General features: G+C 65.0%; 30 protein-coding genes (1 of these 30 running past the window's edge). 9 read left to right on the top strand and 21 right to left on the bottom strand.

The genetic code is table 11. The annotated features are described in order from the left end of the window. Positions 1-364: 364 nt before the first annotated feature. The 7 genes from QE494_RS16950 to QE494_RS16980 form a co-directional block, all read right to left on the bottom strand. Entirely contained in the window at positions 365-1,369 is a 1,005-nt protein-coding gene (locus tag QE494_RS16950) for a tripartite tricarboxylate transporter substrate binding protein (protein ID WP_300045295.1), read from the bottom strand. Between the two features lie 5 nt (positions 1,370-1,374). After that, a complete protein-coding gene (locus QE494_RS16955; protein WP_300045297.1) occupies positions 1,375-2,874 on the bottom strand; it encodes a class I adenylate-forming enzyme family protein in 1,500 nt (499 codons plus the stop codon). Continuing rightward, positions 2,871-5,420: a sulfotransferase gene (locus QE494_RS16960; protein WP_300045299.1), complete on the bottom strand. Its 2,550-nt coding sequence runs from the start codon at positions 5,418-5,420 to the stop codon at positions 2,871-2,873. The genes QE494_RS16955 and QE494_RS16960 overlap by 4 nt, the downstream gene beginning before the upstream one ends. A 31-nt stretch (positions 5,421-5,451) precedes the next feature. Further along, entirely contained in the window at positions 5,452-6,786 is a 1,335-nt protein-coding gene (locus tag QE494_RS16965; RefSeq protein ID WP_300045301.1) for an HlyD family type I secretion periplasmic adaptor subunit, read from the bottom strand. Then, on the bottom strand, positions 6,783-8,459 hold the full coding sequence (locus QE494_RS16970) for an ATP-binding cassette domain-containing protein (protein WP_300045303.1): 1,677 nt from the start codon (positions 8,457-8,459) through the stop codon (positions 6,783-6,785). The genes QE494_RS16965 and QE494_RS16970 overlap by 4 nt, the downstream gene beginning before the upstream one ends. Before the next feature lie 254 nt (positions 8,460-8,713). Next, positions 8,714-30,550: a Calx-beta domain-containing protein gene (locus QE494_RS16975; RefSeq protein ID WP_300045305.1), complete on the bottom strand. Its 21,837-nt coding sequence runs from the start codon at positions 30,548-30,550 to the stop codon at positions 8,714-8,716. A 108-nt stretch (positions 30,551-30,658) separates the two neighbouring features. Next, positions 30,659-32,032, bottom strand: coding sequence for a TolC family protein (locus tag QE494_RS16980; RefSeq protein ID WP_300045307.1), 1,374 nt, complete (start codon positions 32,030-32,032; stop codon positions 30,659-30,661). Between the two features lie 382 nt (positions 32,033-32,414). On the opposite strand from QE494_RS16980, the gene cysD reads away from it, so the two are divergent. From cysD to QE494_RS17000, 4 genes are read left to right on the top strand one after another with little or no spacing between them, the layout of a single operon-like run. After that, the gene (cysD, locus tag QE494_RS16985; protein ID WP_336619449.1) at positions 32,415-33,371 is read left to right on the top strand and encodes a sulfate adenylyltransferase subunit CysD; all 957 of its coding nucleotides are present in this window, start codon (positions 32,415-32,417) and stop codon (positions 33,369-33,371) included. Beyond that, positions 33,371-35,317: a sulfate adenylyltransferase subunit CysN gene (gene cysN, locus QE494_RS16990; RefSeq protein ID WP_300045311.1), complete on the top strand. Its 1,947-nt coding sequence runs from the start codon at positions 33,371-33,373 to the stop codon at positions 35,315-35,317. Before cysD ends, cysN begins: the two co-directional genes overlap by 1 nt. Further along, positions 35,314-37,242 carry an ATP-binding protein gene (locus QE494_RS16995; RefSeq protein ID WP_300045313.1) on the top strand — a complete coding sequence of 643 codons (1,929 nt, stop codon included), beginning with the start codon at positions 35,314-35,316 and terminating at the stop codon, positions 37,240-37,242. Before cysN ends, QE494_RS16995 begins: the two co-directional genes overlap by 4 nt. Positions 37,243-37,279: 37 nt before the next feature. Beyond that, on the top strand, positions 37,280-37,972 hold the full coding sequence (locus tag QE494_RS17000; protein ID WP_300045316.1) for a response regulator transcription factor: 693 nt from the start codon (positions 37,280-37,282) through the stop codon (positions 37,970-37,972). Between the two features lie 81 nt (positions 37,973-38,053). Here QE494_RS17000 and QE494_RS17005 read toward each other — a convergent pair whose 3' ends face one another. From QE494_RS17005 to QE494_RS17050, 10 genes are all read right to left on the bottom strand, one after another. Further along, entirely contained in the window at positions 38,054-39,037 is a 984-nt protein-coding gene (locus QE494_RS17005; protein WP_300045318.1) for a tripartite tricarboxylate transporter substrate-binding protein, read from the bottom strand. A 203-nt stretch (positions 39,038-39,240) separates the two neighbouring features. Further along, the gene (locus QE494_RS17010) at positions 39,241-39,837 is read right to left on the bottom strand and encodes a hypothetical protein (protein ID WP_300045319.1); all 597 of its coding nucleotides are present in this window, start codon (positions 39,835-39,837) and stop codon (positions 39,241-39,243) included. Continuing rightward, positions 39,830-40,921 (bottom strand): sterol desaturase family protein, encoded by a 1,092-nt coding sequence (locus QE494_RS17015; RefSeq protein WP_300045321.1) that lies wholly within the window; start codon positions 40,919-40,921, stop codon positions 39,830-39,832. Before QE494_RS17015 ends, QE494_RS17010 begins: the two co-directional genes overlap by 8 nt. Continuing rightward, positions 40,918-42,042, bottom strand: coding sequence for an NAD(P)-dependent oxidoreductase (locus QE494_RS17020; protein WP_300045323.1), 1,125 nt, complete (start codon positions 42,040-42,042; stop codon positions 40,918-40,920). The genes QE494_RS17015 and QE494_RS17020 overlap by 4 nt, the downstream gene beginning before the upstream one ends. A gap of 58 nt (positions 42,043-42,100) precedes the next feature. Beyond that, positions 42,101-43,075 carry a tripartite tricarboxylate transporter substrate binding protein gene (locus QE494_RS17025; RefSeq protein ID WP_300045326.1) on the bottom strand — a complete coding sequence of 325 codons (975 nt, stop codon included), beginning with the start codon at positions 43,073-43,075 and terminating at the stop codon, positions 42,101-42,103. A gap of 23 nt (positions 43,076-43,098) precedes the next feature. Beyond that, on the bottom strand, positions 43,099-44,301 hold the full coding sequence (locus QE494_RS17030; RefSeq protein ID WP_300045329.1) for a CaiB/BaiF CoA-transferase family protein: 1,203 nt from the start codon (positions 44,299-44,301) through the stop codon (positions 43,099-43,101). A 41-nt stretch (positions 44,302-44,342) separates the two neighbouring features. Beyond that, positions 44,343-45,584, bottom strand: a complete 1,242-nt coding sequence (locus QE494_RS17035; protein WP_300045331.1) for a CaiB/BaiF CoA-transferase family protein — start codon at positions 45,582-45,584, stop codon at positions 44,343-44,345. Then, entirely contained in the window at positions 45,581-46,765 is a 1,185-nt protein-coding gene (locus tag QE494_RS17040; protein WP_300045333.1) for a MaoC family dehydratase N-terminal domain-containing protein, read from the bottom strand. Before QE494_RS17040 ends, QE494_RS17035 begins: the two co-directional genes overlap by 4 nt. A gap of 73 nt (positions 46,766-46,838) precedes the next feature. Beyond that, entirely contained in the window at positions 46,839-47,510 is a 672-nt protein-coding gene (locus QE494_RS17045; protein WP_300045336.1) for a GntR family transcriptional regulator, read from the bottom strand. A 21-nt stretch (positions 47,511-47,531) separates the two neighbouring features. Continuing rightward, positions 47,532-48,314 (bottom strand): hypothetical protein, encoded by a 783-nt coding sequence (locus tag QE494_RS17050; protein ID WP_300045339.1) that lies wholly within the window; start codon positions 48,312-48,314, stop codon positions 47,532-47,534. 157 nt (positions 48,315-48,471) lie between these two features. Between QE494_RS17050 and QE494_RS17055 the strand changes: the two genes are divergently transcribed. From QE494_RS17055 to QE494_RS17070, 4 genes are all read left to right on the top strand, one after another. Continuing rightward, positions 48,472-49,020: a DUF2889 domain-containing protein gene (locus QE494_RS17055; protein ID WP_300045342.1), complete on the top strand. Its 549-nt coding sequence runs from the start codon at positions 48,472-48,474 to the stop codon at positions 49,018-49,020. Between the two features lie 45 nt (positions 49,021-49,065). Next, the gene (locus QE494_RS17060; RefSeq protein WP_300045344.1) at positions 49,066-49,833 is read left to right on the top strand and encodes an enoyl-CoA hydratase/isomerase family protein; all 768 of its coding nucleotides are present in this window, start codon (positions 49,066-49,068) and stop codon (positions 49,831-49,833) included. 111 nt (positions 49,834-49,944) lie between these two features. Then, complete coding sequence (locus QE494_RS17065) at positions 49,945-50,544, top strand: AbiEi antitoxin N-terminal domain-containing protein (protein WP_300045346.1); 600 nt, start codon at positions 49,945-49,947, stop codon at positions 50,542-50,544. Then, positions 50,541-51,443, top strand: a complete 903-nt coding sequence (locus tag QE494_RS17070) for a nucleotidyl transferase AbiEii/AbiGii toxin family protein (RefSeq protein ID WP_300045348.1) — start codon at positions 50,541-50,543, stop codon at positions 51,441-51,443. The genes QE494_RS17065 and QE494_RS17070 overlap by 4 nt, the downstream gene beginning before the upstream one ends. A 52-nt stretch (positions 51,444-51,495) precedes the next feature. Here QE494_RS17070 and QE494_RS17075 read toward each other — a convergent pair whose 3' ends face one another. From QE494_RS17075 to QE494_RS17085, 3 genes are read right to left on the bottom strand one after another with little or no spacing between them, the layout of a single operon-like run. Then, on the bottom strand, positions 51,496-52,827 hold the full coding sequence (locus QE494_RS17075; RefSeq protein ID WP_300045350.1) for a hypothetical protein: 1,332 nt from the start codon (positions 52,825-52,827) through the stop codon (positions 51,496-51,498). A 51-nt stretch (positions 52,828-52,878) separates the two neighbouring features. Beyond that, positions 52,879-54,249: an arylsulfatase gene (locus tag QE494_RS17080; RefSeq protein ID WP_300045352.1), complete on the bottom strand. Its 1,371-nt coding sequence runs from the start codon at positions 54,247-54,249 to the stop codon at positions 52,879-52,881. Positions 54,250-54,271: 22 nt separating this feature from the next. Then, entirely contained in the window at positions 54,272-55,264 is a 993-nt protein-coding gene (locus QE494_RS17085) for a tripartite tricarboxylate transporter substrate binding protein (protein ID WP_300045353.1), read from the bottom strand. 160 nt (positions 55,265-55,424) lie between these two features. Here QE494_RS17085 and QE494_RS17090 point away from each other — a divergent pair, with 160 nt between their 5' ends. Next, positions 55,425-56,318: a LysR family transcriptional regulator gene (locus QE494_RS17090; protein ID WP_300045355.1), complete on the top strand. Its 894-nt coding sequence runs from the start codon at positions 55,425-55,427 to the stop codon at positions 56,316-56,318. 31 nt (positions 56,319-56,349) lie between these two features. On the opposite strand, the gene QE494_RS17095 is transcribed toward QE494_RS17090, so the two are convergent. Next, positions 56,350-57,671, bottom strand: the 3' portion of a protein-coding gene (locus QE494_RS17095) for a SulP family inorganic anion transporter (protein WP_300045357.1). The gene runs 448 nt beyond the window's last position; only the last 1,322 of its 1,770 coding nucleotides appear in the window; its start codon lies beyond the right edge, outside the window; it ends in the stop codon at positions 56,350-56,352.

Below are 57,671 nucleotides of genomic sequence, written 5' to 3' on the forward strand. Positions count from 1 at the left end.
TGCGGTCGTTGTCACGCGCCAGCACATCAAAGTGGTCCAGCGCCCAGTTGAACTCGGTCAGCTGTGGCCAGCGGAAATTCGCGCAGGCGGCGGCGTGGTCGTCACGGTGCGCGAGCAGGGTGTCGCGGGCTGCCCAGAAGGTTTGCGTCGCCGGGTTCGCTTGTTGGGTTTGACTCATAGGTAGGCCCCAGCGGGGGCTCAGTCGATGATGAGGACAGAATCATAGATCTGTCGTCGATAGACTCATTTTGTCGACAAGATAGCCGCACATCAGCTCACCTTTCCGCCGAGTTCCGCGTGCGTACTACACCCTGTGGTTGGCCAGCTCGAAGCGCATCGCGAGCGGTCGCCTGAACGGGCCCCGCTAGCGACTCATCTTGATGTCTTTGAACACCTGCTCGTAGTGGCGCCGGTCGTCGGCGAGCGATCGGCGGAAGGCCGCCGGGTTTTCGTAGCGGACACCCAAGCCGCTGGCCGCCATCCTGGCCACAAAGTCTGGCGCGTTCAGCGTCTTGTCCAGCGCCTGCTCGAGCCGGCGCACCTCGGCCGGCGGCGTGCCCGCTGGGGCGAAGAGCCCCAGCCAACTGGTGAGCATAAAGCGGGGCATGGTTCTGCGCAGGATGGGCAAGGTACCGAAGGGCGCCTCCGAGCGGCTCTCCGCGGTCGTCGCAAGGGGCATGACCTTGCTATTGCCAAGTTGCGACGAGGCGGAATTGGACATGTCGAACATGATGTCGATGTGCCCCCCCATCAGGTCCTGAAGCGCAGGCGCGTTGCCTTTGTAGGGGACGAAGGTCACAGGCAGCTGGCCGTACTGCATCAGCATCCGGCACGCGATAGAGGGCGCACCGCCACCGCCCCCACAGCTCACGCCGCCTGGCTTGCTGCGGGCCCAGGTGACGAATTCATCCAGGTTGGCAGGTGATCGCCCACCACTCATCAAAAGCACCAAGCTGTACTCGGTGACCTTGGCCACAGGCTCCAAGGCAGAGAGCGGATCGAAGTCCAGCGAGGTGATGAGGTGGTTGTAGACCACAGTCGGGTTCGCCAGCAAGAGGGTGCTGCCATCGGGCTTGGCCTGGGCCACGAACTGGATGGCAATGTTGGCATCGGCGCCCGGCTTGTTGTCTACCAGCACCCTGTGCCCGAGCTCGGTCGTCAAGCGCTCGGCCAGCATGCGTGCGACCCCATCGGCCCCCGCCCCGGGCGGAAAGGGCACCACCAGGGAGAGCGTTCTGCGGGCGGTCGCTGCCGCGGCGGCTGGCTCTTGGGCCTGTGCGTCCGAGGCCAGAAAAATCCCGGCGCCAGACCCCAGCACGGACAGCACGAACACCGCGTGGGCCGCGAGGCGCTTGCATATACGTTGCATGGCGATCAGCCTTTCTTTCGGAGCGAATGCACCGCCGCGGCTGCATTCATGAGGCCTGGCAATTCGGTGCGCACGAGCTTGCCATTGGGGTTGCGGGGCAAGGCCTCGCAAAAGAAATAGTCGGCCGGCGTCTTCTCTGCCAGCTTGCGAGATTGGCACAGGGCAAGAAATTGCTCGTGCGTGATCTGTGCGCTCGACTCCGACACGAGGGCGGCCACCAGCTTCTTGCCCAATTGCGGGTCTGGCACGGTGAACACCGCGCTTTCCTTGATCAGAGGATGGCTGTCGAGGGCGTTCTCCACCTGCTCGGGGAACATCTTGATCCCGGCAATGTTGATGCGGTCATCAGACCGCCCCTCGATCAGCAGCATGCCCTGGGCCGACAGGCGGCCCAGGTCGCTGGTGTAGAACCAGCCGCCCTTGAATTTTTGCGTCGAGCGCGCCTCGTCGAGGTGGTAGCCGGCTGGCATCAGCGGCACCTTGACCCGGATCTCGCCAAGCTCACCGGGCCCGAGCACACGGTCTTGCTCGTCGACAATTTCAATCTGCACGCCCGGCAGGGCGGTGCCACAGTAGCCGGGGTGGTCCTGCAGCATCTGCGCGCTGGCTACGGTGATCACACCCGTCTCGCTGGTTCCATAAGGCAGCAGGACATGGGGCGTGAGCCGGGTTCGCGCGAGCGCGTGCAGGTGCTCTGACAAGGCGCCGCCCACGATGCGCAGCTGGCGCAGCGACGGGAAGGCCAATCCCGCAGGCGGTGCTCCCGCTGCCAAAGACTTGATGCCCGAGGGGACCATTGAGGCATGGGTCACGCCGTAAAGCCGGATCGTTTCTGCAAAGCTGCCCGCAGCGCCCTTGTTCGGAGAGAACACCACCACGCCGCCCGCCAGCATGGCGGCAAAGGCCAGGATGTTGCCCAGCGTGAGGTGCAGGCTGCCCACCAGCAAGCGGGTGGCAGGGTCGAAACCGACCGCTGTGCGCTCCAGGCGACTGAGCCAGTTCGCGTGGGTGTACGCGACCGAGCTGGGTTCGCCCGTGGTGCCGGAGGTCAAGGAAATGCGACCCAGGCTCGAGGGGTCGGGCTGGCTCGGCAGCGGCTTGTCGGCGAAGCCGGCCTGACCGGCGGCCAGTACCTGGTCGACCTGGAGAAAGGTCATGCCGGCATTGGGCGGAACGCGCGCCGGCAAGACCTGCACCAGCACATGGCGTGCGCCATAGCGGCTGATCAGGCGGCGGCGGGCCATGGGCGCAGAGCGAGGATGCAGGGGCAGCGAGGCCGCGCCCAAACGCGTGATCGCCAACAGGCTCATCAAATGCAGCGGGGTATTGGCCAGTCCAACGCCCACCACGTCACCGGCCTTGATGCCCTGGGCGGCCAGGCCAGCTGCGAGTCCGTCGACCTGGGCCTGGAAGGTGCGGCGCGTGAGCAGCTTGCCCTCGAAAATGATCGCGGAGGCGTTGGGGTCTGCGGCTACCAGCGCTTCGAATTTTTGATTCAGGTTCATGCCGCAGACCCTTCGGTCCCGGCTGCCGCAGCAGCAGGCGGCGCCAGCATGGCCTTGGCCTTTTCGAGGTTCTCGCGCCAGGTGGGTTGCTGCCCGCCCATCTGGAGGGAGCGCTCCATGGCCTCGACCGCGTCTTTGTAGCGCTTCTGCGAATACAGGGCGGCACCACGGAAATGGTGGGCGGCCGCATGGCCGGGCCGGGCGGCAATGAGTTGCTCGAAACAGGCCTGGGCCTCAGCCGGCTTGCCTTCCTGGAGCAGGGCGATGCCCCTGGGGAACAGGCCTGCCTCCAACTTGGGCAGCGGCAAGGACACCGGCTGGGGCGGGGTTTCCGCGAGCGCCAGGTTCAGTGGCTCCAGGTGGGACTCGTAGCGTTTCCACTTGGCCTTCGAGGTGGTGTAGACCGGCTGGCGAACCTGCCAGACGCTGGCAGTCCGCACCGAGCGGTCGAGCTCTTGGAAATTGAGCACGCCCTCCTCCCACGGCAGGTCGAGGTAGCCAATGATCTTGCGCGCCCAGCCCTCCACGTCCTCCACCAGGCTGTCGTAGTCCACCTCGAGGATCTGGTCTGGGAACACCGCATGCCAGTGGCGCATCAGGCGCTCGTGGTCCACCAGTTGCTCGCCGATCCAAGACAGGTCGTAGGCAAAGCCCATGCCGCCAAACTTGGCTGCGTAGTCGATGAAGAAGTTCGACATCGCCACGTCGCGCGAATCGCGCTTCATGTGCAGGATCTTGGCGCTCGGAAAAACCAGCTTGATGAGGCCGATGTGCTCGAAGTTATGCGGCAACTTGTCAACGATGCGCTGGGCCTGCGGGTTATGCGAGCGCAATTCCTCCAGGTGCTTTTCGGCGAAGCGCCGTGATTCCTCCTGGCTCATGTCGTCCACGCACTCGGGGTACTCCCGCCGCGTCCCCAGGCGGCGCTCCCAGGCACTGAGCTTCTGGATCAAGTCTGGCACCAGCGAGAGCTCGCCCGCACCATGCACCTGGCTGTGACTGCCCAGAATCTGCTCCACCAAGGTGGTGCCCGAGCGCGGCATGCCCAACACGAACACCGGCACCTGGCTCGGGTCGCCCCAGCCGGCGCGGCTCGTCATGAAGTCTCGGGAGAAACGGGCCATCTCACGCTCGACCCGTTGGCGGTGCACCTCCGGGCGATAGGACAGCAGCGACTTGGAGGCCTGATTGGCATCCTCCGCGAACTTCCAGGCCTTGTCGTAGTCCTTCTTCTTTTCGCTCGCCGAGGCCAGACCGAACAGCAGATGCGTCTGCACAGGCCCCTGCAAGTTGGGCTGGTAGGCCGCTCGCTCCATCTGGTCCAGAACGGCCGGATCGTCCGGCACCTCGCGTGCTTGAATGAGTTGGTTCCAGCCCTGCACCGGCGCGATCTCGCGCACTTTTTCATAGCAGCTGATGGCCTCGTCAACCCGGCCGCGCTGCATCAGCAACTGGCCCAGGCCGCTGAGGGCCGGCACACAGCGTGGCGCCACTTCGATGGCCTGGCGGTAGCTGGCCTCGGCCTCGGCGTGAAGGTCTTCCTCCACTTGCACCTGGGCATGGGCGGCCAGCGCCAGAGCGCGTGGCATGCCCTCCAGGGTGGCGGTCAGCGCCAGGGCCTTGTCGGCCGCTTCGCGCGCAGGCGCGGCGCCGAGGCGGCGGCCTGCCATCATGGCCCGGCGCCGCCATAGGGCATGCGACTCCGGACGTAGCTTGAGCGCACGCTCCAGGAAGAAATCCGCCTCGCCAAAGCGCCCACGCACCGAGGCAAGCTCGGCCGCCATTTCCAGCAAGGCCACGTTCTCCGGCTCACGATCGATCGCTTCACGCAAGGCGTGCCAAGCCTGGTCATGGTCGCCCTGGGCGGCGAGTTTGCTCACCAGGTTCTCCACCGCGCCGCGTTGGCCGGCGTTCACCGCTTGGCGCAACAGCGCCACCGCCTCCTCCTTGCGCCCCAGACGCTCCAGCACGTCGGCACGCAAAGCGGCGTAAATCTCGGGCTCCTTGTCTTCCAGCGGCGCCGCCTGGTCCAAGGCCTCCAGCGCCTGCTCAAACTGACCCTGCACCTGGTGCGCGCGGGCGAGGTTGAGCCAGGCCCCACCGGACTTGGGCATCAACTCCACCGACCGCGCCAGATAGGGCTCGGCCTCCTCCACCCGGCCAGCGGCCAGCAGACATGCGCCCAGGCGGGCCAGCGCCAGCGGGTGGTCTCCGTTTTTGTCCAGGGCGGCCTTCAGGTAGCGGATCCCCTGCCCCAATTCGCCCATGCGAAACCAGGCGCTGCCGGTGGTGATCATCAGATCGATCGGCCCCATCTGCCCAGGAGCCGGAAGGCTCTCCAGCAGGGGGCGGGCATCGTCTGCGCGTCCCTGCAGGGCCATGGCCAGGCCCATCAGGGCCTTGGAGGGCTGCTGGGCGGCGGGGACCTGGATCAGGCGCTCCAGCAGGGGGAGCGCCTTGTCGATCTGGTCGGACTGAACCATCTGGCTGATCGCCATCAATTGCTGGTCCAGCGACATGGGCTTGCCCGAGAGTTTCTGGTTCATCGCGAAAAAGGAAGGAACGACAGTGAAGGGGTCACCGCTCGGAGAGCGGGTGAATCTGATTGCCAGTCAAAGGCTCGAGCAAGAGGGCCATCACCGAGCGCTGGCCGGTCAGGATGGCGGCCGTCACCTGCACACCGGGCCGCATCTCATAGACCTCGGTGCCGCGCTTGAAGTAGGGCACCTCGGGCGCGAGCCGGACCACGTAGTAGGTGGCGCCCGATTTCTCGTCGGCCGCCGCGTCTGGGCTGATGTGGACCACCTTGGCCTGCACCGTGGAAAAGCCGCTGCCGCCGGAGGTGATCGACAGCCTGGCCGGCGCGCCCATGCCCACATAGCCAACCTCCGAGATCGGCAGCTTGGCCTCGATCAGAAAGGTGTCGCCCAAGGGCACCAGCGTGGCCAGGGTGCCCCCCGGCGAGACCACCGCGCCCTTGTTCTTGAAGAAGATGGTCATCACGTTGCCATCCACCGGGCTACGCACCACCGTGCGGTCCTGTGAGTCGGCTGGCTTCTTGCTGCGCTCACGCAGGGAGGTGAGTTCGAGGTTGGTGTCTTGCAGCTCTTTGCGCAGGTTCACATCCTCTTCGTACTTGAAGGCAGCGAGGGCCGAGTTCGCCTCGTCGAGCGCGGTCATCGCGCGCTTCTCGCTCGCGACCGTCGAGTTCAGGTCCGCATCGATCTGCGCCTGCTCTTTCTTGAGCGTCAAATGCTCGTATTCATTGGTCAGGCTGCGTTTGAGCATCTCCTCGCTGATCTTGACCTGCTGGGCCACCATCTTGCTGCGGTTACGCAGACCGGCGAGGCGCTCGCGCGCCTCCTGAATCTCCGCCTGGCGCTGGGCGATCTTGGAGGCGTTGGTCTGCAAGATGGCGTTGTAGCGGTCGCGGTAGGAAGCGAAGGACGAGCGGGCATCCTTAGCGATCTCCGGGTAGCCGCGCTCGAGATTGGCCGGCAGCTGCAGGGCGGGGGCACGGGCCAGGGAAGCACTGATGCGCAGGGCCTTGGCCTCCATGCTGGCGGTGCGTCCGCTGAAGTCGGACACATCCGAGTTGGCCGCGACGGCCTCAAGCTCGGCGATGACCTGCCCGGCCTTGACCTGCTGACCTTCGGACACATTGATGGTCCGGATGATGCCGCCCTCCAGGTGCTGAATCTTCTTGAGCTGGCCCGAGGGAATCACCTGGCCCTGGGCGTAGCTGGCCACGTCCAGGGGAAAGACCGACGCCCACACCAAGAACACCACCACCGTGAGGGAAATCCACCAGAGGAGCGGGTTCGGGCCGAAGAAGCGCCCCAGCGCGGCGAAAGGCCGGCCCAGCCCGCTCGGGACCGCCCGGGGCTCCACTTCTTGCGGTTGCGTGCTCATGCCTGACCTCCGGCTACCGCCGGCGTGCGGGGGGGGCGAACCACCGCAGGCACCGGCTTCTTGGACATGTCCACCACCACGTCGGCTGCCTTGATGATGAAGCCTTCATTGCTGGCGACGACCAGCGTCTTGCCAGCCTTCAGCAGCTGATTGAGCAGTTTGGCCACCGCCGCCTGGCCGGCCGTATCGAGGCCTTCGGTCGGGTCATCCATGAACACGACCTTGGGGTCGCCCAGCACCGCCCGCAGCAAAATGAAACGCCGACGCAGGCCCATGGCCATCGTCGATTCACTGCTGGACATCACCCGGTCCAGCCCCTTGGGGTCGCTGGCCAGGAAACTGTCGAGGCCCAACTCGCGGATCGCCTCGATCAGCTCGGCGTCATCGATGTCGCGGTCCAGCAGCAGGTTCTCGCGCAGGGTGCCGTCGAAGAACACCGCCTCTTGGGGTGCGTAGCCGATGCGCGCACGCCACCAATCTGGCGCCAACTGGCGTAGCTCGATCGCATCGGCGCGCACCAGGCCGCGGCGAGGCGAGAGCAGGCCCAGCATCATCTTGACCAGCGTGGACTTGCCCGAGCCGTTGGGGCCGGTGATCGCCAGCACTTCGCCAGGGGCCAGGTTGACATTGAGCTGCTCGAACAGCGGGACGGGCTGCTCGGCGTACGAGAAGGCCACGTCCATCAGCTCGAGCTGCCCGCCGAGCTGGCGGGGCTCGGCGCCCCCACTCTCCTCGGCCGGCAAGGCCTCGATCTGTGCGAGGGCGGCCTGGGCGCGCTCGGCGCGCAAAATCGGGTCAGCCAGGTAGGCGGCGCGGCTGCACACGGCGAACGCGCGGCTCACGAGAATGTTGGCGCCAATCAGGGCGCCGGTGGTGATGATCCCCTGCACCGCCAACACCGCGCCGACGGCGTAGACAAACACCGTGAGCAATTGCCCCACGCCAGCGATGGACGTCTGCAGGCTCGACTGGATGTTCATCCCGTCGCGGCGTGTGCCCAGGCTGGCCTGCTGGATCTCACGCCAGCGCCGCTCCAGCGGCCGGGCCAGGGGCAGCGCCCGCAGCGCCTCGCCGGCGGACAGCAGAAATTGTCCGAGCTGCTGCGCGCGCGAGTTGGCCTTGGCATGCTCGTCTGCCGACACCCGTTGCCCTCGCTCGCCCCGAATGCCCATCCAGAGGGTGATCATGCAACCCAGTGCGGCGATCACGCCGAAGGGCCAGTACAAAAGCGTCGCGGCAACCAGAAAGATAAAGACGAAGGGCAGGTCCAGGATGGAGCCGAGGTTGATGCTGCTGGAAAGTTGCTGCATGACCGCGGGCGCGCCCAAGGCCTCACGCCGCAAGGGAAGCGGGGTCTGTGCCATGGCCTCGTAGCGGCTGGTGCTGAAGGCCCGGTAGACGCGGTCGCTGGCCGACTGGTCCCACTCGTCGGCAATGCCACTGAGCACCCGCTGGCGAACCCGGCGCAGTGTCAACTCAAGGGCAATGGCCACCAGCACGCCAACTGTCAAAGTGACCAGGGTCGGGGTGAGCCCGATGGTCACATAGCGATTGAGCAGGTGAATGCTGTAGAAGGACGACCCCAGAGCCAGCACATTGATGGCCAATGTCGACACCATGAGATCTGCAGCACGGGGGTGGGTCCGCAATTGGCTGATCAACTGCTTCAGCATGGCGGCGTGTTCCTTTGATTCCTCATTCGAAAAAGAGCTCTCACCTGGCGGCCTCGGACATCGGCCAGGGAAAATGAGGCATTACTTATGAATGCTATGTCGCAAGCTCTGCCGAACCCAAAAATTCCCAAATCAAATTGGTAACTATTTGTGTAATAACTACTTATAGTTATTCGGTTCATTTCAATCGGCTCTCCGCCTGAAACCAAGAGAGATGGGCCCGGCGGCCCATCTCTCTATGGAAGCGAAGCGCTTCAGGAGTAAACCGGATCCGGAATCTCCGGCAGCGGGGCGTCCGGGTAGTGCAAACCGGAATTGCCGTCGTCGGTGAGCAGCGTGCCCTCGAAGGTCGAGACCGCCGGGGTATCGAGCGGCTCGCCGCCGACCTCCGTCACCCTCGCCTCGACCATGAAGCGCTCGTTGTTCTCGGGCTTGCGGTCATGGACGGCTTCCAGAACGAAACGCTCCACCGTCTGGTCGGCATTGAAAGACAGGTCGCCCGCGATGTAGCCGTCGCGGTCCATGTAGAAGCCCTCAGGCAGCAGGAAGTCATTGGCGCTCGCGCCGTCTCCCGTCAGATCGTAGGGAACACCGATCCGCACGTGCACGTCCATCGACTCGTCGGTCGGACCGTCCCGCACCACCTCGAAGACAAAGCGCGCGCTGTCCTCGCCCTGAGCGCCGGTCGGCGTGACCAGGAACAGCCCGAAATCGTCGCCCTTGATGACGCCCGCGGCCGTGCTGCCTGCCTTGGCGATCTCGACGTTGCCGCCGGAGTCGACGTTGTGGGCAGACAGCAGCTTCATGGTGAAGCGCTCATCCGCCTCGGGCACCGCGTCCCCCTTGATCTGGACGGGGAGGTAGTAGCGACGCGAGACCGAGTCATAAGTCAGGCTGCCCTCGCCCGACATCGCAGTGAAGTCATCCGAGGTGACCAGGCCACTCAAGGACCATTCCACCACGACTCGATTCAGGCCCGCACTGCCCTCGCCGGTCGAAATCGCATCCACATAAAAGCGCAGCTCGGTGGTGCCAGAGTCGCCCTCGAGCACCACCGCCGTCGCTTGGGACAGGCCAATGAGCAGATCATCGTCACGGGCGGTTGCGGTGGCCTCGCCCGTCACGATGCTGGCGCCCAGCGCGTTGTTGCGTGCGTCGAAGACATCGAAGCTGTCGATCACCACCTTGAACTGTTCGGAGGCGCCGTACACGTCGTCGCCGGCAATGTTGACCGTGATCGTGCTGGTGCCAACGCCATTGCGGAAGTTGATCGAGGTCGTCCCGGAGGGAAGCGCCTCGCCGACGAAGTCGTCCGCGCTCGTCGGGTGCATGCCCACGCCTTCCACGTGCCAGGTCACCGTGCCGCGGGCAGCCGTGGGGGAGCCCTCGGCGCGCAGGCCGAAGCGGAAGGCGGTCTCTCCGCCATCCACGCCCTCGTTGAGAGCGCTGTCGATGGCACGCAGCACCAGACCCACGTCGTCGTTGACCAGTACGGCCTCCAAACTGGTGTCACCCAGAATGTCCGCGTTGCGGGCATTGGCCAGGTTGATGCTGAAGCGCTCGGCGAGCTCAAACACGTTGTCACCCTGGGTGAGCACCGTGACCAGTTTGGTGGTCTCGCCTTCGAGGAAGGTGACCGTTCCGCTGGGCAGGAAGCCGCCGAAGTCGGCTTCGTCAGCCGCGTCCGTGTCGTCATCCGTCGAGACGAACCAGTCCACCGACGAGATGACGCTGCTGTCGCCCCCGCGGGTGATGCGGAAGACAGCCGCGCGGTCGTCCTCCTCGTTGCCCTCGTTGACTGCGGTGACGTCCATGGACAGGGTCAGGATCGGGTCGTCGTTGGGCACCACCTGGGTGACCGACGGCGTCGGCAGGGTGCTGCCAAAGCTCGGGTTGGACAAGGTGACGGTAAAGCCCTCGTCGTACTCGCCGCGGCGGTCCTGCTTGATGCGCACCTCGATCTCGCGCACATCATCATCACCGTCTGCGAAGGTGATCGTGCTGGTGCCAAAGACGCTGTCGGTCAAGTTCGCGTCGGTGACCCTCACACCGTCGATCCACACGCTGTCGATGTCGTCCTGGTTCACGCTATAGCCGCTGGCGGTGCTGACCGTCCAGGACACCGTCGCGGCGCCCAGGGTCGAGCCCACCCGGTTCACGTTGAAGAAGTAGGAGGTGAAGTCGTTCGCGGTGTTGCCGTCGACGTTGGGGTTGCCCTCAAACGGCGCCTCGGCCGCCAAGGTGGCTCCCTGGCCGGCCGTCACGGTGAGCTGGTCGTCGTCGTCATTGAGGGTGATGTCAACGGTGGCACGGGTGCCCAGCACCTCGCCCTGCAAGAAGGAGCCGGTTCCCGACAGGGTCATGCGCACCACGCTGTCAAGTTCCCGGATGCCGTCGGCCACGAACTGGAGGGTCAGGGTCTTCTCGGTCGAGCCTGCATCGAAGGTGGTCCGGCCGCTGAGTGCACTCTGCCCGCCGACGATCACGTCGGCCGCCTGCAAGGCGGTCGCGTCTCCACTCACCAGGCTCAGGGCCCAATTGACATTGGAGGAGCTCGCCAGAGTCGACGCACTGCCGGTGCGGTGCAGCGTGAAGGTCACGAGGGCCAGCGAACCACCGGCGTCGCCCTCGAGCACCTCGGTCTTGTCCACGGCCATCCAGTAGGCCAGGTCGTCATTGAGTAATGTGCCTGTCTGGGCCTTGGCATCCTGGCGCAGGGAACCGCCCTCGCTCGGGCTGGACAGGGTGACCACAAACTGCTCATCGCGTTCATAGGTGCTGTCGTTGCCCACGTTGACGGTAACCGTCTTCTCCACGTAGTACTGACCGTCGTCGCCCTGCACGGGCTGCTCGGTGCCGTCGAAGCTCACACTGCCGGTCAGCGCGCTGCCGAAGTCGTTGCCTGCGCCGGTGAGGCTCACCGGGTCGGTGTCGCCTCCCGTGAGAGTCCAGGTGACCGAGGACGAACCACTGAGGTCACCCTGGCGGACCACCTTGAAGGTGATGAGACCGTCGCCCTCCGAGGCCGAGGTGATCGGACGAATCGAGAAGCCCTCGTCGTCGTTGGTGATCACGCCCGAGGCGGTGGTGCTGCGCTCGGTGCTGGTCCCCACGTCGTAGTCCAGGGTCAGGGTGAAGGGCTCATCACCCTCCCACTGGGTGTCGCCCTGCACCGGCACGTTGATGGTGTAGGTGTCCAGGCCTGCGGGGAACACGAAACTGCCGGAAATCACCCCGTCATTGGCATCCGCATCGCTGATGTCGCGGAAGTCAGCCACCGAGGCAGCCAGGCTACCGGTCGGGAAGGACAGCGTCCACTCGCAAGAGGTCGCCATTTCGATCGAACCCACACGGGTGATGGTGAAGGCGATGGTCGTGCGGCCGTCCGTCTCCACGACAGGGTCATCCCCCTCCTGGGGAACTTCCTGGGCCACGGTCAGTGAGTAGTCGTCGTCACCGATCTTGCCGATTTCGAGCGGACCGTCATTGCCTGTGGCGTTGACGATGGATACGCCAGCCGACGAGTTGCTCAGCTGAATGTGGAAGGTGTCCGTACCCTCCATGACCGCATCGGGAACCATCTTGATCCGGACGGTCTGCGTGCCGTTCGCACTGAAGGAGAGGCTGCCGCGGGTCGGGCCAGTGAAGTCGCTCGCGCTGGCGGTGCCGTCAAGCACCAGCGCCCAGTCCACCGTCGATGCGCCGGAGTAAGGCCCTGCGCGCACCACGTCAAACTCGTAGTAGGAATAGTCGCCTTCTACGAGCGCGCCATCGAGGTCGGTCCCCTCCTTCTGGGTGATCGCCTTGCTGTCGCTCACGAAAATCGCGCCATCGTCGTTCACGATCACGCCCCTGGCGCCTGCGCCTGAGGTCACGAAGGTGTCGTTCTCGGCGCCTGCGCCGAGCGACGTCACCTCGACGGTGAACATCTCGTCGGCTTCGGCCCCGTTGTCGGGGTTCGGGCTGAACGGGACGGTGATGACCTTGCTCAGCTCGCCGGGCTTGAAGGTCACCGTGCCGGTCGGCAGGACGCCGCCCACGAAGTCGTTACCACTCACCAGATAGCGGCCGCCCTGGTCGAGGACCGACCAAGTCACCGTCTGGTCCTGAGGCACAGACACCGAGCGGGTGATGGTGAAGCTAAAGCTACCGCCAGAGTTCTCCGTCACCTTCACGTTGGCCTCGGCCACCGAGAAGATGGTGTCGTCGTTTTGCAGGGTCGCCACGGACTGGCCGGCGTTGAGACCCGAGGTCAAGGCGAAGCTCGCGTTTTGCAGCGCGGCCACTGAATCGTCGATGGGGTCCCCGTCGTCCTTGTCGGCTGAGTCACCAAAGAGCAGTTGGTCAATGCCGTAGACCCGGTTGAACTTGACCCGGAAATTCTCGTCCGACTCGACCCCCGCATCGCCGGAGGCGGCAAACGGAAGGGTCAAGGTGTGTGACTCGACGCCAAAGCCTTCCACCATCGCATGCTCGATCGTGCCGGAGCTCGAGTCCATGTTGAGAGCGCCCCGGGTGGCCCCGGTACCGAAGTCGTTGGCTTGGGTGTCCAGGTTGAACTTGGACCAGTCTGCCTCGGAAGGGTCGTTGAGGTCGCCCACGCGCAGCAGCGTGACCTGCACCTGGGCCACCCCCGAGTCGCCCTCGGTCACGTTGAAGTCGTTGACGATCAGGCCGGTGTCGTCGTTGACGATGACAGCGCTCACTTCCTTGGCCGCCGGATCGACGTAGCCCACCGAGGGGTTGTACAGCTCGATCTTGAAACGCTCGCCGTACTCGACCAACAGGTCAGGGCGGATTTCAACGCGCACGGTGCGGATCTTGTCTGGCGTGGCGTCGGTGATGTTGCCGTCGGCGAAGTAGTTAGTGACCGCCTGAGGGGCGTAGGCAGTTTCATGGTCCCTCCACTGCCAGCCTGAAAAGGCCACCGTTCCCGAGGCGGCCAGGAAATCCGACTCGCTGACTGTGGCCAGGTTGAGTCCGGTACCCACCACACGCCAGCCCACAGAGGACGCGTTCTTGTAGGCACTCGCATCCGTGTCACCCAAGTCCCGGGTGACCTGGAACTCCAAGTAGGTATTGCCGTCGTCGCCCTCTACCACCTTGGCCACATTGCCCACGAATGTGGCGTCGCCATTGCGGCTGTTGGCTGTCCACTCGATGCCGTAGCTCACGTCGTCGTTGCGGATGACGACTTGCGCGGTCATCGTGTCCCAGCCGGCCAGGTTGCGATCTGCGCGGTAGCTGCCGTCCGGCTCGCGATTCCAATCCGGCGTAAACAGCACGTTGGAGCCGTCGACTGACCCCGACCGGACCGGGGCGTTGTCAATGCTGGCCACCGAAAACTTCAGGTCGAAGGTCTCGTTGTCCTCGACCACACGCTCCGGGACGAACAAATTGGGAATGCTGACCTGGAGGTCATTGGTGGTATTGAAGCGGCTGGCCTCGGGCAGCTCCAGCGTGCCCATGAACTTGCCCTCGACCGCATTCCAATAGACCGGGTTGAAGTCGGAGGTGTCGGCGGTGTAGCCGACGCCCAGAACCACTTCCCAGTTCAGCACGATCTTGCCGGTTTGCTGGCCGGCACGGGCGAAGGTCAAGGCCACATCGCCGGTCACACCGCTCACGAAGACCTGGCTGGCGGCGTCACCATAGGCCGGATCCGTGTTGGTGGCCGGATTGAAGGCCGGATCACCATCCAGCTCCCAGAGGTTGGGGGTCCGGTCATAGCTCGTGTAGTCCGTGCCCGTGCATCCGACGAAGTCGTCGCCGACGTCCACGTCGTACCAGTAGCCCGAGCGGAAGATGTTGTGTGGCGCGCGGCCGCCCATTCCGGTCTGGTCCAGCCACAGGCGTACATCATCGTCCACCACCGTGGCGGTGGCGGTGTAGGCGTCCGGGTCGCGGCGGGTGGAGTTCCAGTCGGCCAGGTCCCGGGTCAGCGCGTCGTTGGCGAAGCCGATATCCGCCTTGTCCTGCAGGTTCTCGCCCGCATTGATGTCCCACTCGGTCACCCCCACGGAGTCCGGCAGATGTTCGGTATCGAACAGGGTGACCGTGACATCACGGTTGCTCTCGATGATGTTGTCGTCGGGAATCCGGATCACCACCGTCGCGGTTGTCTCACCCTCGGCAAAGTTCACCGAGCCACGCCAAAGCGCAGAGTGCTGGGGCGCGTACACCGAATTGCCTGTGGAGCCCTCCGCCTGCATGTAGACAAAGGTGTTGGAGCCTTGGTTGTCCTGACCCAACAGGATCTCAAAGAAGGCCTGGCTGGCGGTCGCATCCGCGCTACTGCGGGTGAAGGTGAGCACCAGACGCCGGTCGTTGTCGGTGTTGTCGTTGGTGTAGTCGTTGTCGCCGTTGGTGAGCCAGTCGCTCGAGGTGCCCTCGTAGAGGGCTTTGTCCACATTGCCGGCGTCGTCCAGACCATTTGCGAGCGCATTGCCCTTGGCATTGACCAGGCTGGACAAGCCCGCCTTGTTTGCTACCCAGGACAGGTCGACACGCACCGTGGTGCCGTCGTTGTCGCCGATCAGGAAGTCGGCCTGGCCGCGCAGCGCGCTCACCCCCGGGTTGCCCTCGTTGCCGGGCAGAGCCTGCGGGTGGGTCAGTTGGACGGTAAAACTCTCCGCGTCTTCGGCCAACAGGTCATTGGCCACCGCGATGGTGACAACCTTCTCTTTCTCACCAGCCGCGAAGGTCACGGTCTTGCCCTTGGACAGCAGCACGTCCCCGTCCGGGGCATTCCAGAGCAAGCCATAGGCGCCGTCGTACGCGGCGTCTGTCGCATCGCCCTGGTACAGCAGGAAGTCGGCCGTCTCGGCCCTGTGCGCGCCGGCCGCCTGGGTCGGGTCGGTGGTCTCGATGAAACCGCCCGCCCCGTCGATGCCGTTGACACGCACCACCCAGTCCACCGAGGCCGCCGCGCGGTAGTCCCCCTCACGGTGGATGATGAACTGGTGCAGGGTGTAGCCGGTGGGAGCCGTCAGCCCCGCGGGCAGCCCCTCGAGCGCCAAGCCACGGTAGCTGGACTGCTGGAGTGCATCGTCGCCCTCGACGCGGCTGTTCTGGCCCTCGTTCATCACCAGCCCCTGGATGACGAAGAGCTGGTCATCGTTGGCAATGGTGGCATAGCCAGCGCTGCCGGCTTGACCGAAGGCGTAAGAGCGCTGCGGATTGGGGTCGTAGGTGGTACCTGCCGGCGTCGAGGTCAGGACCACGCGGAAGTCCTCGCGCTCCTCGCCCACGTTGTCGGTACGCACGCGCACCGTCACCCAGGCTTCCTTCTGACCGTCGGCGAAGGTCACCGAACCCTGAGGCAAGCCATTGGTGCCAGCGGTCTGGCCACCCAGCAAAATGAAATCATCCGACTGGGTGACATCGATGCTGTTTTGGCCGTAATAGCCGCTCACGTAATTGCTCCAGCCCCGGCCATCCATCAGCGTGGACACATCGGACTGAACCGCCCACTGGATCGTCATCGGGCCGGCGCTGGCCAGCTCGCGCACCACCAGGAACTGCCGGTCTTCCCACTGGCCGTCCGCAGTGCTCACATTGACGGTGGCGGTCTGCGAAGGGCTGCCGTTGTTGAAGTCGCCGCCGACGGCCACGACCTGCACACTGGCGGTGCCATCGCCTTCGTCGACCACCGTCTCGCGGACCACCAGGATCGGGTCCACATGGGTAACCTCGGACGAGAAGCCGAAGCCATCGACCAATGCCGTGCGCTCGGCCGTGCTCAAAGTGCTGAAGTCCTGGATGGCAGAACGCATCAGGATCTGTCGGGTGCCCGCAGGCACATCGATCACATACGAGAAGGCGCCAGTCGCCACGCCGCCAGACAGCACCTCACTGCCCTTCATCGGCCGGAAGGCCAGGCTGGAGTTATGTGTGGTGAGCAGGTTCGCCTGGCTGGTGCCGTCGTAGTAGTCGTCGCCGAGCAGGACGATTTCCCACTGGCCCCGGCTGGTGACCGTGACCTGGAAAGGCTGGGCCGCGCCCTCGTCACAGGCGTAGGTATAGGAGAAATAGTCGTTGTAGTCGACGCGTACAGCGCCGTTGTTCTGGCCATCCTGTGCGCCGGAGCGGTTGTTGACGTCCAGGGACTGCACCAGGTAGTGCTGCACCATCTGCCGGTCGTAGACCGTGCTGAAAGCTCGGGTGATCACCGGGCTGTCGTCGTCCACGATCCGCGCCGAGCCGCTGGCCTCGGGCACCGAGAAGCTGTCGCCGCCCGTTTCGGCGGTGACAGCCAAGGTGACCTTTTCGCTGGTCTCGTCAATGTTGTCGTTGACCAGGGGCAGGCGAACCAGAATCTGGTCAGCGCCCTCGCCCACGGTGATCGTGTCCGAGCTCGTCTTCGAACCGCCGCTGAAGGTGCCGCGTTGCTCCAGTGTGAGCGCATCGCCCAGGAAACCTTCGATCAGGGCGTAGGACGGCGCGACGAAGGCGATCTGGTTGAAATCGAGCTGGACACTCGGGTCCACCAACGGCTCGAGACGGGGGCGAAAGCCCTCCTCCGACTCCATGTCCATCCCCAAAGAAATCGCGATTGCACTCAGCCCGCAACCGGACTGGCAGTTGACCACGCCAAAGCCCGAAGTCCCGAACGGCCCGAAGCGCTCCCCGGGACCGGTGCCAAAGCCCTTGACCACGAGCGACTCAGTGCTGAAAGTGAAACTTTCTCTCGCATCGGCGCCCTCCCAGCCCTGGGCGTGGAAGCCTGCGCGTTCAATGAGGATGCGGTCGTCTTCACCGAAGCCATCGAGCTTCAACGGCGTGCCGGGCACGCCCTTGAAGCGGATCTCGACGGTGTTCAGATCCAGATTGATGGTCGGCTCGCCGGTGCCGGGGTCGAAGGCGTAGGCGAACTCGTTCTCGTCGATGGCGCCATTGGCGTTTGTGTCGAGGAAAGCGCCGCTCGCGTCCACCACCACATGGATGGTGGAGGTGACGAAGCTGACCATATTGCCCGGGTGGACAGCGCGCGTGTTGTCGCCGAAGTCGCCCAACTTGAAATGGGCGCCACCCGAGCTGTTACGGGTTTCCAGCCACAAGGAGTTGGTGTCGTTGGCGGGGCCGCTGCTGCACGAGCAGTGGTCCATTTCAGCCTTGACCGTGATACCCGAGCCGCTGCCGTTGCTCACGCACGCGGCATTGGTGGCGTACGCATCCGAATCGCAAGACCACTGGTCCGAGCAACTGCTGTATGCCGACGCTCCGCGCAGGCCGGCCAGGCCCAGGCTGGTGCGGTCGATCTCGATGCGGTCATCCTCGCCGAAGCCGGAGAGGTCCAGAACCTGGGCCGGAATATCGAGGAAGCGGATGACCGTGCGGTCGTCGCCCAGATCGATGACGGCATTGCTCTGACCCTCGCTCACCGAGAAGTCGAAGGCCTGGTTGGCATCCGTCATCTCCGAGACGTCCAGCACGCCGTCCTGGTCGAGGTCGACCCAGCCGCCGTCATGGTTGACGAGCACCTGGGTGAAGTCGCTGCGGACAAAGCTCACGCGGGCCAGGAGGCTGCCGCCAAGGTCCGCGACGTGGTTCGCGTCACCCGTTTCACAGTAGAAAGCAGAGCCGCCCTGGTGATCGCGCCGACGGAACTGGCCCAGGACTGCCAGGGAGTAGTAACCCCCGTCGTTGGTAAACATATTCAGCTGCGTTCTGGCACGCGTGGACTCGACGTCCCTCCCCTCCTGAGTGCAGGCGTAATGCCTGGCGTACTTTGTGTAGTGGGCTTCCAACTGCAAGTCGGAGCCCAGCCTCTGCCGGCTGTACTGGTCGCGCCAAATCCTGGACCCTTCGTTGCTACCGTCGTCCCAACTCTGGCTATTCCCGTAAGAATTGGCGCGTAGGTTTTCCACCCTACCGTTGGAGGGCACCCGATACCCATGGTCAGCCAGGGCCGACAGGTCGAATTCAATCCGGTCGTCGTGGCCGAACCCGCGCAGGTCGAGAAGGTCGTCCGGAAAGTCGTTGAACTTGACCACCACGGTCTGGTGGTCCATGTCCAGGCCGTTCTCGGCGTTGGCACGGTTGCTTTCGGCGGCCTCGTTCCTGTCGAGGTTACCGTCGGCATCGAGGTCGAAGTAGACGCCTGAATACTCGACCACCAAATGGACCAACGGGTCGCGCACCAGGGAAATCAGCGAAATCAGCGTGCCCTGACCATCGATCAGGCGGTTGTCGGCATTGAGGACCGCGAAGTCATCGCAGAAGTAGGTTGCGCCGTCGCTTCGAGACAGTGACAAGTTGAGGCCGGCGGCAGGCCCTTGTTGGTGGTAGTCGCTATAACCGGCGGAGCGTGCGTCGCGCCATGCCCGAATGCTGAACCATTGGCCGGTGGTGCCGTTGGCGCAGTGAGAGCCGCTGAAGTCCGAATAGAAGCAATTCGAGTTGTCACTGCCAATATCCTGGCTCGTGTAGTTGAGATAGCCCTCCATGGACCAGCCGTTGCGCGCCATGGCGTTGACATTGATCTCGATCCGGTCGTCGAGACCAAAGCCGGAGAGGTTGAGCGCCACCACGGTATCGCTGGGGTCGCTGCCCTCCTCACCATCCACGCGGCCGAACAGGTCGTTCATCCGCAGGGTGACCCGGTTGGCGGCGAGGTCGATCAGGGCCAAGCCCTCACTGTCAAAAGCCCGGTTGGCGACGCTGATCTCGTTGGCGTCGAGCACACCGTCCTTGTCCAGGTCGATGAAGGCGCCCGCCTGCTGGATGCCGGTGTTGGCGTCGACGTACTGGTCGATGATGACGGAGATATCCCGCGCGGCCGGAGCATCCGGCTGGACGTTCACGAAACTCACTCGGCTGAGCAGTGCACCCTTGCCGACGATTGGGCTGGCAAGCACCTCCCCGTCCGTGCCTTTGCCGAAAGTCGCCAGCACTCCAAATTCGTCTTCCGTGAACACGCCGATGGTGTTGGCTTCAACGGTACTGTAGCGACCCAGCACAGCGGCCCCGACATTGAAGCTGAAGGGGTCCCCTTGGCTGCTTCGGACGGATATCCCACGAGATGTCTCGAGGTCGGCGCAACCAGCGCAGTCGTACCAGCCCTCGCTGGTTCGCTGTTCGTCCACGATCTCGCCCGTTCCGACGTTCCAGCCATTGGCCTTGAACGCCGCCACATCGAGTTCGATGCGGTCGTCATAGCCAAAGCCCTGAAGGTTCAGCGGTGTATCGGGCGTATCCGCGAAGCGCAGAACCACCGGTGCAAATCGGATGCCGATCAGGTCCTGGCCTTCGGCATCAAAGGCCAGCGTCGTTTCCGCTTCCTGGTGCACGCCGTCGGCGTTGTCGTCCACATACGCGCCTTCGCTGTCGACCACCACATGGATCGTGGGGTTCTGGACAAAGCTCACCCGGTCAAACAGGGCGTGGGTGCCGTCGATGATGGGGTTGAGCCTGCGGGAAGAGCCGAACTCGGCCATACGCACAGTTCGGCTGGTGCAGTCGCGGGGGCTGCCATCCGTATTGCACCCCTGAAACTCGAGGTAGGCCATTTCGCAGTCGGCGACCGAAGGGCGACTGGCATACAGGGTCCAGCTGTAGTTCTGCCCCCAGACCGTACGCCCCTCCTGCGACAACTCGCTGCTGGCGGCGTCGCAATCCAAGTGGGATGCCGTGTCGCCGCCGAATTCCCGGGTGCGCTCGTAGCCGTCGAAACCCATCAACCAGCCGTTGCGGGCCATCTCGTCGGTGTTGAGCTCGATGCGGTCGTCGGCGCCAAAGCCCACGAAGTCGAGGGGTGCATCGGGGAGGTCATTGAAGCGGATGGTGACCCGGTTGGTCGCCAGGTCCACCAGATCGTTGCCCCGGCTGCTAAAGGCCAGGTTGGCGCTCACCGCCTCAGAGGCGTCAAGCACGCCGTCGCGGTCGGTGTCGATGTAGGCCCCCACCACGTCGGTGTTGGGGTTGTGGTCGACGATCACCCGAATGTCATGGGGGATGGGCTCGGGCAGAGGCGTCACCACCTCGGCATCAAAGATAAAGGTAAGTTCCGCCCGGGTTTGGCCGGCGGCAAATTGCACCACGCCGCTGATCGCGGCAGAGCCTTCAAGCAGGTGCTCGGCGGTCAGCGTCTCGGGGAAGTTGGCGGTGTAGGAGACTGCGTCCGCCCCCAGGCCGGCGGGCCGGGTGACCACCATGGTCACGGTGCGCACGTTTTGGTCGTCGGTCTGGTCGGTCAACACCTCAAAAGCGGGGCGATAGACCTCGGGCTCCAGTGCGTCGACCGCAGAGATGCCGGTGTTCACCTCGCAGAGGGCCGCCGTCGCGGCGAGCTCAATGTCGGCATCGACACGGCTGTTACCCGCCGCAACCGTCACATCCTGCAGCAATTGCAGGGCGGAAAAGACACTGTCGTCCTGCGGTGCCAGCACGTCGGCGGCGTCGAGGCCGTCGACGCTCCAGGACAGGACGCCGAAGCCGTCCCACTCGATGTCGACCTTGACGAACTGCGCCTGGGGCGCGTCGCTCAGGCGGGCGGCAAACTGGGCAAAGTAGGCAAGCACGTCATCGACGTTCGAGCCCTCTTCGTTGAAGGCCTGGTCCCACCAGGCCAAGAATTCCTCGCGCAGGGCCAGGGCCTCGTCGGATTCGTCGTCCAGGGACAGCACGCCGCCAATGGCGCCCGTCATCTCGCCACCGCTGCCGTCAATGCGAACGCCAAGGGCGTCCGGGTCAAGCGTCACATCGGCGCGGACCGGAATCCAGACCGTGTAGGACTCGGTATTGTCCTGGCCACCATCGCTCTGGTAATTGACGAATGAGACTTGCTCAAATGCGCCAGCGACATCACGGTGCCACTGACCCTCGATGTCCGTGTTGCTATCAAAGCGGACAATTCGGGTGCAGCTACAGTCGCCGTCGGAGGTCTCCGCGACCACCCACACGCGGTTGTCGTGTGTGTTGGTGTCCCAATAATCGGACCGAAGGTTCACGGCGACGCACGAATCGAAACCCGTCAGGCGCTGTTCCCAGGTGCTCGAGCCCGTCCGGCCGCCAGACCGGCTCCAATCATCTTTGGTCTGGATGCTGCCCAAGCGGTAGGCACGGTTGCCGAACCATTCATCCCATTCGGGATGGGACCGCATCGCGGCCATATCGATGCGGATCCGGTCATCTGCGCCGAAGCCGTCCAGGTTCAAATCCTCGCCCGGAAGGCTCATGAAGGTGATGGTGTAGCTGCCGTCCGCGATGTCGAACAGCGGTTCATCTTCTTCAAAGTCGTAGGCATCTGCCTCCACCGCGTCGCGCAGGCCATTTCCGTTGCCGTCGAACCAGGCGTCGCAACAACCGCCGACGACGATGTTGTAAAGATCGGAGGCGCCTCCGCGACTCTTGCCGTAGGAGACCTCGCCCACGCGGTAGCCCGCGTCTTGCTTCAAGTCGCCAAAGTCCAGCCAGTTGTCCCAGCCAGAGCCGAAGGTGTTGTCGAGTTCGTAGACCAGGGTGGCGTGATCAGCCAACAGGCTGCTGCCGTCACGGACATAGTCGAATTGGTAGACCGGCGCGTTGGTCTGCCAGCTCAAACCGCCGTCGGTACTGTATTCAAAATAGCGGCTGTAGTCGCCTTCGCCATCTTCGTCGTTGGTCTGCGCAGCGGTGTCGCCGGATTGGTTGAACTCGAAGGTAAAGCGGGTGTCCTGCGTCAGGGCCTGGCCCAGGTCCACCCGGAAGTCTGCGCTGGCGTCAACGCCCTCGATACCCGTGTTGCCAAACACCTTGAGCCAATGGCCTTGCACGGACGAGTCGTTGTCCGCCAGGGTGATAGTGCTCTGGCTGTCGCCGATCGAGCCGCGCTGGGCGCCCGAGAGGAACAGGCCGAGGGCTTCGGAGGTCTCGTAGGTGCTGTCGTTGGTGATGGCCACTTGCACCGTCTGCGTGCGGGCGGCCTCGCTGAAGGTGAGCGACCGCGAGGTGGCGGCGTAGTCGCTGCCCGCCGCAGCGGTGCCCAACGAACCTTCGAAGGTGTTGTTGGGGTCAGTGGGATTGCCGCTGTAGTTGTAGTCGACATTCCACCATGTGTCGTAGGGATAGTTGTCGAAGGCGCGGTACGTCTGCGACATCGAGGCCTGGATGCTGTCCGATGGGACGTACTGGCTGACGATCTCGTTGCTCACCCAGACTTTGGCTTCGTCGCGGAAGATGTTGAAGCGCGCCAGCGCCTTGCTGTCATTGATCGGGCTGTTCACCACCGTGGTGTCGCCGGTGCTGCTGGTGAACTCGTCGATGAGCGGGCTGTTGGCCGTGGTGTACAGCACGAAGCCGATGTTGTCCTCGACAGTGTCATCGCCTTCCGGGCGGAAGATGATGGTCTTGGAACCCGTCTCGCCGGCCGCCCAAAAAATGGTGCCGGTCACCGCGCCAGCGGTCACCACCAGGCTGGAAGCAACGCTGATGTCGGCACCGGTTGCGATGTCGTACTCGCCGTTGGCGCCAATGCCCGGCATGCCGTTGACCACCACCGCGCCGTTCGAGTCCATGAGCTCGTTGGTGCCCAGGTCGATCTGCCAGCTGAAGGAGACCGCCTGGCGCGGGTCGCCCTGGCGCTCGAAGGTGATCGAATGCTCGATGTAACGCTGCACACCGTCCAGCGCCGGGTTCACGTCGCCGACCCGGCCCGCCTCGGTGCTCGGGCCGGTGCCTTCGGGCAGGTTGGTGCGCACGTTGGTGATCTGGATCTGCACATCGTCGTTGACGATGATGGCCTGCGCCTCCGGCCGCCCCACCACAGCGGTGCCGGGCGAAGTCACGAGCACCTGCCCATAGCTGGCGGGTTGCCAGCTTCCGTTGTGCAGTTCGACGGTGAAGGTCTCGTCGCCCTCCAACTGCTGAGGGGTCGTCGGGTAGGTGTAGGGCCACCAGACCTGGGTGAAGTCGTCCGGTACAACATCTACCGTGATGGACTTGGTGGTCTCGCCGAAGGCAAAGACCACCTCTCCGGTGGGCATGCCGTAGTTGACGCTGGGCGCGAGCGGATAGAAGTCGAAGATATTGATGTCTTCGCGATCGAGGTCCCAGTAGACCGTCGAGGTCTGGTCGGTGTAGCCGGTGCGCGTCAGGCTGAAGGTGAAGCTGGTCGTGGCGGGCGTGCCAGAGATATTGCCGTTGCCCTCGTCATGCGTCACGGGCGCGCCGCCGTTGACCATGTAGTTGCTGGTGAACTGCACCGTGGCATCGTCGTTCTTGATGACGGTCTGGGCGCTCTGGCTGCCACCCGTCAGGGAGGTACCGGCACTGGGCGTGCCCAGCACCACCTGCACCGTCTCATTGCCTTCTTCCAGCCAGTCGCGGACGACACGCAGCGTGATGGTCTGGGTCTGCGCCTCGTCGCTGTTCTCCCCATCATCCAGCAGCGCCGGAAACTCCACCCACCCCTGCACCGTGTGGGTGGCGGCGTCGTACCAGCCTGAGGCCGTCTCGGTCGTCGGCAGGTCCCAAAAATCCGCCGCATTGAGGCTGTTGGCGGTGAGGGCGACCGACCAGGGCACGGTCGAGACCTGTTTGACGTTGTCTCCGCGGTCGACCTCGAATCTCAGTTCGAGGTATTCGTCGGTGCCATTGAGCCGGTTGGTCGCGGTCGACGTGGTCGCGACCGAATCCAGGTTGGCGTCATTGCCCTCCCAGACGGCGCCACTGGTCAGGTTGATGGTGGTCGCCCGGATGCTGACCTGCGCGTCCTCGTCAATGATGGTGACGCTGTCGCGAACGGTGCGGCTGGCCAGATCGGTGATCGGGCTGCTAAAGACGGCGTCGTTGTAGAGCGTGAGAGTCGCCTCGACATCGACGTTTACGAGCGAATCCTGGCGCAGCTCGAGGCGCACCAGCGTCGAAGGGTTGAGGTCGTCGTAGGTGAAGCTGCCGGTGAGGGCCGTGCCATCGACGAAGTCTGCGGCGGTGGCGCCAGAGACTTTCCAGTGCTTGGTGCCAGCGACACCAATACCCGACAGATCAAACTCGACATAACGCTTTGCACTGGGGTCATTGCCCTCATCCACCTCCCGGTGGAAGAGCCCGACGCCGTCATCGACCTTGGTGCCACGGGACACAACGCTGAAGCCCGAGTCGTCGGCCTTGAGGTAGACCCTGTCTTCGGTGATCGGGTCGAACTCCACGTTGGCGTCGCTGCTTGTCAACCGCAGGGCCATGCCCTCGCTGGGTTCCACCGACTGGTCACCCGAGAGGGTGATCACAATCGGCGCGCTGGCGGTGGTCGCGCCCTCGGCAAAGGTGACGCGGCCCGAGGGCAGGCCGTCATTGCCGATCCGGTCCTGGCCGATGCCAAAGTCTTCGGCGTCCACCACAAAGGTGCCGCTGGGCAGGACACGCCAGCTCAGCTCGATCGCGCGCAGGGAGCTATCGCCGTCGCGGCTCAGGGTGTAGGTGACGGTGTTGTGCGGATCGCCAGGGCTGTCTGCGCTCCATCCCTCCAGCCGCTCGTAGCGCTGGGTCACCGCGTTGAATACCGTGTCGGTCGGATTGCCGCTGCCCGGAGCGGCCACGGTCTGCACCGTGGTGTAGATGCGGATGTCGTCGTTGGTGAGCAGCGTGGTGGCGCTGCCCTTGCCGCTGGCGATGGTGACGTTGTGGCCAGCCGCCACGCCGCTGATGGTGCCAAGTGCCACCTGCAGCTTCTCACCGGTCTCGAGCAGGTTGTCACCCGCAATGGTGTAGGCGACATCCACCGTCTGCTTGTCGCCGCGCAGGGTGTAGGTTTCGGTGCGCCCGTCCGCAAAGGTCAGCGTGACGGCTTCTTGATCGCCCGCCGGCAAGGTGACGGAGGGCGGGCCGGTGGCCGAGGTGGTGCCGGTGACATTGAGAGCCACGGTGATGGCCTGCGACAGGTCGCCGCTGCGGGTGACCTTGAAGGTGATGCTTCGGGTCTGGCCTTCCGAGCCTTCGGACATCGAGGCGGCGTAGGCCTCGATCGAGACAATGGCGTCGTTGTCGATCACCGCGCCCTGAATGCCATTGGCCCCCGAAACGTCGGCCTGGTAGCCATTGGGGTTGTTGGTGACCACCAGCTCGAAGGCCTCGTTGGCCTCGACCGCGGCATCGCCAGCGACGATCACGGTGATCGTCCGGGTCGCGCCCACGCCGTCGGTAGAAGACCAGCTCAGGTCGCCCTCCTGGACGCTGGTGATCTCCTCGTCGCTCAGCCGGGTCGCCAGGGTGCGGGGGTTGGCGCCATCGGGGTCGAGGACGATGCGGCTGCCCTGAACCACCCAGTGAATGTCGGTGTCTTGTTCAATGGCGCCCGAACGGGTCAGGGTGTAGGTAAAGGTGGTGCTCTGGCCGACGTCGTCCTCGGCCTGCGTCAGGCGGTCCAGGGTCGCGGTGACGCGCAGGTCGTCGTTGGTCAGCTGGCCGCTCGCGCTGGTGTTGCTGCTGGCCAGTGTGCTGCCATTGGCCGCCAGGTCTGTGCTGGCGAGCGCGAGGGTGAAGCTCTCGCTTTCCTCAAGCACGATGTCCGGATTGACACGGATGCGGATTTCGGCCGTGTCGCTGCCGCTGGCGAATGTGGCCGTGCCGCCCACGGCGGTAGGGATGCCGAAGCTGTCCCGGTCGGCGTAGGCGAAGCCCCTGCTGTCAAGGAAGTCGCTCGGGCTGGCCGGGTTGGCACCACTGCCCAGGTTCAGGCTCCAGTTAACCGCGGTTTCCTTGTCGACAAAGCCGGTGCGCGTGAGGGTGTAAACCAGTTCCTGGCCCAGGTGACCAGCGCCGTCTTCGAGTACCACCTGGCTGAGGTTCGAAGCGGCGGGGTCGAAGCTCACCACGTCGTCGTCGTTGCCGAGGGTGACCAAAGTGGTCAGCAGCGCCGGATCGGCCGACAGCATGTGCTGGTTCGCGTTGGTGCCGGTCAGGTTGACCACGAAGCTGTCGTCGCCCTCCACCAGGTTGTCGGCGGTGAGCGTGATCTGGATCTTGGCGGTGGTTTCCCCCGCCTGGAACAGACCGGCCCCTCTGGGGAGACGGTTACCAGAGAAGTCGGCCGTGGTCGCCAGGCTCTCGGCACTGCTGGGCAGGGCCACCTCCCACTGGAAGCTGGCGCTGGGCAGTCGGGCCCCGGCCGTCTCGCGTTGCACAAGCACCTCGAGGATCCGGGTGCCGCCCTGGCCCTCCAGTTCGGTCTGGCTGCCCTGGACCATGAAGATGACAGCATCATCATTGACGACGCGGCCCGTGGCCACGCGGTTGGCCTCCAACAGTTGTGCGCCTCCAGTGACGGAGTCGAGCACGATGCGGAACTTCTCGCTGTTTTCCAGCCGGTTGTCGCCATTGACCGGAATGTCGATGGTGACGGCCGTCTGGCCAGACACCATCTCGACATACCCACTGGGCAGTCCCTCGAAAAAATCGTCCAGTGCTGCGCGGTCTTCTGCGGGAATGCCGCTGCCAATCAGCTCCACGTGCCAGTTCACTGTCACGTTGGAGCGGGCAAAGCCGGTGCGGGTGACGGTAGCCTGCACAGAGCCCTGGGCATCTGCCGCACCTTCGTCGCCGTTGAAGGTCATGTCGGCGCTGGCAAAGCCCACCAAGGCATCGTCGTTGACGATGACGCCCAGCGCGCGGTCGACCGCCACGCCACCCAGACTGGCCGAAGTCGCGTCCAGCTCGATCTGGACGTAGAAGCGCTGGTTGGCCTCGACCTCGTTGTCCCAGGAAGGGAGCACGCTGATGAGGGCGCTCTCCAGATCGCCCTCTGCGATGGTGACGCTGCCACTGGGATAGGTGCCGCCAAAGTCGGAGCGCTCGGCGTTGATCACCGAGTCCGCGGCGTTGGTGGTGTAGGGAATGACCTTCCAGTTCACCTTGACGTCGCCTAACGCCTCGTCAGACAGGGTCACCCTGAACTGGTGAGCGTTGTCCGTAGCCTCGCTGGAGCCCTCGAGCAGGCTGGACTGGACCGCGACCACGCTCACGCTCACCCCGTTGGGGATGATGGTGCCGCGTGCAGCGGACGTGCCCAGGAGCACGTCGTCACCGACGCGGTCGGTCAACTTGACCTCGAAGCCGCGCGCGCCGTCCACGATCATGCCCGGCAGGGCCTTGAAGGTGATGGTCTGGGTGTCGCTCTCCACGGAGCTGTCACTCTGCGCTGCGAACGAAATGACGCGAGCGCCATCGGCAGGCATGCGGAAGTCTTCCGTGCGAGCCGGGTTCTCGCCCACGCCGTAAAGGTCCCAGGTGACACTGTGGGCAAAGCCCAGGGCGCCCGTGCGGGTGATGGTGGCGGTGTAAGTGGCCAGGCCGGCGTCATCCAAGCCAAGGGCCTCGATACTGGTGACGCTGATGTCCACGTCGTTGGACATCACCAGGCCCTCGATGACCGAGCCTGCGATCTGCACCTTCGGGTCTTCACAGGTGATGGCCAGGTAATAGCGCTGGTCGCCGTTGACCAGTTCGTCGTTCTGGGTCCTGACCCGGATGATCTTCTCGGTCTCGCCCGGGTAGAAGTCCACGCTGCCGGAGCGGTTGCCCGCAGATGGCAGGCTGGTGTCGCCCAGGCTCTTGGGCACCAGGGTCCAGTCAATGACCAGGGGCCCGCCGTTGGGGCCCGTGTAGTCCAGGCCGGTGGCGCGGCGAACCACGAAGACAATCTCGTTGCCCTCGAACACCACGTTGGCGGTGCCATCGGCTTCTAGGTCAATGCCAACCGTGGGGTCGTCATTGATGATGGTCATCGTCTCGCTGGCCTTGGTCGGGTCGATGCGCGAGAGTGGCGCAGCCGTCGTGGTACCTGTGAGCTTGACGGTCAGCAGCTCAGACGGTTCGATGGTCGGGTCCTTGCGGACATAAACCACCAAGGGCTTCTCGGTTTCGCCTGCTGCAAAGTCGACCGTGCCGCGGGTTTCACGGATGTCGGCCGCGTTGACCGTGCCGTCGGCGAAGGAGACTTCCCAGGACACGCTGTCGCTGTCCAGGGCGGCGCCTTCCATCCTGGGATCGCGTTTGATGGTGAAGACAACCGAGGTCCAGTTGTTCCTGTTTTCGTTACCGCCTGTGACCGGATTGCCTTCAAAGGCGCCGACGTTGGCGGTGTCGAGCGAGTAGGTCCAGCCGTCGTCGTCGAGCAGCTCGATGCCGGTGCGTGTGGGCCGGTCGGGATCCGGCTGGGCCGGTTGGTACTTGAGCTGGAGGGCAAGGGTGGTGTCTGCGTCCCAGCGAGCGTCCTGCTTCAGATAGACGTGAACATAGGCCACCTCCTGGCCCACCTCAAATCTGACACCGGAGGAGAGCGAGCCCCAGGCCAGATCGGACGACGCAATGCCCTGCAGGGTGTAGCTGGCGACCTTGGCCAGGGTGGTGTCCTCGCGATACACCGTGAAGATGAGCTCACGGGCCGCACCCGAGGCGGCCGAGCTACCCTCAATGAGCGTCGGGTTGCCGTTGTCGTCGAGGATCGGGTCGCCCTCGTCATCGAGCGCCAACCGCGGGTCTTCACCGGTGTCCTCGATCAGCACCGCAATGCCATCGCCGTTCAGGGCGTAGCGCCCGCTGGTGATCGTGACCTTCGGGTCGAGCCAGACCGGGCTGTCGTCGTCGACGATGACGACCTCGATCTGCTGCTGGCCACCAGGCATCCGGACAAAGGTGCCGTCAAAGAGGGTGACCGCGAGCTGCTCGTCGTCTTCCGGCGCGGCGTCCTGCGCGACCTTCAGGGTCAGGGTCTGCGTCTTTTGCCCGCCAGCGAATTGCGCGAAGCCGCGGAGCACGCCGTCGGCAGACTCGGTGAGGGTGATGGCTACGCCAGCGGCGTCCACGATGCCCTGCAGATCGTTCGCGGAAATGCCGCGAATTTCAAAGGGAAGCGAGTCCGGCATCATCGGATTGACCCGGGTGATGACCAGCGGAATCAGGGTGGCGCCTAGCGAAGAGGTGCCCTCGTAGAACTCTTTCGGGCCCAGCGGCCCAGCGCCCTCGGCTTCGGTATTGCCCAAGACGAAGGTCGCGCTGCCGAAGGGATTGGGGGCCTCTGGCGGGGCCGGCGGGGCCAGCGGGGCCGATTGCTCGCGCGCCTGTGCGTTGGCGATCGGCAGCACGTTGGAGCCGACCTCGGCCGTGGTGGGCCGCACGAAGGAGGTGCTGTTCTTGGTGTTCGAGGCGTCGGTCGATCCGGGGACGGCAGCCTCCGACAAGAGCGAACCCGTCGCGCTCACCTTCTGCTCGACAAAGGGGGTGATGAAGCTCGCGTTCACCACCGGGGCGCCCGTACCCAGGCTGCTGGTGGCCGGCATCCGGCTCACCGTGTTGCCGGAGGCGGACCCAGGCATGCCGCCCGACCCGCCATCGGCCGGGCCCGAGGCCATGGACGAGGGCCCGGGCGCGGGTGCAGACCCGGGTGCAGGCAAGGTGCCGGACGCAGCTTGCGCTGCCGCGTTGCCGGGCGCCTGGGTCGGGGGCGTGGCGGGCGGGGTGGCCGGCACGGCACCGCCAGCACTGGCCTGGGTTTCCGTGCTTCCTGAGACCACGGGCACCGCACCGCTGCCCAGGGCCGCCACGATGGACGCGCCCATGGTCGGCGCGTTGGCGTCGGCATTGGTAGCGGACGCCGAAGGATTGGCCGGCACAGAGACGGGCGACTGCGCGCCGATCTGCGTCGGGTTGGTGACCGACTGCACGCTGCCCGCCGCGAGCTGGTCGAGGATCTGGTCGCCAAAGCTGCGGTCAGGGCCTCTCGGAGCGGGCGTTGCCGGCGCGTTGTCCGACTCCAGCGCAGGCCGGGCGGGTGCCGCGTCGCCAGTGTCGCGAAGTCCCGGGAGGGTGACGCCAGCGGGAGGCGTTCTCCCATCGTTCAGGACGCCCCCACCGGCCTGCGCCAGCAGGTGATCGCCGGCATGCGGCATGGCCCGCAGTTGCTGCATCAGCAGCTGAATGCGCGTCTCGGACAAGGCCGCCCAGCCACCCGCCTCGAGGGTGCTGGCCAGTTCCAGATTCTGTTCACCCCCCTCAGCGCGCAGCAGGGAGACCAGTTGGTCCAGCAGCTGCATCGACTGCTCCGAGAGTCCCGACGCGCCGGCGCCCTGGGGCTCGACGCTGAAGCGCTCGGTCGTTGGGAGGGCGGGTTTCTTTTCCATATTCTTCGGCTCCGCTGGTCTACTCACGACCAGACTCGACGGGATGCTTTGCTCGCACGCGAGGCGTTACGGCGTGTGGGGCGGGCATCGACAAGGCTCGACTCAGGCTTAAATCTTGGGGAGCACGGACTGCACGGGCTGGAGGTCGAAGCTGCCGAGGTCCAGCCGTCCCACCGCCTGCATCAGGGTGATCGCCGCAATGCCGGCGTCGGCTTCGGTCGACATCAGGTCACTCAGGGCGTTGATCAGACTCAGCTCGGCGCTCAGCACTTCCAGCAGGGACCGGCGGCCCATCTGCCGCTCGGCGACCGCCATCTCGTAGTACTTGGCGGAGATGCGCACCAGGTTGGCGAGGGTCTGGCGGTTTTCCGCCGCCACCTGCACGTTGCGCCAAGCGATGGTGACCTGCTCCTCCACCAGCTGGCGGGTCTCGACCTCGCGGGCCACGCTGGCCGCATAGTCGCGGCTGACCGTGTCGACGGAACTCACGCCAGCGCCACCTGCGTTCAAGGTGTACTGAAACTGCAGATAGATCTTCTGGTCACCGAAGCTGCGGGGGTCATCGACACCATCGGTCTTGGCGCGCAGGGAGGTCTCGGCCACCACGTTGAAGCGGGGCCAAAATTCCTTGGCGTTGGTCGAACCAATGCGTTCCTGGATGGCCTGTGAGCGGAATTTGCCCACCTGGATTTGTTGGTTGTTGGCCAGGGCCATCTGCCGCGCCTCGTCCAGGGACTTGGGCATGGCCGCGGGCCGCACCACCGCAATGGTGCTGTAGTCCAGCTTGCCGGCGAGGTCAGAAAAGACGGCCCGCACGCGGGCACGGGCGATGTCAAAGGCCCCCTCAGCGCGCAGGCGGCGGGATTCGGCCGTCGTCAGTTGGACCTTGGCCTGCAGCACGTTGGACTCATAGCCTTTGCCCAGTTCCACCATCGACGATTCGATGTCGGCCTGGCGGCGCACACTCTGCTCGGACTGGCGGGAGAATTCGAGGATCTTGTCGGCGCGGACATAGCTCCAGTGCGCGGACAGCGCCTCCAGCAAGAGGCTGGCCTCCGACGCCACCGCCAGAGAGCGGCTCTGGTTGAGCACAGCCTCGGTCTCAGCGACCTGGCGGGTGCTCTTGCCGAAATCCCAGAGCTGCTGGGTGGCCTTGATCGACGCGCGCTGGTAGGTCAGGTTCTGACCGGAGGGATTGGCCAGCGAGCCGTACTTCTGGTTGCCGGTCTCACCGCTCATGTCGACGTTGGGCGTCCAGGCACGCAGGTAGGTGTCCTTCACCTTGGACTCGGCCGACCGGACGTCACTGCGCGTGGCATTGAGGCGCGGATGGGTCTTGAGCATCTCGGCCAGATTCGACTTGAGGTCCTGGGCGAACGACGTCTGCGGAGCGAGCGCCATCCCGGCGGCGATGGCGACAGCCGTCATTCCTGCGCCGAAACCAGACTGGGCGCGAAGGCTCGTAGCGATGGATTTGCTCATTTCAACTCCTGACGATGAAATTTGTGACTCGTTGGTTAGTGGCGAGAAATTAATCAAAAACAATTCGCCCGACTTTCTCAAAGATCAGTATGTCAACATGGCCCTTTGATTCCTAAAGAAGCCCAAATTGATCTGCAATGGCTTTTGAGTAGGCTGGGCTATTTGAATATCACTTTTGCGCTCTTATGAAGCAATTAGTTTCTACGAAAAGGTCTCGGACCTGCCGCGGGCGCTGCAGCATCGGGGCTGGCACACATCAGCCAATTGGCTGGATTTGGCTTGGCGAGGGCACGACCTGTGAACATCGGACCCGGCCCCCACAAGCTTTGTTGTTCGGGCGGGCGCATCACTTTTCTTACTGCCAGAGACGGTGCATCAGTTGATAAACACAAGCCAGCCAGACGAGGGGACCGGGGCACCCGCGCGAGCCGGGGCCGAGGACCGCCTGCCTCACCTCCAGCGGCTAGAGGCCGAGAGCATCCACATCCTGCGGGAGGTTGTCGCCTGCTGCGAGAGGCCGGTCATGCTCTATTCGATCGGCAAGGACAGCGCCTGCATGCTTCATCTGGCGCGCAAGGCCTTTGGTCCGGCCAAGATCCCCTTCCCGCTGTTACATGTGGATACCGGGTGGAAATTCCGGGAGATGTACCGATTTCGCGACAAGATGCAACTCGAAGCCGGCTTCGAGTTGCTCGTGCATCAAAACGCCGACGGCCTGCGCCAGGGCATCAACCCGTTCACCCACGGGTCCCAGGTGCACACCGACGTGATGAAGACCCAGGCGCTGCGCCAGGCGCTCGATCTGCATGGCTTTGACGCGGCCTTCGGGGGGGCGAGACGCGACGAGGAAAAGTCGCGCGCCAAGGAGCGGGTGTTTTCCTTCCGATCGCAGAACCACCAGTGGGATCCGCGCAACCAGCGCCCCGAGTTGTGGAACCTCTTCAACACCCGCACCCGGCCGGGTGAGAGCCTGCGGGTGTTTCCCCTGTCCAACTGGACCGAACTCGACGTGTGGCTGTACATCCACCAGGAAAAAATTCCCGTCGTCCCGCTTTACTTTGCCAAGGAGCGACCGGTGGTCGAGCGAAGTGGCACCCTGATCATGGTTGACGACGATCGCATGCCGCTGCGGCCCGGCGAGACACCGGTGATGCGCAAGGTGCGCTTTCGCACCCTGGGGTGCTACCCGCTGACCGGCGCCGTCGAGTCCGAGGCCCAGACCCTGCCCGACATCATCGGAGAGATGCTTCGCTCGCGCAGTTCCGAGCGGCAAGGGCGCCTGATCGACCACGACGGCGCCGCATCGATGGAAAAGAAAAAGCAGGAGGGTTATTTCTGATGGCCCACCAGGACCCCCTCATCCACCAGGACATCGACGCCTACATACGGCAGCACCAAAACAAGAGCCTGCTGCGCTTCATCACCTGCGGCAGTGTCGACGACGGCAAGAGCACGCTGATCGGCCGGCTGCTGTACGACAGCAAGATGCTGTTCGAAGACCAACTGCAGGCCCTCGAGGCCGATTCGCGCAAGGTGGGCACCCAGGGCGACGGCCTCGACTTCGCACTGCTGGTCGACGGCCTGGCGGCCGAGCGCGAGCAGGGCATCACCATCGACGTGGCGTACCGCTACTTCTCCACCGCGACGCGCCAGTTCATCGTGGCCGACACACCGGGCCACGAGCAGTACACCCGCAACATGGTCACGGGAGCGTCCACCGCCGACGCCGCAATCGTGCTGGTCGACGCCCGCAAGGGCTTGCTGACCCAGACCCGCAGGCACACCTACCTCTTGTCTCTGATGGGAATTCGTCACGTTGTGCTCGCGGTGAACAAGATGGACTTGGTCGGGCATGACCCCGCGGTTTTCGACGCAATCGCGCGGGACTATGCCTCCCTCGCCGGGCGGCTGGGTATCCCGGACATAGCAGCCATTCCGGTGTCGGGGCTACGCGGTGACAACATCCTCGACCGCAGCGCCCACATGCCCTGGTATGCGGGCCCCACGCTCATGGCCTGGCTCGAGGCGGTGAAGGTGGAGCAGCATGCGCTCGTCGCCCCGGCACGCTTTCCGGTGCAATGGGTCAACCGACCCCACCAAGACTTTCGGGGCTACGCCGGCACCCTGGCCAGCGGCACGCTGCAGGTGGGCGAGCGGGTGCGCGTGCAGCCCTCGGGTCGGGAAACGACCCTTGCCGCCATCCACACCCACAACGGGGCGCAGGCAAGCGCGATCGAGAGAGCCATTGCGGGCCAGGCAGTCACCCTGTTGCTGGCCGATGAGGTCGACGCGGCGCGCGGCGACATGATCGTGCCGGCCCAGTCACCCGCCTGCGTGGCCAACCAATTTCTCGCCCACCTGGTGTGGATGAATGACGAGCCCCTGTTTCCGGGTCGGCACTACCTGCTGCAGTGCGGCACCCAGAGCGTGCCAGCCACGGTCACCCGCATCAAGCACGAGGTGAACATGGACTCCCTGGACGAGCGAGCGGCCGACAAGCTGACCCTCAATGCGGTCGCACAGGTGAACATGAGCATCGAGCGGCCCCTGGTGTTCGACCCCTACTTACAAAACCGGCAGGCAGGCGCCTTCATCATGGTCGACCGCCTGAGCTTTCAGACGGTGGGCGCCGGGATGATCACGCACGAGTTGCGGCGGGCCACCAACATCCAGCCCCAGCATTTCGTGATCGGCAAGGCTGAGCGGGCTGCAATGAATGGACAAACGCCCCGCGTGCTGTGGTTCACCGGCCTGTCGGGCTCGGGCAAGAGCACCATTGCCAACCAGCTTGAGAAGACTCTCTTTGCCCGCGGGCTGCGCACCTATGTGCTCGACGGCGACAACATGCGTCACGGCCTGAACAAGGACTTGGGTTTTACCGAGCAGGACCGGATCGAAAACATCCGCCGGGCGGCCGAGGTGGCCAAGCTCATGATGGACGCCGGCCTGATTGTGATCACCACCTTCATCTCGCCCTTCAGGGCAGACCGCGAAGCCGCCCGCGCCCTGTTCAAGCCGGGCGAGTTCCTGGAGGTATTCATCGACACACCGCTGGCGGTGTGCGAAGACCGGGACCCCAAGGGGCTTTATCGCAAGGCCCGAACCGGACAGGTGCGTAACTTCACCGGCATTGACTCGCCCTACGAGCCGCCGCTGAATGCAGAACTGGTCATCGACGGCTCTGAGGGGCTCGATGCCAGCGCATGCGCGCAGCGCATCCTCGACCATCTGCTAGACCGCCCGCAGGACGGGGCTCGAGGGACTTCCAAAGAGGAGCCTGCGTGACCCTGCGCAGCGGCATGACCATGACCGGGCCCCTGGCCGCTCTCGCGTGCCGAGTGGGCCAGGTACTGCGCTGGCTCTTGCTCGTTCCGCTGCTGGGCCTGCACGCCTGGGGCTTCGCCCAGGACCACATCACCGAGCGCGCCTGGCTGGAAGACCCCAGCGGACAAATGAGCTGGGACGAGGTGCGAGACCGCAAGCCCCAGCCTTACGTCGGCATCCTGAACAAAAGGGTCGGCGCGTCGGCCATCTGGCTGCGCTTGCGGATCGACCCCAGCCTGCACAGCGCAAGCAATCTGACCACCACCCGATTGGTGCTGCGAATCCGGCCGCCTTTCCTCGACGATATCCGCGTCTACGACCCGCTGGTACCGGGTGGCCTGGCTGCCCGCACGGGTGACCTGCAGCATCCCCGTGAAGCCGCCATGCGGGGTCTGGATTTGCTGGTTCCGATCGCACGCGGCAGCGAACCGCGCGAGGTCTGGCTGCGCCTGACGTCTGAGAGCATGCGGGTGATCGATGTCCAAGCGCTCGACCGGGCGAGCCTGGATCGGGCCACGCTGATCCAGAACCTGCTGTTCGGGGTCGGTGTCGCGTTCACTGCGCTGTTTTCCGTCTGGGGCATGGCCTCCTGGCTGTTCAATCGGGAGCGCCTCATGGGCCTGTTTGGGCTGGGTCAGGCGACTGCGCTGCTCCAGTTGCTGAGCTCCCTCGGTTACCTGCGGATGTTCTGGCCAGGCGACTGGTCAGCCGAGGCACTCCATGGGACCACGAACTTCTTCACGATCGCGACGGTGAGCGTCGCCACGCTCTTCCATGTACTTTTCTTGAGCCAATTCGACCCACCGCCTTGGCTTCGCAGGGTGCACTGGGCCATGGTGGGGCTGTTCCCGGTCAAGCTCGGCCTGATGGTGACTGGGTTGGAAATTGCCGCCATGCGGCTGAACATGATCGAGTTGCAGGTCTCCGTCTGGATCTACCTCGCGTCGGTCTTTCTGTGCCGGGCCTGGTCGGCCGGCAGGAGCCAGCCCATCCTTCTGGCCCGCTTTGCGGTGGTGCTGTTCTATGCAGCGCTCGTCGCCTCGCTTTTCTTAGCATCCCTGATCGGACTGGGCCTGCTGGGGGGCGCTGAGAGTGCTCTGCATGCCGTCCAGGCCCATGGGCTGGTGACGGGCTTGCTGCTGCTGCTTTTCCTGCAGTACCGAGCGCGCACGGAGGGGCGCCAGCGGCGCGAGACCGTGCAGGCCCTGGAGCGCTCGGTCCTGCAAACGCAACTGGAGCGAAACCTTCGAGAAGAGCAGGAAAAGCTGCTCGCGATGCTGGCCCATGAATTGCGAACCCCATTGGCGACCATGCACATGCGACTGGACTCGGCAGCCGATGGCACCGCGGCCATCAAGCATGCGATCCGCGACATGAACGCGGTGATTGAGCGCTGCCTGCAAACCTCCCAGCTGGGCGACCGGCAACTTCGGGCGCAGGTCGAGCCGCTCGATGCGGTGGGCGTGGCGCGCGAAGCCATTACCTCCTGCCCCCAGCCAATGCGAGTGGAGATCGAAGCGCCGCCCAACCTCCTGATCAAGACCGACCGGCAACTGCTGTTCATCGTCCTGAGCAATCTGCTGGAGAACGCGTGCAAGTACGCGGCGCCCGGCAGCCCAGTCCAACTGCGACTGGCGCGCGCCAACAACGGCGACCTGGAGCTGGAGATCGCCAACGCGCCCGGCGCTGCCGGGTGGCCCGACCCCGACAAGCTATTCGAGAAGTTCTACCGAAGCCCGCACGCCCGCAGGCAGGCCGGCACCGGGCTGGGCCTCTTTCTCGTGCAAAACCTGGCGCAGGTGCTGGGCGGCAGCATCGACTACCAACCCGACGAGGCCCTGGTGCGCTTTCGCCTGCGGCTGCCCAAGGTCACACCGGCGATTTGAACTTCGGCCCCATGTCCAACGCCACAGCGACAAACCCATGAACCAAGCGCCCTCACTTCAAATCCTGGTGGTTGAAGACAACGACAACCTGCGGGAGGCCACGGTGGGATTTCTGCAAGAGCAGGGACACCAGGTGGTGGGCGTGGTCTGCGCCGAGGACGTCGACGACACACCCACCCAGGCCCTGCCCGACCTGTACCTGATTGACGTGAACCTGCCCGGTGAGGACGGGTTCAGCCTGGCAAAACGCATCCGCAACAGCCAAGCCCTGGCGGGCATCGTGATGATCACTGCGCGCAGCCAGTTGAACGACCGGCTTGACGGCTATGGCTGTGGGGCGGACAACTACCTGATGAAGCCGGTGGACAAGGCCGAGTTGCTGGCCTGCGTGAACAACCTGGCACGCCGACTCAAACCCATCCCGATCGAGACAGGGTTCACCTTGAACACCCAAACGCTGTGCCTGGCCGGGCCCGCCGGAGAGGTGACACTGACGCACGGTGAAAGCCTGCTCCTGGCCGCCTTCTGCCGTGCTGCCAGCCAGACCCTGGAGCGTTGGCAGGCCATGCAACTGGTGGACACCAAGGACAAGGGCCTGGTGGCGGCGAATCTCGAGATGCGTATCAGTGCCTTGCGCAAAAAGCTCAGCGTCTGCGGCGCGTCCAACGACGCCATCCGCACGCTGCGTGGCGTGGGCTACGCACTGGGCTGCCAGATCCGCGTGATTTGACGCGAATTTTTGACGGCGGCCGCCCAGGCGAAATGGCTGACGTAAAGCAGGAAAGGCTCGCGCTCAGCCAGCGGCGAGGGCTTAGGAGTCGGCCTTGAAGTTCAGGGCCGTGACCAAGCGCCGACCCATGTCGGAGTCGGCCGCCAAGCGGCGGGTGTGGTCGGCCACGGAACCGCCTTCGATGTGGCCCGCCAGGGGCGTCACGAAATCGCGAACGTCCTGCTGGGCCATGGCGGCGCGCAGGGCGCCGTTGATGGCCTCGCGCACCGGCTCGGGCGTGCCAGCCGGGGCGAAGAACCCGAACCATTCACGAACGACCAGCTCGCCGAAACCCTGCTCACGGTAGGTAGCGACTTCGGGCACATAGGGCGAGCGCTCGGGGCCGGAGGTGGCCAAGATGCGCGCCTTGCCGCTCTTGTGGTGCTGGGCCATGTCACCCAGGGGCGAAGACATGCCCGCCACTTGGCCGCCAAGCACCTGCGGGATGGCCGGGCCAGAGCCGGCGAAGGGCACGTTGGTAACCTGGAAGTTGGCCAGCATGGCGAGACGGCCCGCCAGCAGGTGCGGCATGGAGCCCGAGCCCGGGTTGGCGATGCTCGCCTTGCCGGGGTTGGCCTTGGCCCACTCGACGAAGTCCTTGAGGTTGCGCACCGATTCGGGCACGGCCGGGCCGACGGCGAAGGCGTGGTCGGTGGCGTGACCCAGGCCCACGGGCGCCACGTCCGAGACGGCGTAGTTCAGCTTGGAGAAGGAGTGCGGGAAGATGGTGAACATCGACGCCGGCGTGTAAAGCAGGTGCGCGCCATCGGCCGCGGCGCCTTTGAGGGTGGTCACACCGACCTGGCCACCGCCACCGGGCTTGTTGTCGACGATGACGGTGTTGGCAAAGGTACCGCGCAGCTTGTCACCCACGCGCCGGGCGAAGGCGTCGGTGGTGCCGCCAGGCGGGAAGCCGACGATGATGCGCAGCGACTCAACGCGCGCTTGGGCGATGGCAGAAAGCGGACCCAGGCCCATCAGGCCGGCGGCAGCGGCGCCTTGAATCAGTTGGCGGCGGGTAGTCATGGTCAATCTCTCCTGAAGGACGAAAAGCAGTGGAAGGCTGAACGATAGCGCGATTTAGGGGCCCTCAAAGGGCTCCCGCTACAGGGGTTTTCACCATGCCAAAGCCAAGTCGGCAAGCCGGGCAAACGAACCTGTTCCTCGGTAATTGCCAGGGCATGCTGGGCACGCCCCAGGGGCCCAAGGACTATGTGCCGCCGCCTGGGCTATCCAATGGAACCACCGTCCCGACGATCGGGGGCGTCAAGAACCGCCCCCTGGCCTGCGGGCGCCAGCAGCAGCAAGCCGGCCGCCATGCCCAGGTGAAGCAAGTCGCCCGGCACGAGCCAGGGCGGCACCGACATCTTGGTCACGAAGAGCAGCGACCCAGCGACCATGAAGGCCGGACCCAAGGCGCGGCGGCCGTCTTTGGCCTTGAACAGCGCCCACAGCATGAGGGCCATGCTCACCAGACCTGCGGCCTGGTCGTAGAGGCGTAGCTTGCCAAGCCCGGAAATCAGCAGGCCCAGAAGCATCGCCGCGCCCAAGAAGATGAGGGTGAACTGCCGCCGGCGGGCCACCGCCGATTCAGGCGTCAGCACGCACACCGCCAGCAGCGGCAGCGCCGCACATGCGCCCAGCATAGAAAACAGCTGGTGCCAGCCCTCCATCGGATACAGACCGGAAAAGCGCAGAAAGCCCAGGAGCGCCGGCAGGGCCAGCAAGCCAAAGGCCATGCGGTAGCCGATGCTGAACTGGGGCCGGGACGCGAGCCAGGCCGCCACCCCACACAGCAGTGCGTCGGTGAGGGCCAGGCTAAGCATGGGACGGGCCTTGCGCCAGAGGCTGCGAGGCCGGAGCGGGCCGGCGTGTCATCCAGGCACCAAAGGCGGCTAAGGCCAGCACCGCGGCCACGCAGAAAGCCACACGCGCAGGCTGCGGCAGGCCTTTTTGCACCAGGAAAAAGGCGATCAGCAACAAGGCGCCGGTCGCAGTAACAAAGAAGGCCAGCGCCCTGAGGCGACCGGTCTCCGGCGTGTCAAAGCGGCTGAAAGTCTCGGCGCGGAACGCCTCGGTGGCATCCTCTTTTTCCGGGGTCCAGGAGGGCTTGGCAAAAACATGCATCAGCCGGTGCCGCCAGTTGCGGGCAGCTTTGACCTGCCGGCCAATCTGCACATAGTGATGCACATTGGCCCACAGCGGATTCCAACTGCCCAGCGGCTTGCGGATGCCGTAGACCGGCTTGTCATCGTCCCGCTCGTCGGCATAGGTACCGAACATCCGGTCCCAGAAGGAGAAGATGCCGCCGTAGTTCTTGTCGATGCAGTAGTCGTTCTGGCCGTGGTGCACCCGGTGGTTGGACGGGGTCACCACCACATACTCCAGCCACCCCAGCTTGCCCACCAGCTGCGTGTGCACCCAGTACTGGTAGAGAAAGTCGATCAGGCCGACCACCACGAACACCTGGACCGGATAGCCGAGCAAGGCCAGCGGAATGTAGAAGATCCACCGGAAAAGGAAGCCCGTCGACGACTGGCGAAGCGCGGTGGACAGGTTGAACTCCTCGCTGCTGTGATGCACCACATGCGAGGCCCACAGAATGTTGATTTCGTGGCCCGTCCTGTGCACCCAGTAGTAGCAGAAGTCGTAGAGCAGCAAGGCGCTGACCCAGGTCATCGGGTGGCGCACGTCCCAGACAAAAGCGCCGAAGCGGTCTGCGATGAGCGCATACATGATGACGCTGACCACGCCGCCAATCGCCTTGGAAAACTCGCTCATGAGCCCGACGTTGATCGAGGTCAGGCTGTCCTTGAGGCGATAGACCGAGACGCCGCGAGAATGCGCCACCCAAAGCTCGAATGCGATGAGCAAAAAGAAGATGGGAATCGCAAAGGCAATGGGGTTCATTTTTTAATTCCTGTGCGAAGCGGCTGTGCTGCATTGTGCTCCTCGCCCGGCGCCGTCGGATGACGGTAAATATGGCGTGGCTGTGCCAGCGGGTAATCCACCGGGCAGGGGCGGGCTTGCTGCCAAGCGGCTATCAACGCGTCTTCCCGCGCATAGTCAAAGGGGTCGCCCAGTTGCGCCTCCACCTCGGCCATCGCGCTGCGGTGGGCGACCAGCCAGTCGATGCTGCGAGCCAGCGCATCGGGCGCGCCCACCGGGTCGGCATACCCGAGTTCGCGCCGGATCTGGCCGCTGTCGATGACACGGCTTTCGCGGGTGTGCCGCCACAAGGGGTGGCAGGGCCGCGCCCAGTCGTAGGGCATGTCGACCAGTTCGAAGCGGTGCCCCAGGTGCGCCGCCACCGCCTCGACGCGCTGGCGCATCGAGTGCAGGGCCTGATCGGCCACCAGGTAGCGCCGGCCGTGACTGATCTCGGGCTGGTCAATCGCCAGCAACACCGCATGCGCCGCGTTCTCGGCGTAGGCCCGGCTTTCCAGCTTATGGCCGCCGTCGGCCAGGATGAACTGGCGCCGGCCATCGAGCACTCGGCGCACGATGGCCCAGTCGGTGGCACCGGGCTGGCGCGGTCCGTACAGGATCGGATAGGCGATGCAGGTCACGCTGAAATGCCCCTGGGCATGCGCCTCGAACAAGGCCGCCTCTGCCTGCGCGATCCGCAGCGCCAGGGTAGGCTCACCCTCGCCCGTGGCGGACAGTACGCGGGCTTCGTCCAGCAAAGCGGGCCGGCCGAGCGCGCCCCAGCGCGTATCGCCCTCTCGGGCGGTGCCGCCGGTGGCTCCGGTGATCGCCAGCAGGCGATTCGTGTGCCCCTTGAGCACCTCGACCAGCACCCGCAGGCGCCCGTAGCTGGCGATCACCAGGTCCCATTGGCGGCCCGCCAGAGCAGGCACCAGGGCCTCGGCGAAGTTCGGGTCAGCGTGCAGGGTCTCCACCGCGCCGCTGTAAGGGGCCGACCGCCGCCCGGAGTGCAACACGGTGACCGACCAACCGCGCGCGAGCAGCCCGTCGACGATGTACGGACCGGTGGGGCCGGTTCCGCCGATCAACAGGGCAGTGGGCATCGCAGCGCAAGCATCGAAAGTCGGCGTGAAGCGTGCGAATTCCGGGCTGATTCGGCGCCTAGTCCGTCTTGATGCCGCGCTCGCGGATCACCTCACCCCACCGACGGAAATCGCCATTCGCGCGGGCCGCGTACTCGGGGCCTGGCAGGAACTCCGGGTCCACCCCCTGCTTGCGCAGCGAGTCTGCAATCTCGGGCTTGGCGACTGAGACTTGCAGTTCACGCGCCAGACGCTGGACGATGGCCGGCGGCGTACCAGCCGGCATGGCAAAGCCGTACCAAGAACCTGCCACGAGGTCGATGCCCTGTTCGATGAAGGTCGGGCAGTCGGGCAAGAGCGACGAGCGAGTGGTACCAGCCATGCCCAGCGCACGCATCTTGCCGGCGCTGATGTAGGGCATGGCGCCCAGCGAGGTCGACATCATCTGGATATGCCCCGCGAGCAGGTCGTTGTAGGCCGGTGCGGCGCCGCGATAAGGCACGTGCACCACGTCGATGCCGGCAATCTGCTTGATGCGCTCCATCGTGAGGTGGCCGATGCTGCCCGAGCCCTGGCTGGCGTAGTTGATCTTGCCGGGGTTAGCCTTGGCGTAGGCCACCAGGTCCCGCATGTTGCGGATATTGGCCGTCTGCGGCGTGGTCGGGTTGACCACCACCGCAGCGTACTGGCTGTACACCTGGCCGACCATCGCAAAGTCCTTGGTGAAGTCGATGCTGCGGTTCTGGCTGTGATATGAGAGAGCGCCAGAGATCGAAATGGCCACCATGGTGTAGCCGTCGGGCGGGCTTCGCATGGCCATATCCTGCCCCAGCAAGCCAGTACCGCCCACGCGGTTTTCAATCACCATCGGCTGGCCGAGGCGCTTTTCCATGTCGTTGCCCAGGGCGCGGGCGACCGCGTCTCCGGTGCCCCCCGCTGAGAAGGGCAGGATGACCTTGATGGGCCGGTTCGGCCAGTTGTCCTGCGCCCACGAGACGCCGGATGCGGTTGCCGCCATGCCGAGCAAGCCTTGGCTGAAAGTTCGTCTTTGCATGTCTTTGTCTCCTTTGGTAGTTTTCAGATCACACCGTCTTTGCGTAGCGTCGCAAGATCGGATTCGGTCAGCCCGAGCAGTTCGCCCAGGACTTGTGCGTTGTCGGCGCCACGGGCCCGACCCGCATGGCGCACTTGGTGGGTGCGGCCCGGGAACTTGGGCACCACCCCCTGCATGCGGATCGGCCCGAGCTCCTCGTCGGGCACCGAGATCACGTCTTCGCGCGCCAGGAAGTGCGGGTCTTGCACGATCTCGGCGGCGCTGTAGACCGGGCTGTGCACCGCGTCGGCTGCGCGCAGGTCGGCCACCAGGCTCTCGTAGGGGTGCGACCCCATCCAGTCGATCAGATGCACATTGCAGTTCGACAGAAAGCGCTGCACGGCCTGGGTGTCGGGGTTGACCATGATGCCGCCGTCGCATTCGGCGATCAGCGCCTCGGCGCGCGCAGCTACCAGGATGCGCCGGATCGCCTGCGGGCCCACTGCGCTCACGATCAGGTACTTCTCGTCCTGGGTACGGTAGCAACTGCGCAGCACGCCGTGCTCGCCCAGGAAATTGCCCGGACGTATCGGGGCCTTGCCCAGCTGGTCATAGGTGGCGATTTGGGTAGGAACAATACGAAACAGCGCCTCGAACAGGGCCACGTCCACCACGTCGACGCCCCGCGTTCCCTGTTTGAGCTTGCTGGTCATACCGGCCAGCACACCGATCAGGCCGAACAGCGAGGCAACGCCGTCGCCGAGCGTAGTCGACGGGAACACCGGCGGGCCGTCCTTGAAGCCGTTCATGTGGGCAAAGCCGCTCAGCGCCTCGGCGACGGTGCCAAACCCGGGCAGATGCCGGTTGGGACCGGTCTGGCCGAAGCCGCTGATGCGAAGCAGCATCACGTTGGCGCCCGCAGCCTCGAGGTCGGCAGGGCCGATGCCCCACTTTTCAAGCGTGCCCGGGCGGAAGTTCTCGACGATCACGTCGAACTGGGTTGCCATCTTGAGGAACAGCTCGCGGCCCTTGGGCGTGGACAGGCGCAGCGTCACCGCACGTTTGCCACGCTGGATCACCTTCCACCACATCGAGTGCCCGTCTTTCTTGGGCAGCATGGTGCGGATTGGGCTGCCATCCGGCGTTTCAACGGTCACGACATCGGCCCCGAGGTCAGCCAGGATGGCCGCAGCGTTGGCGCCCGAGTATTGATGCGAGAGGTCCAGCACCCGAAGGCCAGCGAGCACCGCTGGTCTATCGGATTTTGGGGCTTGAGTTTGATCTTGTGTCACGCCACAGCTCCTTCTTGGGTGCGGGCCAGCCGCACCACGCCACGTTCGGCCAGATCGGCCACGGTTGATTCGTCCAGCCCAAGCAGCTCCTGGAGCACGGCTCGGGTGTGGTCGCCCATGCGGGGCGCTGGCTGGTGATCGCGCTCACCCCAGGCCTGCACCTGGATCGGCGAGCGCGCCACCTCGTAGGCGCCCTCGCCCTCGCCCAATGTGCGCAGGCTGGCGTTGTGCGCAGCCTGCTCGCTGCGAACTGCCTCGTGCAGGTCCATCACCGGGCTGGTAGGCACATCGGCCTCGGTGAGCAGGGCGATCCACTCCTGGCTGGGCCGCTGGCGGAACAAGGCCTGCAATTCGCCCACGAGCAGCTCCCGGTGCGCGAGGCGCTGCGGGTTGCTTTCGAAGCGGGGGTCCTTGATCCAGTCTTCGCGCCCGAGGGCGCGGCACAGGTTCTCCCAAAAACCCCGGGTGAAAGCGCCCACCATGACGTAGCGGCCGTCGGCGCATTCAAAGGCCTGGTAGGGAACGATCTGCGCATGCCCTCGGCCAACACGCGGCACCACCTGGCCCAGCGTGGCGACGCCAGGAATGTAGTTGGCCATCATGTTGAAGGCGGCGTCGAGCATGGCCACCTGCACCTGCTGCCCCTCGGGGTGAAGCGGGCGGGCGTGCAGCGCGGCAAGGATGCCCGAGAGCATGAACAGGCCGCTGGAAAAATCAGCGATCGGCGCGCCGATGCGCACCGGACCGCCGCCCACCTCGCCTGTGATGCCCATGAGGCCCGAGACGCTTTGCAAGATGATGTCGTTGGCCGGCCGGTCGGCCCAAGGCCCCTGCGGGCCAAAGGCGTTGATCGACGCGTAGATCAGACCCGGGCGCAGCTTTGAAAGCACGTCGAAGCCCAGCCCTAGGCGGTCCATCACCCCGGGGCGGAAGTTCTCGGTGACGATGTCGCAATGGGCCACCATCTGCCGGGCCAGCTCGCACCCCTCGGGATTGCCCAAGTCCAGCACGATGCTGCGCTTGTTGCGGTTGAGGCTGACGTAGTAGTCGGTCTCCTTGGGCCCCAGCGCCGGCATGGGCACGCCCATGGTGCGCGTGCCATCGCCGCCCTTGGGCTTTTCGATCTTGATCACCTCCGCGCCCATGTCCGCGAGGAACATGGTCGCAAACGGCGCGGCCGCCGCGTGGCTGAAATCGAGCACACGCAGGCCGGCCAGGGGCAGGTGGGTCTGGCTCACTGCTCGCTGTCGCTCACGTGGTCGATCGGAGCGTTCGGCAGCGGCTTGCCGCGCAAGGGCAGCGCCACGACTGCGGTGCCGGGCATGATGTTTTCGCCACGCTGGTTCATGCCGGAGATCTCACACTCGACATAGCCGATACCGCTCTTGCCCTGCCACTTGCGCAGCACCGTACCGCCGATGCGCACCGTATCGCCAATGAAGTTCATGTAGCGGTACTTGGCGAACACCTCGCAGACCCAGCCGTCATCACCGGCCCAGTTGGTCATGAGGTGGGTGGCCCAGGCGCCGCGCTGCGACCCGTAGTCATAGGGCGCGGGCATGCCGATTTCAGCGGCCATGAACGGGTCCCAGTGCACCCGCTCAACGGCCTGCGGGATGCCGGTCTCGGGGTCTTTCACCGCCACCTTGGGCGACTGGCGGCGGTAGGCCAACCAGTACTGGCCGCTGCGGATATGGGGAGAGCCGATACCCATCATCCAGGCAATCATGTCGGCCACGGTCAGCGGGCCGCGCACGATCGGATGTACGGCCTCACCCACGCGCACGTCTTCCCAGTAGCGCGGCGTTGCGCCCCGCACTTCTTCGGCGGCGGTTTCGGCGTCGATCTGGGCAATTTCCTCGTCGCTGTAACGGGCCTTGGGAATGGAGGCGTACTTGCCCTTTTCCTTGCCCTTGTCACGCTCGGTGCGCACCGCCGACATGCGGCAGGTGGCCACCAGTTCGTCACGCTGGTTGTAGTAGCGCATTTCGCGGACCTGCATCAGCGAGCGGCCCGCATAGGAGCCGGTGCGCTCGTCGAGGGCGACCATTTCCTTGGTGGCGTGCACCTCGTCACCGTCAAGAAGGGGGCGGTGGTAGACCCAACGGTCACTGGCGTGCAGGCCGTGGACGCCGGGCAAGCCTTCTCCGCGGCGCATGTCCCAGCTGCCCCAGGACACGGCGTACAAGAGTGCGGGCGGCGCCACCATCTTGCCGAAGCGCGAGGCGGCAGCGTGGTCCTTGGCGATCCACAGAGGATTCATGTCGCCAATGGCGCGCGCCACGTGGCGGATGCTGTCGCCATTGACATAGCGGACAAAGGGCTCCTCGATAGGGTGGACTTGACCGATGCGCCGGCGGACTTGGGCGATGGATTCTTCGGAGATGACGCCGTAGGTCGGCTCGGGGGCAGTGGACATGGGGACCTCAGTTAATGCAGAGAGCGAGAGAGAAGCGGGTTGATCGAAAAGGTCGATAAAAAGTGGCGAGCGCTCAGTGCTCGGCCACCACGAAATCGCGCGCCTCAAGAATGTGGGACTCGAGCAGCCGACGCACTTCGCCCGCGTCGTCCTGCCTGAAAGCGTCGACGATGCGGCGGTGAAAGTCATAGGAGGCGCGCTGCCTGTCGACGCTGCGCCAGGTGTAGAGACGGTAGGCCATGGGCATGCGCAGCGAGGCGTGCATTCGCAGCACTGTTTCGCTCTGGCTGGCTGCGAGGATGGTGTCGTGGAACTCACCGTTGAGCTCGACCAGCTCGCTCACCGCATGCAGGTCCTCGGGCTCGATTTCTGCCATGCGGTCGGCGAGCTTTTCGGTGTTGGCCGCCAGCAGGCCCGCAACGCGCTTGCCGTCATTGCGGCAGGCGAGTTCGCCGGCCAGGCCCTCGAGCGTGGCGCGCACGGTGAAGCGGTCAGCCAGCTCAGGGCGGCCAAAGCGCTGTACCACCGCGCCGCGGTTAGGGAGGATCTTGATCATCCCGTCGGTCTCGAGCGCCTTGAGCGCCTCACGCACCGGCGTGCGGCTGATGCCCAGTTGCGCGGCGATGTGTTCGATGGTCAGGCGCTCCTCGGGCTTGATGTGCCCTTCGAAGATCGCGCTGCGGATCATGTCGGCGGCCTTGTCGGCCAGGGAGTCGGATTTGAGCTTGCGCAGGAATTGGGGCATACGGAAAGAGTCAGTTGCGGGTCATGCCGCCATCGTTGCTTCGGGGGGGAACTGCAGCACCAGAACATCGGCACCCGCCGGGCTGGCCTGCAGACTGAAGGCGTCGGCCCTCTCGGCAAAGCACAGTGAGCCCACCGACAACAAGGGCTGGGTTGCCGCATGGGCACGCGCTGGCACGTCGGCCGGAGCGCCCGTGTCCACTTGCACCAGGGCGCCGGCCGTCACCAGATAGAAGCGGGCACCTTCACCGGGCAGTTCACCGGCCAAGAGACGTTCGCCTGGGGGCAGACCCACCTGCCAGACGGCCATGCCCTCGGGCGTGAGCGGCAGGCAGGTCTGAACCCGCATAGTGCCCAGCGCCGCGAGAGCGGACGCACCCGGGACGTCGATCGGGCCACTGACCGCATGGTGCTTGGGCAAGCCAGCGCGCATCAGGCCCCGCGATTGCGGCATGAACTTCGCCCCCGGGTCGATCTGGGGACGCAATACGTAGTAGCTCAGGCCCTCCTCGCCGGCTTCGATCGGGCCGTAGCCCGTGTCTGGCGAGCTGTAGTGCACGGTCCATGGCTGCACTGGCTTGCGCCCGAGCAAGCCACCACCGGCGGAGACCACCTGGAATTGGTGGCAGGTGTGGAAATGGGCCGGGATGACGCACCCGGCCTGCTGCTCGATGATCTTCGCGTTGGGTGCGCAGGGACCAGCAGGCGAGTCGATCAGGGGCAGGCGCCAGCCTGTGAACTCGGACGATGCGACCGGAACCGCGCGGGCGCGGTCAAGGGGGTCAAAAGCGTGCGAGCGAATCACGTGAAGCGAGGTCTGGCGGTTGATTACATGTAATATATGCTGGTCAACCCGACTCTTGTATTGGGGGTTTACCCTGCGGCCAGACAGTCTGTGCGGGAGATAGGCTGGACCAGTACATGTAATGTTGAACATGACCGGGCCACGGTCTGGAGCCTCCATGGAAGTCACCCGCGAAGAACTGCATTTCCGCCGCATCGACATGCGCGGCTACCGCCGCAGCGACGGCCTGTATGAGGTCGAGGGCCGCGTCGTCGACCGCAAGCCCCACGACCTGCAGATGCCTGGGCACACCCGGGTGGTGCCGGCGCACGAGCCCATGCACGACATGGGTGTGCGCCTAGTGTTCGACGACACCATGGTCGTCCACGAGGTCCACACCTTCACCGACTCCTCGCCCTACCCCGCCTGCCCCGAGGGTGGCCGGGCGCTGCAATCGATTACGGGCCTGGCCATGACCCGGGGCTGGGCCAAAGAAGTCAGTGCACGCCTCGGTGGCGACCGCAGCTGCACTCACCTCAAGGAGCTGCTTGTTCCCCTGGCTACCGCTGCCTTTCAGTCCCTGTCCATGCTGCGTATCAGCCGGCCTGCGCGCCGTGACGAGAACGGACGTCCCGACAAGATCGACAGCTGCTACGCCTATGCCGCCGATGGCGAGGTGGTGCGTGCGCGCTGGCCCCGTTTTTTCCGTCCCCGCGTCACGAAGTGAAGCGCCGGCTGGCGCGGCGCCCCCTCCAAACACCCCACCCACACGATGTCAGTCCCTCCCATCCAGATTTCCACCCAGGGTCAGGTCACCACCGTCTCGCTGCACCGCCCGCCGCACAACTTCATTGACGAGGCATCGCTGGCCGCTCTGGCCGATGCGGTGGACGCGCTGGACGCCGACGAGACCTGCCGGGCGATCGTGCTCGCCGCCGAGGGCAAGACCTTCTGTGCAGGTGCTGATCTCAGCCGACTGCCCCAAGTGAACGGCGTTGCCGATGCCACCCCGCTCTACGCCCAGGCCCTGCGCCTGTTTCGCTCGCGCAAACCAATGGTGGCCGCGATCCAAGGCGCGGCCATCGGCGCTGGCGCCGGACTCGCGCTGGTCGCGGACTTTCGGGTGGCCTGCCCGGCCAGCCGCTTCAGCGTCAACTTCAACCGTCTGGGCTTCCACCCAGGCTTCGGTCTGAGCGCCACCCTCCCCCGGCTGGTGGGCCAACAGATGGCCGCCCGCTTGTTCTACATCGGTGAGCGCATCGATGGCGAGCGCATGCTGCAACTCGGGCTGGCCGACGAACTGGCGGCCGACGACGAGGTACTGGCGCGCGCACAGGCATTCGCCCAGGAGATCGCGCTGTCCGCTCCGCTGGCTGTCCAGAGCACTCGCGAGACCCTGCGTCAGGGCCTGGCCGATCAGGTGGCCGCAGTCAATGCGCGCGAGGTTGTCCTCCAGCGCGAGCAGTTCGCCACCGAGGATTTTCGGGAGGGCGTTGCCGCAGCAACCGAGCGGCGGGCGCCCAGGTTCATGGGGCGCTGAGCGCAGCGCGACAGACGGATTCGTCAGCGAGCGACCGCATGCATCCGCGTGCGGATGAGCATTATTCACATGACTTGAACATAAGTAGTGTGAATATTAAACTCAGGGCCTATGACCCAAACCATCCAGATCCTCGAGTTCGCGCAGCACCGAGGCATGGTGCGAGCAGCCGATCTGCGTCAGCACGGTTGGTCGCCCCAACTGCTGCTCCGTCTGCACCAGACGGGCCAACTGCAGCGGGTATCACGGGGCCTCTACAGCCTGCCAAACGGCGAGATCACCGAACACCACACGCTGATCGAGGTCTGCCAGCGGGTCCCCAAGGGAGTGCTGTGCCTGCTGACCGCGCTCCGGTATCACGGCATCGGGACGCAGCAGCCGCACGCGGTGTGGCTGGCCCTGCCAGAGGGCACCCAGGCACCGGCCCTGGACTACCCCACGCTGCGCATTGCACGCCTGCGAGGAGAGGCCTACTCCGAGGGCATTCAAACCGTCACAGAACACGGCGCTCCGATACGCGTCTACAGCTTGGCCAAAACAGTGACCGACTGCTTCAAGTTTCGCAACAAGATCGGCATTGACGTCGCACTGGAGGCGCTCAAGGACGCCTGGCACAACAAACGCGCCACCATGGCCGAGTTACGTCACTTTGCCAGGATCAACCGGGTGGAGAAGGTCATGCAGCCCTACCTCGAATCGGTCGCAGCGTGAGCGCCAACCTGTCGGCCTCCATCCTCGCCCGGCTGCTCACACTGGCCAAGCACAGGGGTGAGGACTACAGCCTGCTCCTCAATCGCTTTGCGCTGGAGCGCCTGCTTTTCAGAATCAGCCGGTCACCCCACGCGGACAGATTCCTGCTCAAAGGCGCCTTGCTCTTTTCGCTTTGGTACGACGAGCCACACCGCCCCACAAGCGACGCAGACTTGCTGGGTTTCGGCGCTGGTGACGAAGCAAGCCTGATCGCCACCTTTCGCGAAATTGCGGTCCTGGAAATGGGCGACGGGATCTTCTTCGACCCGGGCTCGGTCAGAGCGGGCGCAATTCGCGAGGAGGCCTCGTACGGCGGTAGCCGCATCAAGCTGGTCGCTCAGGTTGGCTCCGCGCGCTGCGCATTGCAGATCGACGTCGCCTTTGGCGACGCGGTGACACCGGCGCCGACGATTGCAACGTATCCGGTGCTGCTCAATGATTTCAAGGCCCCCAAGCTTCGCGTCTACCCCGTCTACTCCGTGATCGCAGAGAAGTACCACGCCATGGTGATACTTGGCCAGGCAAACAGCCGCATGAAGGATTTCTTCGACCTCAGAGTGATCGCGCAGCGCACCCCTCTGCACGGAGCCATCCTGGCCGCGGCGATTGCCGCCACCTTTGATCGCCGACAGACGCCGCTACCCGACCAACTTCCCTTCGCGCTGTCGGAGGATTTCAGCCAAGACATCGGCAAGCTGCGCCAGTGGCAAGCCTTTCTGAACAAGAACCGACTCGAGGCAAGCAGCCTGGCCGACACGGTCACCCTTCTGCGGCTCTTGCTATGGCCAGCTACGCAGGTGGCCGTGGCCCGCAGTCGGGCAACGGCCACGTGGGAGCCAGCGCAGGCCGCGTGGCGGTGAGGCGGCTGGATCGGGCGGACAGTGCCCCCGCCGCTCCCAGCATTGCCAGGCCCTAGCGCGGCGCAATCCGAGTGGCGAGCGCCTTGGGCGTGTACTCGGGCACGAACAGGCAGGCAGCGGGGTTGCCTGCCTGCTGCACGCGACAGCGGTCCGCGATGCCCTGGGGCGTGGGCTTGGTGCCTTGCTCGACCCAGGCCAGCAGGGCATCAAAGAGCGGTGGGTACATCGCGTCTCCGAAGTAGCTGTGGTCGGCCGAATTGACGAAGGTCTGCACCAGGCGCGCGCCGTTGCCGGCACGCTCCATGCGCTGCTTCAGGGTGTCACTGCCTTCGACGAACACCGTCGAATCGCGAATGCCGTTGGAGCTGATGACCGGAACGCGAAACTTGCCGACGTAGTCAACATCTGCTGCAAAGGCAGCCGCCGCCTTCGGGTCAGCCTGGAAGCGCAAACCCTTGGCGTCCAGCGCCGCATTGAGCGCTGCGTCGTCGCCTGAGCCGGTGTAGCGCACGCCCTTGTTGCCGAGAGGCGAGGCCCCCGCAGTGCGACTTACCACGTCCTGCAAACTAAAGGTACCCCAGTTGAGGTGACCGATGATGGAGTTCTCGGGGATGCGGATCACATCGACGATGGTCTTGATTTTGCGCAGCTGCTCGGGGCTGCGCTGGGCCGCGGGCTTGTTGAGGGCTAGGCATTCGTTGGCGCGGCTGGCCAAGTCCGCCGGTGTCATCTTTGTATCGGCTGGCAGACCGATGGAGAGCTGGTAGCTGGGCTCGGTGGGCCGCGGGTGGTTGCCGCACAGGTGCTGGTACACCGCGCGCAGGTCAATCCGGAAGTCGTAGGTGGTGGGCCCTGCGACCACGCCGCTGGTCAGCAACATGCCCTCCCAGGAATTGGGAAAGAGCTCTGCGGCGCGGGTGGCAACCATGGCACCCCATGACTGCCCGTGCAACAGCGTGCGGCGCGGCTGCGCCACATGGCTCACAAAAATGCGCCGAACCCGCTCGGTGTCCTCGGCGGCGGTGGTCACACCGAACCCGCCCTGGCGGAACACAGAGCCGGCCCAGGCGTGGCCCTCGGACACGGTGATGGCCCAGCGCTTGATGTCCTCGTCGGCTCGGGTGATCTGGGGCGGGCCCAGGCTGGGACCGCCGTGCGCGTGAACGACCAGAATGCCACTCCACTTCTGGGGCATGACGATCAGGTAGTGAGCACCCACCGAATCCTGGCCGCGCAGGCAACGTGCGCCCGCGGGAACGCCCGCCGGACAGGGCGCCACCGCAGGCGCTGCCTCCTGGGTGGCCGGCGGTGTGAGGGCACAGCCCGAAAGCAGCGCAGCGCAGACGAGCGCGGACAAATGGCGCCAACTTGGCTTGAAAAGCATGAATCGGTCCTTTGGAAAAATGACTCGGTCTCGCCACCGGGGAGCGGGCAATCAGCCAGGCCGATAGTCGTCTGGCGCGCCAGGCGGTATCGGCGGATGTGTTTTGAGAGATGTCTGAAAAGCATGCACCATCTTGCGAATGGGGCCGCGCGCCCAGCCCTGGGCGGCGTTGACGTCGGTTTCTTCTTTCGGGTCTTGGACCAGATTGAATAGATAGGGCGTCTCCAGGTGGTTGGCGCCGGCGTTGGGCTCGACCTCCCAGACGAAGTGCATCTTCCAGTCACGCCACTTGGCGGCGCGCAGTTCGCTCTTGATGTAGTAGACAAAGCCTTCGCGGCTGGACTTGTCTTGCAGGCCGCGCCAGAAGTCGAGCTGGTCCACCCCGTCGATCACGCGGTCTTGCGGCACGCCAGCGCCAGCGGCGCGCGCCAAGGTGGGAAGCATATCCACCACATGCACGATCTCGTTGGTGACGCGCTGGGCGGGCACTTGGCCGGGCCAGCGCACGATGAGCGGCACGCGCAGCGCGCCCTCCATCGAGGTGTGATACGTGCCCGTCCACATGCCTGCGCTGCCGCGCCAGGGGCGCCGGTATTCGGGACCGTTGTCGCTGGCAAAAATGAATATCGTGTCGTCCGTGAGGCCGCAGGCCTCGACGGTGTCGAGGAGCTGGCCCACGCGCGCATCCATCTCGACGAGTGAGTCGGCAAAGTCGCCCTTTTTGGTCTGCCCCTCGAAGTCACGGTGCGGAATCGTGGGGTAGTGCAACTGGGTCAGCGGCACATAGAGGAAGAAGGGCTTTCCCGAGGTAGCCTGCTCGCGAATGAACGCGCAGCCCCGGTCGGTGAGCTCGGCGTCGATGCGCCGACGCATTTCCAGGTCATAGGGCTCGCGCTTTTGCGCGGGCTGGCCGGCCCAGCCTTCCATCACGTGAGGAATGTCGACCACCTCCGGGTCAAACCCGACCTGCTCGGTGAACATGCTCTCGTTGGTGGTGCGGGGAATGCCGTACCAATGGTCAAAGCCGCGGTCTTTGGGGTAGCGGCCCTCCTGGTCGCCCAGGTGCCACTTGCCGTACATCGCGGTAGCGTAGCCCGCTTGCGAGAGCAGCTGGGCGATGGTGATCTCCCACGGGTGGATGCCTTGCGGCAGGCCCGCGGGCACCGACTGCAAAGCACCCGTGCGGATCGGGTGGCGACCGGTCATGAGGGCCGAGCGCGTGGGCACGCAGTCACTCTCGACATTGAAGTTCAGAAAGCGCATGCCTTGCGCCGCCAGCGCGTCGATGCGCGGGGTGGGTGCACCCCTTAACTCACCCCCGCCATAGCAACCGAGTTCACCCCAGCCCAGGTTGTCGGCAAGGACCAGAACAATGTGCGGGGGCTTGGCGCTGCTGGGCGCAGGGGGAGCGGGCTGGGTCATGGGGAGGGCGATCGGCAAACGGTCAGTCAACCAGATTGATGTTCAAGGTGGGAATGAGTTTTTCCCACTGGGCGACGGTGTCCTTAAGAAACTTGTCAAAGGCTGCGCCGCGCAGTGTCGAGGGCGTGATGCCGCTTTCGCCTAATTTCGCCTGGATCTCCGGCAACTGCACGATGCGCGAAATCTCTTCCGACAGACGGCGGGCGATGGGTTCGGGCAGGCCGGTGGGTGCCACTAGGCCAGCCCACTGCGTCATCGCGATCTGCGGAAAGCCCGCCTCGGTGAAGGTCGGCACATCGGGCAGGGCGGCGTTGCGCTGCGGAGAGGTCACGGCCAGCACCCGAACCTTGCCGTTACGGTGCTGCGCCAGCATCGGCGCGAGACCTAGCACCGCCACTGGCACCTGATTGGCCACCAGATCGGTCGAGGCCTGGCCACCGCCCTTGTAGGGGATGTGCACCATGTCAATCCCGGCGAGCTTGGACCACCACTCGCCCACCACATGCTGCGAGGTGCCAATGCCGGAGGTGCCGTAGGCCAGCTTGGCCGGCTGCCTGCGCGCCTGGGCGACCACATCGGCCAGGTTCTTGAGCGGAGAGGCTGCGGGGACCGCCAGACTAATGGGCTGATCGCCCACCATCGCCAGCCCCATCAAGTCACGGCGAAACTTCCAGGGCAGGGTCGGGCGAAAGGCGTCGAGCATGGCGGTGGAATCGGACGCCAGGCCCAGGGTGTAGCCGTCGGGCCGGGCCTGCGCCGCCTGCTGCATGCCGATGGCGCCTGAAGCACCCGGCCGGTTTTCCACCACCACACTTTGCTTGAGCGCCCGGGCCAGCTCGGCGCCCACCAGGCGGGCCACGATGTCGTTGGTGCCGCCGGCGGCTTGCGGGACGATGATCCGAATGGGCTGGTCGTCGGGCCAGGCTGCGTGCACGCCGGCACTCACCAGGCAAAGGGCCGCAAGGAGGGCCGGCCGCAGGCGCTGGGCCAGGGAGATCGTGCAAGGCTGATTCATGGGTTGATTTCCTGTGAAGTCTGCCCCCAGTCTAGAAACTCGGGTGACAAGCGTAAAATCGTTTTTCCTTGTCTTTTGATAAGCGCAGGTTATCTTGCCAGCCCCCTCCTCCGCGTCCCCCGCTTCCTCGGCGTCGCTTTCTCACCTGAAGTTCCGGCACTTGCAGCTGGTCGACCATCTGGTCACGCACCGCACCTTGCACAAGGCGGCGCGCCTTCTGAGCATCAGCCAGCCGGCCGCCACCGGCATGCTCAATGACCTGGAGCAGTTGCTGGGGCTCCAGCTGTTCACCCGCAGTCGCCAGGGCATGGCGCCCACGCCCGCCACCTCGGCGCTGCTGGACAAAGTGCGCACCCTCCTCAATGAGTTCAATGACCTGACCGCAGCGCTCGAGCGCGTGGGCCAGGGCCGGGACACGGTGCTGCGCCTGGGCGTGGTGCCGCAGGCCTTCGTCACCTACATGCCACAGGCGATCGAGCGGTTCCGAGCCGCTGGTGGCGGCGCCTTGCACACCCAAGAAGGCACCGGCCGCCAACTGCTCGACCAACTGCTCGCTGGACAACTTGACGGAGTGATTGGCAGGCTCCCCTCCGAAGGCCTGCCGCCCCAGGAGCTTGCGGCGGACCTCCAGATGCTGCCCCTGTACCGCGACGAGGTGTGCGTGGTGGCACGCCCTGACCACCCCATTCTTCGTGAGCGCCGCATCAGCTTCAAGCGGCTGGCGAAGGAGTCATGGGTGCTGCAGCGCCGGGACTCCAGCGTGAGGCAGGCCTTCGCCGAGGCCTTCATGCGCGCGGGGCTGCTCCCGCCCGACCCCGCCGTCGAGACCGCCACCTACATCCAGAACATCGCGGTGGTGGCCGGGTCGGGGCTTTTGAGCATCGCCCCGCGACGCGCCGCCGAGCAGCAGCAGGCCCTGGGACAGATCGCCATCCTCAACTTTCGCCTGGGGGTGGAGCCGATGCAGGTGAGCCTGCTGGTGCGGGGCGCCACTGGTCACAACGCCATGCTGCAGTTGTTCCGACAGGCGTTGACGGACAGCATCGGCCCCTAAGGCGGCCGCGGCCGCAGAGGTCAGGCCTGCCTCAACTGCCGGCGGGCTGCGCCTCGGCGCGGGAGGGGGCTGGCGCGCTTGGTGCGTCCTGACCCTGCCCTTGTCCCTGCCCCTGCGCAATACGCGCAGTGAGCACGCCCACCACGTCATCACCGAGCCGGAAGATATTGTCGAGACCGATCGCCTCCAGCTGCCCGCTGCCGCGAAGCGTGCCCAGGGCTTCTTCCTTCATGTTGAACAGATAGAGCCCTCCGCCAAGCGCCTGGCGTCGGCGCGCCTCGTTGGCGAGCATCTGGGCGCCAGCCAGATCGATGAAGTTGATGCCCGCCGCAATCAAAAGCAGGTGAGGAGCGCCAGGGCACCCGTCGTCTGCCGCCTGAAGCGACTCCTCCACATGATTGACCGCACCGAAATAGATCGAGCCGTTGAGTCGCACGATGGTGAGGCCTGCCACTGACTGCGGCGACTCCCCAGAGGGCGCGAACACCGGCGGAGAAATACCAGGCACCGGCTGCACGGGCTCGAGCCCAGGGCGGGAGGTTCGCCGCAGGTACAACACCATGGAGACCAGCACACCCAGATAGATGGCGTACTCGAGCTGCAAGGTCAGCGTGGCCAGGAAGGTCACCGCCAGCACAGCGGCCTCTTGCCGGCTTGAACGAATGATGTCGCCGATATGGTGGAAGTCGATCAGGCCCCAGGCCACGACGAAGAGGATGCCGGCCATGACAGGCGCGGTGAGGTACTTGGCCAGTGGCGCGAGAAACAGCAGGATCAGAAACAGGAACGCTGCCGAAAACACCGCCGCCAGCGGCGTGCGGGCGCCGGCGCTGTAGTTCAGGCCGGTGCGGTTGAACGAGCCGCTCGAGGCGTAACCGGAGAAAAAAGCACCCGAAATATTGGCCAGGCCCTGCCCGATAAATTCCTGATTGCCGTCGATGCGCTGCCCGCTTTTGAGCGCCACTGAACGGGCGATGGACACTGCCTCGGTGAGCGAGAGCATGGCCACTGCGATGGCGATCGGAATCAGTTGCTCGATGGTGGACACCGAAAAATCCGGCATCGACAAGGGCGGCAGCCCGACGCGCAGCGTACCGATGCTTTCAATACCGGTCTGCCCCGCACCGAGGGCCGCCTCCAGGGCCACGCCCAACAGGCTTCCGGCGAGCATGGCGGCAATGAGGTGCGGCAGGCGGGGCAGCCAGCGCTTGGTGACCACGCTGACCACCACCGTAAACACCGCGACGCAGGTGACATAAGGGTTATAGGCCCCGATCTGAAGCAGCAGCTCGGACAGCACCGTGAAGACACTGCTGCCCCTGGGAATCTCGACGCCAAAAAAGTACCGAGCCT

The organism is Ramlibacter sp. (genome assembly GCF_029866045.1).
In the GTDB taxonomy this organism is placed as follows: domain Bacteria; phylum Pseudomonadota; class Gammaproteobacteria; order Burkholderiales; family Burkholderiaceae_C; genus Ramlibacter.

Coding starts and splice junctions, on each gene's coding strand:
- QE494_RS16950 (WP_300045295.1), bottom strand. CDS start 1,369: ATGCAACGTATATGCAAGCGCCTCGCGGCCCACGCGGTGTTCGTGCTG.
- QE494_RS16955 (WP_300045297.1), bottom strand. CDS start 2,874: ATGAACCTGAATCAAAAATTCGAAGCGCTGGTAGCCGCAGACCCCAAC.
- QE494_RS16960 (WP_300045299.1), bottom strand. CDS start 5,420: ATGAACCAGAAACTCTCGGGCAAGCCCATGTCGCTGGACCAGCAATTG.
- QE494_RS16965 (WP_300045301.1), bottom strand. CDS start 6,786: ATGAGCACGCAACCGCAAGAAGTGGAGCCCCGGGCGGTCCCGAGCGGG.
- QE494_RS16970 (WP_300045303.1), bottom strand. CDS start 8,459: ATGCTGAAGCAGTTGATCAGCCAATTGCGGACCCACCCCCGTGCTGCA.
- QE494_RS16975 (WP_300045305.1), bottom strand. CDS start 30,550: ATGGAAAAGAAACCCGCCCTCCCAACGACCGAGCGCTTCAGCGTCGAG.
- QE494_RS16980 (WP_300045307.1), bottom strand. CDS start 32,032: ATGAGCAAATCCATCGCTACGAGCCTTCGCGCCCAGTCTGGTTTCGGC.
- cysN (WP_300045311.1), top strand. CDS start 33,371: ATGGCCCACCAGGACCCCCTCATCCACCAGGACATCGACGCCTACATA.
- QE494_RS17000 (WP_300045316.1), top strand. CDS start 37,280: ATGAACCAAGCGCCCTCACTTCAAATCCTGGTGGTTGAAGACAACGAC.
- QE494_RS17005 (WP_300045318.1), bottom strand. CDS start 39,037: ATGACTACCCGCCGCCAACTGATTCAAGGCGCCGCTGCCGCCGGCCTG.
- QE494_RS17010 (WP_300045319.1), bottom strand. CDS start 39,837: ATGCTTAGCCTGGCCCTCACCGACGCACTGCTGTGTGGGGTGGCGGCC.
- QE494_RS17015 (WP_300045321.1), bottom strand. CDS start 40,921: ATGAACCCCATTGCCTTTGCGATTCCCATCTTCTTTTTGCTCATCGCA.
- QE494_RS17020 (WP_300045323.1), bottom strand. CDS start 42,042: ATGCCCACTGCCCTGTTGATCGGCGGAACCGGCCCCACCGGTCCGTAC.
- QE494_RS17025 (WP_300045326.1), bottom strand. CDS start 43,075: ATGCAAAGACGAACTTTCAGCCAAGGCTTGCTCGGCATGGCGGCAACC.
- QE494_RS17040 (WP_300045333.1), bottom strand. CDS start 46,765: ATGTCCACTGCCCCCGAGCCGACCTACGGCGTCATCTCCGAAGAATCC.
- QE494_RS17045 (WP_300045336.1), bottom strand. CDS start 47,510: ATGCCCCAATTCCTGCGCAAGCTCAAATCCGACTCCCTGGCCGACAAG.
- QE494_RS17055 (WP_300045342.1), top strand. CDS start 48,472: ATGGAAGTCACCCGCGAAGAACTGCATTTCCGCCGCATCGACATGCGC.
- QE494_RS17060 (WP_300045344.1), top strand. CDS start 49,066: ATGTCAGTCCCTCCCATCCAGATTTCCACCCAGGGTCAGGTCACCACC.
- QE494_RS17065 (WP_300045346.1), top strand. CDS start 49,945: ATGACCCAAACCATCCAGATCCTCGAGTTCGCGCAGCACCGAGGCATG.
- QE494_RS17075 (WP_300045350.1), bottom strand. CDS start 52,827: ATGCTTTTCAAGCCAAGTTGGCGCCATTTGTCCGCGCTCGTCTGCGCT.
- QE494_RS17080 (WP_300045352.1), bottom strand. CDS start 54,249: ATGACCCAGCCCGCTCCCCCTGCGCCCAGCAGCGCCAAGCCCCCGCAC.
- QE494_RS17085 (WP_300045353.1), bottom strand. CDS start 55,264: ATGAATCAGCCTTGCACGATCTCCCTGGCCCAGCGCCTGCGGCCGGCC.